General features: G+C 73.8%; 56 protein-coding genes, 1 tRNA gene and 5 pseudogenes (1 of these 62 only partly in view). 33 read left to right on the top strand and 29 right to left on the bottom strand.

What is annotated here, in order from left to right; translation table 11 throughout:
• A protein-coding gene (locus QQK22_RS00300; protein ID WP_284248504.1) for a hypothetical protein crosses the window boundary here: on the bottom strand, positions 1-52 show its start. Its footprint begins 2,090 nt before the window's first position; 52 of the gene's 2,142 nt are visible here — the first part of the coding sequence; the start codon lies at positions 50-52; its stop codon lies beyond the left edge, outside the window.
• Positions 53-144: 92 nt separating this feature from the next.
• Positions 145-1,041 (bottom strand): hypothetical protein, encoded by an 897-nt coding sequence (locus QQK22_RS00295; protein ID WP_284248502.1) that lies wholly within the window; start codon positions 1,039-1,041, stop codon positions 145-147.
• 2 nt (positions 1,042-1,043) lie between these two features.
• Between QQK22_RS00295 and QQK22_RS00290 the strand changes: the two genes are divergently transcribed.
• The 5 genes from QQK22_RS00290 to QQK22_RS00270 all read left to right on the top strand — a co-directional run bounded on the left by QQK22_RS00290 (position 1,044) and on the right by QQK22_RS00270 (position 5,910).
• Positions 1,044-1,478: a hypothetical protein gene (locus QQK22_RS00290; RefSeq protein WP_284248500.1), complete on the top strand. Its 435-nt coding sequence runs from the start codon at positions 1,044-1,046 to the stop codon at positions 1,476-1,478.
• Between the two features lie 181 nt (positions 1,479-1,659).
• On the top strand, positions 1,660-3,054 hold the full coding sequence (gene lpdA / locus QQK22_RS00285) for a dihydrolipoyl dehydrogenase (protein WP_284248498.1): 1,395 nt from the start codon (positions 1,660-1,662) through the stop codon (positions 3,052-3,054).
• A gap of 348 nt (positions 3,055-3,402) precedes the next feature.
• The gene (locus tag QQK22_RS00280) at positions 3,403-4,056 is read left to right on the top strand and encodes an SIMPL domain-containing protein (protein ID WP_284248496.1); all 654 of its coding nucleotides are present in this window, start codon (positions 3,403-3,405) and stop codon (positions 4,054-4,056) included.
• Positions 4,057-4,122: 66 nt separating this feature from the next.
• The gene (locus QQK22_RS00275) at positions 4,123-5,202 is read left to right on the top strand and encodes a DNA polymerase domain-containing protein (protein ID WP_284248494.1); all 1,080 of its coding nucleotides are present in this window, start codon (positions 4,123-4,125) and stop codon (positions 5,200-5,202) included.
• A 243-nt stretch (positions 5,203-5,445) separates the two neighbouring features.
• The gene (locus tag QQK22_RS00270; RefSeq protein WP_284248492.1) at positions 5,446-5,910 is read left to right on the top strand and encodes a DUF4342 domain-containing protein; all 465 of its coding nucleotides are present in this window, start codon (positions 5,446-5,448) and stop codon (positions 5,908-5,910) included.
• A gap of 214 nt (positions 5,911-6,124) precedes the next feature.
• Here the strand turns inward: QQK22_RS00270 and QQK22_RS18440 are convergent, their stop codons facing one another.
• Both QQK22_RS18440 and QQK22_RS18435 read right to left on the bottom strand, forming a co-directional pair.
• Positions 6,125-6,346, bottom strand: a complete 222-nt coding sequence (locus QQK22_RS18440) for an Lrp/AsnC ligand binding domain-containing protein (protein WP_348525412.1) — start codon at positions 6,344-6,346, stop codon at positions 6,125-6,127.
• 128 nt (positions 6,347-6,474) lie between these two features.
• Positions 6,475-6,555 (bottom strand): annotated as a pseudogene (locus QQK22_RS18435) (AsnC family transcriptional regulator); the annotation flags it as partial.
• A 265-nt stretch (positions 6,556-6,820) separates the two neighbouring features.
• On the opposite strand from QQK22_RS18435, the pseudogene ddaH reads away from it, so the two are divergent.
• Positions 6,821-7,607, top strand: a pseudogene (gene ddaH / locus QQK22_RS00260) (dimethylargininase).
• Positions 7,608-7,614: 7 nt separating this feature from the next.
• Positions 7,615-8,841 carry an ornithine--oxo-acid transaminase gene (gene rocD / locus QQK22_RS00255; RefSeq protein ID WP_431310113.1) on the top strand — a complete coding sequence of 409 codons (1,227 nt, stop codon included), beginning with the start codon at positions 7,615-7,617 and terminating at the stop codon, positions 8,839-8,841.
• A gap of 55 nt (positions 8,842-8,896) precedes the next feature.
• On the opposite strand, the gene QQK22_RS00250 is transcribed toward rocD, so the two are convergent.
• The 5 genes from QQK22_RS00250 to QQK22_RS00230 form a co-directional block, all read right to left on the bottom strand.
• Complete coding sequence (locus QQK22_RS00250) at positions 8,897-9,268, bottom strand: hypothetical protein (RefSeq protein WP_284248490.1); 372 nt, start codon at positions 9,266-9,268, stop codon at positions 8,897-8,899.
• Positions 9,265-10,422, bottom strand: coding sequence for an ATP-dependent DNA ligase (locus tag QQK22_RS00245; RefSeq protein WP_284248488.1), 1,158 nt, complete (start codon positions 10,420-10,422; stop codon positions 9,265-9,267). Before QQK22_RS00245 ends, QQK22_RS00250 begins: the two co-directional genes overlap by 4 nt.
• A complete protein-coding gene (locus QQK22_RS00240) occupies positions 10,419-11,462 on the bottom strand; it encodes a Gfo/Idh/MocA family protein (RefSeq protein ID WP_284248486.1) in 1,044 nt (347 codons plus the stop codon). The genes QQK22_RS00245 and QQK22_RS00240 overlap by 4 nt, the downstream gene beginning before the upstream one ends.
• Before the next feature lie 390 nt (positions 11,463-11,852).
• Positions 11,853-12,590 (bottom strand): hypothetical protein, encoded by a 738-nt coding sequence (locus tag QQK22_RS00235; protein ID WP_284248484.1) that lies wholly within the window; start codon positions 12,588-12,590, stop codon positions 11,853-11,855.
• Between the two features lie 327 nt (positions 12,591-12,917).
• The gene (locus QQK22_RS00230; protein WP_284248482.1) at positions 12,918-13,208 is read right to left on the bottom strand and encodes a DUF1540 domain-containing protein; all 291 of its coding nucleotides are present in this window, start codon (positions 13,206-13,208) and stop codon (positions 12,918-12,920) included.
• A 262-nt stretch (positions 13,209-13,470) separates the two neighbouring features.
• Between QQK22_RS00230 and QQK22_RS00225 the strand changes: the two genes are divergently transcribed.
• Positions 13,471-14,424 carry an alpha/beta hydrolase gene (locus tag QQK22_RS00225; protein WP_284248480.1) on the top strand — a complete coding sequence of 318 codons (954 nt, stop codon included), beginning with the start codon at positions 13,471-13,473 and terminating at the stop codon, positions 14,422-14,424.
• Positions 14,421-15,851, top strand: coding sequence for a hypothetical protein (locus QQK22_RS00220; RefSeq protein ID WP_284248479.1), 1,431 nt, complete (start codon positions 14,421-14,423; stop codon positions 15,849-15,851). The genes QQK22_RS00225 and QQK22_RS00220 overlap by 4 nt, the downstream gene beginning before the upstream one ends.
• On the opposite strand, the gene QQK22_RS00215 is transcribed toward QQK22_RS00220, so the two are convergent.
• The 3 genes from QQK22_RS00215 to QQK22_RS00205 are packed head-to-tail and all read right to left on the bottom strand — an operon-like array spanning position 15,830 to position 17,570.
• On the bottom strand, positions 15,830-16,354 hold the full coding sequence (locus QQK22_RS00215) for a hypothetical protein (protein ID WP_284248477.1): 525 nt from the start codon (positions 16,352-16,354) through the stop codon (positions 15,830-15,832). The two genes, QQK22_RS00220 and QQK22_RS00215, sit on opposite strands and share 22 nt — an antisense overlap.
• Positions 16,351-16,920: a hypothetical protein gene (locus tag QQK22_RS00210; protein WP_284248475.1), complete on the bottom strand. Its 570-nt coding sequence runs from the start codon at positions 16,918-16,920 to the stop codon at positions 16,351-16,353. The genes QQK22_RS00215 and QQK22_RS00210 overlap by 4 nt, the downstream gene beginning before the upstream one ends.
• The gene (locus QQK22_RS00205; protein ID WP_284248473.1) at positions 16,917-17,570 is read right to left on the bottom strand and encodes a hypothetical protein; all 654 of its coding nucleotides are present in this window, start codon (positions 17,568-17,570) and stop codon (positions 16,917-16,919) included. The genes QQK22_RS00210 and QQK22_RS00205 overlap by 4 nt, the downstream gene beginning before the upstream one ends.
• A 528-nt stretch (positions 17,571-18,098) precedes the next feature.
• Between QQK22_RS00205 and QQK22_RS00200 the strand changes: the two are divergent.
• From QQK22_RS00200 to QQK22_RS00155, 11 genes and pseudogenes are all read left to right on the top strand, one after another.
• Positions 18,099-18,815, top strand: a pseudogene (locus QQK22_RS00200) (SGNH/GDSL hydrolase family protein); the annotation flags it as partial.
• Position 18,816: 1 nt separating this feature from the next.
• Complete coding sequence (locus tag QQK22_RS00195) at positions 18,817-19,242, top strand: hypothetical protein (protein WP_284248471.1); 426 nt, start codon at positions 18,817-18,819, stop codon at positions 19,240-19,242.
• 77 nt (positions 19,243-19,319) lie between these two features.
• The gene (locus tag QQK22_RS00190) at positions 19,320-19,523 is read left to right on the top strand and encodes a CsbD family protein (protein ID WP_284248469.1); all 204 of its coding nucleotides are present in this window, start codon (positions 19,320-19,322) and stop codon (positions 19,521-19,523) included.
• Positions 19,524-19,713: 190 nt separating this feature from the next.
• Entirely contained in the window at positions 19,714-20,511 is a 798-nt protein-coding gene (locus tag QQK22_RS00185; protein WP_284252443.1) for an SDR family oxidoreductase, read from the top strand.
• Between the two features lie 41 nt (positions 20,512-20,552).
• On the top strand, positions 20,553-21,101 hold the full coding sequence (locus QQK22_RS00180) for a type 1 glutamine amidotransferase domain-containing protein (RefSeq protein WP_284248466.1): 549 nt from the start codon (positions 20,553-20,555) through the stop codon (positions 21,099-21,101).
• A 91-nt stretch (positions 21,102-21,192) separates the two neighbouring features.
• Positions 21,193-21,265, top strand: a tRNA-Arg gene (locus tag QQK22_RS00175).
• A gap of 649 nt (positions 21,266-21,914) precedes the next feature.
• Positions 21,915-24,389: a DUF7927 domain-containing protein gene (locus QQK22_RS00170; RefSeq protein ID WP_284248464.1), complete on the top strand. Its 2,475-nt coding sequence runs from the start codon at positions 21,915-21,917 to the stop codon at positions 24,387-24,389.
• Complete coding sequence (locus QQK22_RS00165; RefSeq protein ID WP_431310174.1) at positions 24,272-25,663, top strand: DUF7927 domain-containing protein; 1,392 nt, start codon at positions 24,272-24,274, stop codon at positions 25,661-25,663. Before QQK22_RS00170 ends, QQK22_RS00165 begins: the two co-directional genes overlap by 118 nt.
• Positions 25,603-25,827 (top strand): annotated as a pseudogene (locus QQK22_RS19090) (DUF7927 domain-containing protein); the annotation flags it as partial. The gene QQK22_RS00165 and the pseudogene QQK22_RS19090, both read left to right, overlap by 61 nt.
• A 133-nt stretch (positions 25,828-25,960) precedes the next feature.
• Positions 25,961-26,503: an isopeptide-forming domain-containing fimbrial protein gene (locus QQK22_RS00160; RefSeq protein WP_284248462.1), complete on the top strand. Its 543-nt coding sequence runs from the start codon at positions 25,961-25,963 to the stop codon at positions 26,501-26,503.
• Positions 26,428-27,900: an isopeptide-forming domain-containing fimbrial protein gene (locus QQK22_RS00155; protein WP_284252438.1), complete on the top strand. Its 1,473-nt coding sequence runs from the start codon at positions 26,428-26,430 to the stop codon at positions 27,898-27,900. The genes QQK22_RS00160 and QQK22_RS00155 overlap by 76 nt, the downstream gene beginning before the upstream one ends.
• A gap of 78 nt (positions 27,901-27,978) precedes the next feature.
• Here QQK22_RS00155 and QQK22_RS00150 read toward each other — a convergent pair whose 3' ends face one another.
• Positions 27,979-28,374, bottom strand: a complete 396-nt coding sequence (locus tag QQK22_RS00150; RefSeq protein ID WP_284248460.1) for an SRPBCC family protein — start codon at positions 28,372-28,374, stop codon at positions 27,979-27,981.
• A gap of 115 nt (positions 28,375-28,489) precedes the next feature.
• Between QQK22_RS00150 and QQK22_RS00145 the strand changes: the two genes are divergently transcribed.
• Positions 28,490-29,467: an LLM class F420-dependent oxidoreductase gene (locus QQK22_RS00145; protein WP_284252436.1), complete on the top strand. Its 978-nt coding sequence runs from the start codon at positions 28,490-28,492 to the stop codon at positions 29,465-29,467.
• A gap of 56 nt (positions 29,468-29,523) precedes the next feature.
• Entirely contained in the window at positions 29,524-30,030 is a 507-nt protein-coding gene (locus tag QQK22_RS00140; RefSeq protein ID WP_284248458.1) for a LapA family protein, read from the top strand.
• 19 nt (positions 30,031-30,049) lie between these two features.
• On the opposite strand, the gene QQK22_RS00135 is transcribed toward QQK22_RS00140, so the two are convergent.
• From QQK22_RS00135 to QQK22_RS00080, 12 genes are all read right to left on the bottom strand, one after another.
• Entirely contained in the window at positions 30,050-30,718 is a 669-nt protein-coding gene (locus QQK22_RS00135) for a carbohydrate ABC transporter permease (RefSeq protein ID WP_284248457.1), read from the bottom strand.
• Positions 30,715-30,870 (bottom strand): hypothetical protein, encoded by a 156-nt coding sequence (locus tag QQK22_RS00130; protein WP_284248455.1) that lies wholly within the window; start codon positions 30,868-30,870, stop codon positions 30,715-30,717. Before QQK22_RS00130 ends, QQK22_RS00135 begins: the two co-directional genes overlap by 4 nt.
• Entirely contained in the window at positions 30,867-31,820 is a 954-nt protein-coding gene (locus QQK22_RS00125; protein WP_284248452.1) for a carbohydrate ABC transporter permease, read from the bottom strand. The genes QQK22_RS00130 and QQK22_RS00125 overlap by 4 nt, the downstream gene beginning before the upstream one ends.
• Entirely contained in the window at positions 31,813-33,117 is a 1,305-nt protein-coding gene (locus tag QQK22_RS00120; RefSeq protein ID WP_284248450.1) for an ABC transporter substrate-binding protein, read from the bottom strand. The genes QQK22_RS00125 and QQK22_RS00120 overlap by 8 nt, the downstream gene beginning before the upstream one ends.
• A gap of 118 nt (positions 33,118-33,235) precedes the next feature.
• Entirely contained in the window at positions 33,236-36,688 is a 3,453-nt protein-coding gene (locus QQK22_RS00115; protein ID WP_284248449.1) for a GH92 family glycosyl hydrolase, read from the bottom strand.
• Positions 36,685-37,890: an S-layer homology domain-containing protein gene (locus QQK22_RS00110; protein ID WP_284248448.1), complete on the bottom strand. Its 1,206-nt coding sequence runs from the start codon at positions 37,888-37,890 to the stop codon at positions 36,685-36,687. Before QQK22_RS00110 ends, QQK22_RS00115 begins: the two co-directional genes overlap by 4 nt.
• A complete protein-coding gene (locus tag QQK22_RS00105) occupies positions 37,845-40,103 on the bottom strand; it encodes a GH92 family glycosyl hydrolase (RefSeq protein WP_284248447.1) in 2,259 nt (752 codons plus the stop codon). The genes QQK22_RS00110 and QQK22_RS00105 overlap by 46 nt, the downstream gene beginning before the upstream one ends.
• A gap of 85 nt (positions 40,104-40,188) precedes the next feature.
• Positions 40,189-41,205 carry a LacI family DNA-binding transcriptional regulator gene (locus tag QQK22_RS00100; RefSeq protein ID WP_284248445.1) on the bottom strand — a complete coding sequence of 339 codons (1,017 nt, stop codon included), beginning with the start codon at positions 41,203-41,205 and terminating at the stop codon, positions 40,189-40,191.
• 4 nt (positions 41,206-41,209) lie between these two features.
• Positions 41,210-42,535 (bottom strand): AI-2E family transporter, encoded by a 1,326-nt coding sequence (locus QQK22_RS00095; protein ID WP_284248443.1) that lies wholly within the window; start codon positions 42,533-42,535, stop codon positions 41,210-41,212.
• Between the two features lie 124 nt (positions 42,536-42,659).
• Complete coding sequence (locus tag QQK22_RS00090) at positions 42,660-43,115, bottom strand: arsenate-mycothiol transferase ArsC (protein WP_284248441.1); 456 nt, start codon at positions 43,113-43,115, stop codon at positions 42,660-42,662.
• Complete coding sequence (locus QQK22_RS00085; RefSeq protein ID WP_284248440.1) at positions 43,099-43,464, bottom strand: Hpt domain-containing protein; 366 nt, start codon at positions 43,462-43,464, stop codon at positions 43,099-43,101. Before QQK22_RS00085 ends, QQK22_RS00090 begins: the two co-directional genes overlap by 17 nt.
• 20 nt (positions 43,465-43,484) lie before the next feature.
• Positions 43,485-43,880, bottom strand: a complete 396-nt coding sequence (locus QQK22_RS00080; protein ID WP_284248438.1) for a response regulator — start codon at positions 43,878-43,880, stop codon at positions 43,485-43,487.
• A gap of 156 nt (positions 43,881-44,036) precedes the next feature.
• Between QQK22_RS00080 and QQK22_RS00075 the strand changes: the two genes are divergently transcribed.
• The 9 genes from QQK22_RS00075 (at position 44,037) to QQK22_RS00035 (ending at position 52,545) form a co-directional block, all read left to right on the top strand.
• A complete protein-coding gene (locus QQK22_RS00075) occupies positions 44,037-45,764 on the top strand; it encodes a histidine kinase dimerization/phospho-acceptor domain-containing protein (RefSeq protein ID WP_284248436.1) in 1,728 nt (575 codons plus the stop codon).
• Positions 45,737-46,156, top strand: a complete 420-nt coding sequence (locus tag QQK22_RS00070) for a sensor histidine kinase (protein WP_284248434.1) — start codon at positions 45,737-45,739, stop codon at positions 46,154-46,156. Before QQK22_RS00075 ends, QQK22_RS00070 begins: the two co-directional genes overlap by 28 nt.
• A 73-nt stretch (positions 46,157-46,229) precedes the next feature.
• The gene (locus QQK22_RS00065; RefSeq protein ID WP_284248431.1) at positions 46,230-46,703 is read left to right on the top strand and encodes a pyruvoyl-dependent arginine decarboxylase; all 474 of its coding nucleotides are present in this window, start codon (positions 46,230-46,232) and stop codon (positions 46,701-46,703) included.
• Positions 46,700-47,254: a hypothetical protein gene (locus QQK22_RS00060; protein WP_284248429.1), complete on the top strand. Its 555-nt coding sequence runs from the start codon at positions 46,700-46,702 to the stop codon at positions 47,252-47,254. Before QQK22_RS00065 ends, QQK22_RS00060 begins: the two co-directional genes overlap by 4 nt.
• Before the next feature lie 109 nt (positions 47,255-47,363).
• The gene (locus QQK22_RS00055; protein WP_284248427.1) at positions 47,364-48,065 is read left to right on the top strand and encodes an ABC transporter ATP-binding protein; all 702 of its coding nucleotides are present in this window, start codon (positions 47,364-47,366) and stop codon (positions 48,063-48,065) included.
• Entirely contained in the window at positions 48,062-48,988 is a 927-nt protein-coding gene (locus tag QQK22_RS00050) for a hypothetical protein (protein ID WP_284248425.1), read from the top strand. Before QQK22_RS00055 ends, QQK22_RS00050 begins: the two co-directional genes overlap by 4 nt.
• A gap of 110 nt (positions 48,989-49,098) precedes the next feature.
• On the top strand, positions 49,099-49,407 hold the full coding sequence (locus QQK22_RS00045) for a hypothetical protein (protein ID WP_284248423.1): 309 nt from the start codon (positions 49,099-49,101) through the stop codon (positions 49,405-49,407).
• Positions 49,408-50,009: 602 nt separating this feature from the next.
• Positions 50,010-51,107, top strand: a complete 1,098-nt coding sequence (locus QQK22_RS00040) for a hypothetical protein (RefSeq protein WP_284248422.1) — start codon at positions 50,010-50,012, stop codon at positions 51,105-51,107.
• 46 nt (positions 51,108-51,153) lie between these two features.
• Positions 51,154-52,545: an MFS transporter gene (locus tag QQK22_RS00035; protein WP_284248420.1), complete on the top strand. Its 1,392-nt coding sequence runs from the start codon at positions 51,154-51,156 to the stop codon at positions 52,543-52,545.
• 12 nt (positions 52,546-52,557) lie between these two features.
• On the opposite strand, the gene QQK22_RS00030 is transcribed toward QQK22_RS00035, so the two are convergent.
• Positions 52,558-52,956 carry a DUF418 domain-containing protein gene (locus tag QQK22_RS00030; protein WP_284248418.1) on the bottom strand — a complete coding sequence of 133 codons (399 nt, stop codon included), beginning with the start codon at positions 52,954-52,956 and terminating at the stop codon, positions 52,558-52,560.
• Positions 52,926-53,891: a DUF418 domain-containing protein gene (locus QQK22_RS00025; RefSeq protein WP_284248415.1), complete on the bottom strand. Its 966-nt coding sequence runs from the start codon at positions 53,889-53,891 to the stop codon at positions 52,926-52,928. Before QQK22_RS00025 ends, QQK22_RS00030 begins: the two co-directional genes overlap by 31 nt.
• A gap of 97 nt (positions 53,892-53,988) precedes the next feature.
• On the opposite strand from QQK22_RS00025, the gene QQK22_RS00020 reads away from it, so the two are divergent.
• Both QQK22_RS00020 and QQK22_RS00015 read left to right on the top strand, forming a co-directional pair.
• Entirely contained in the window at positions 53,989-54,459 is a 471-nt protein-coding gene (locus QQK22_RS00020; protein WP_284248413.1) for a magnetosome magnetite crystal formation protein family, read from the top strand.
• An 85-nt stretch (positions 54,460-54,544) separates the two neighbouring features.
• The gene (locus tag QQK22_RS00015) at positions 54,545-55,573 is read left to right on the top strand and encodes a resuscitation-promoting factor (protein WP_284248411.1); all 1,029 of its coding nucleotides are present in this window, start codon (positions 54,545-54,547) and stop codon (positions 55,571-55,573) included.
• Between the two features lie 12 nt (positions 55,574-55,585).
• Here QQK22_RS00015 and QQK22_RS00010 read toward each other — a convergent pair whose 3' ends face one another.
• Complete coding sequence (locus QQK22_RS00010; protein WP_284248409.1) at positions 55,586-56,182, bottom strand: phosphotransferase; 597 nt, start codon at positions 56,180-56,182, stop codon at positions 55,586-55,588.
• A gap of 74 nt (positions 56,183-56,256) precedes the next feature.
• Positions 56,257-56,760 (bottom strand): annotated as a pseudogene (locus QQK22_RS00005) (hypothetical protein); the annotation flags it as partial.

Below are 56,760 nucleotides of genomic sequence, written 5' to 3'. Positions count from 1 at the left end.
CTGCGGCCACCAGGCCGCCTGACACGAGCACCGTCTGCAGTGCTCGACGCATGACTACGTGCATCGATCCTTCTCCTTGACTGAGGGTGGGTGCGCCACGTGGCGCGATGTCGTCTGCCGGACGTGGTCCGGTCGCGACGACCCTCAGGCGGGAGAGACGGGGATGCGCAGGGCGGGGGCGGGCGGCAGCGCGTCCTGGTGACGCCGGGCCACGCCCACGAGAAGAAGGGCGGAGAGGGCGACGCCGCCGGCCGGGGCCGCCTCGCGCAGCAGGGTCGGTCCCGCGGAGCCGACGGCGGTGGCCGCACCACCGATCACGGCGACCGTGGCGGCACCACCCCAGGGGCTGCCTTCGCGCTCGTCGGCACCGCTTCCGCCGTCCTGCGTGGCGGTGGACGCCTGCGGAAGTGCTTCGACACCCCCGGGGCCCGACGGCGCGGCGACCGGCGTCGAGATCGCGGTACGCGGCGCGGTGGCGGAGTCGCGCGACGACGAGGCGTCGCCGGCCGTCGACGCGGCGCCGGCGTCCGCGAGCGCCACCTGGCCGGCGTCCGGCTGCGCCGGGATGGAGGGGAGCACAGGCGCGGGCAGCGGTGCGCCGGAGTCGGCGGGCGTCCCGGGCATCCCGGGGAGGCCGGGAGCGGGCACCGGCACGACGGGCGCGACCTCCTCCTCGAGCCCACCCGGCAGCGCGGGCACGAGCGGCTCGAGCACGGGGTCGACCACGCCACCGACACCCTCGACCACCGGGGTCAGGACCGGCTCGACCGCGTCGACCACGGGGGTGAGAACCGGCTCGATCGCAGCGACGACCGGTGTCACGACGCCGTCCGCGACCTGCTCGACGACGGGGGCGACCACGTCGTCGACCACGGGGGTCACGACCTCGTCCACCACCGGCGCGACCACGCCGTCGACCACCGGAGCCGCGACCTCCTCGACCACCGGCGCCACGACCCCGTCGACGACGGGAGCCACGACCTCCTCGATCGCGGGAGCTGCCACCTCGTCCAGCACGGGGGCGACGACGTCGTCGACCACCGGTGCTGCGACCTCCTCCACGAGGGGGCGACCACGTCGTCCACCACCGGAAGGGCAGCCGCCTCGACCACGGGTGCGGCGAGATCCTGCGCCACCGGCGCTGCGACGTCCTGCGCCACGGGCTCGACCACCGGCACCACCGCGGTCTCGACCGCCGGCGCAACCACCTCGTCCACGACGGGGGTCACGACACCGTCGACCACCCCGTCCACCACGGGAGCGACGACACGGTCGCCCACCTCGGACACGATCCCGCTCACGGCACCGTCGCCGCCCAGCAGGTCGAGCGCCGACGCACCCGCGGCACCGAGGCCGAGAGCCCCCGCCGCGCCGGCGCCGGCGAGCAGACCGCGCAGGAGCCAGCGGCGCGCGGAGGATCCCCGCTGCACCCGCTGCTGCTCCGGCGTCGTCATCGTCTCGGCTCCTGGCCTCGTTGAACTGATCAGTCCGTCACGCACACGCAGCCCGAACGGTCCGGACCGCTCCTTCACGCTAAACGTGAGTAAGAACACATACAAGGGTGGAATGAACATTCCTAACTGCACGCTATGTGCAGGCGCATGTGAGTGCGGCCACCCGCCGACCCGCCCGACGGCCCCGCCGAACTAGGCTGGCGGCATGGCTTCCCACTTTGATGTCGTCGTCCTCGGTGCGGGCCCCGGTGGCTACGTCGCCGCCATCCGCGCCGCCCAGCTCGGCAAGTCCGTCGCCGTGGTCGAGAAGAAGTACTGGGGCGGTGTCTGCCTCAACGTCGGGTGCATCCCGTCCAAGGCGCTCCTGAAGAACGCGGAGCTCGCGCACACCCTCACGCACGACAAGAAGAAGTACGGCATCGAGGGCGACGCCACGATGTCCTACGGCCCGACGCACGCCCGCAGCCGCCAGGTCTCGGCCGGCATCGTCAAGGGCGTCCACTTCCTCATGAAGAAGAACAAGATCACCGAGATCGACGGCTGGGGCACCCTCACCGGCACGACCTCGATGGACGTCGCCCGCGAGGGCGGGGAGACCGAGAAGGTCACCTTCGACGACCTCATCATCGCCACCGGCTCCGTCACCCGGATGCTCCCGGGCGTCGAGGTGAGCAAGAACGTCGTCACCTACGAGGAGCAGATCCTCGACGCCGAGCTCCCCGGTTCGCTCATCATCGCCGGCTCCGGCGCGATCGGCGTCGAGTTCGCCTACGTCATGAAGAACTTCGGCGTCGACGTCACGATCGTGGAGTTCCTCGACCGCATGGTCCCCACGGAGGACGTCGACGTCTCCAAGGAGCTCCTCAAGCACTACAAGAAGCTCGGCGTGAACGTGCTCACCAGCACCAAGGTCGAGCGCGTCGAGGACACCGGCAGCGGCGTCAAGGTCACCGTCTCCAGCAACGGCGAGGAGCGCGTCCTGGAGGCCGACCGCCTGCTCTCGGCCATCGGCTTCGCCCCGCGCACGGAGGGCTTCGGTCTCGAGGCGGCGGGCGTGCAGCTCACCGACCGCGGCGCCATCGCGATCGACGACTACATGCGCACCAACGTCCCGAACATCTACGCGATCGGTGACGTGACGGCGAAGATGATGCTCGCGCACGTCGCCGAGGCCCAGGGCATCGTCGCGGCCGAGACCCTCGCGGGCGCCGAGACCATGTCCATCGACTACGCCTTCATCCCGCGCGCCACCTACTGCCACCCGCAGATCGGCTCGATGGGCCTGTCCGAGCAGCAGGCGAAGGACGCCGGCCACGACGTCAAGACCTCGACATTCCCGTTCAGCGCGAACGGCAAGGCGCAGGGTCTGGGCGACGCCGTCGGCTTCGTCAAGATCGTCGCCGACGCCGAGCGCAACGAGATCCTCGGCGCCCACATGATCGGCCCGGACGTCACCGAGCTCCTCCCGGCGCTCAACACCGCGCAGACCTGGGACCTCACCGCCGACGAGATGTCGCGCGTCATCTTCGCCCACCCGACGCTGGGCGAGGCTGTCAAGGAGGCCCTGCACGGCATCTCGGGCCACATGATCAACTTCTGACACACGCGCGTCCCGCGCAGCAGCACCACGACGGCGCCGCTCCTCCCGGGGTGCGGCGCCGTCGTCGTGCGGACCGGTCGCGGTGTGGACCGGTCGCGCCCCGGGCGCAGCGAGACGGCCGGGCCCCTGGAGGTGAGGGACCCGGCCGCCGGTTACCGCCCGACATCCGGACGGCCTCCCCTGCGGGGCCGCCGAATATCATCACGAACTTAAGGAGCGCCTCTGACACCCACCAAACCGCCTCTTGATCCGGGTTCAGGCCACCCCGTACGAACTTGATCGCGGTTAAGAAGGTGGGGCGCGGTGCGATGCTGGAGCCCTCCACCCCGCCGTCGACCGGAGGTCACCGTGGTCCTGATAGCCGTCACCGGCGAGGCGTCGACCAGCCTCGCCGCCGAGCGCGCCACCGCGCACCTGAGGGTCGAGGCGACCGGGGCGGACCGTGCCGACGTCGTCGCCCGGGCCGCCCACCGCCACGCCGAGCTGCTCGACCAGGCCCGCACCCACGTCGCCTCGGGCGCCGCGACGGGCTGGGAGGCGCAGGACGTCACCACCGGCACCGTGCACGAGTGGGTGGAGGGCGACGGCGACCGCCACCGGCAGCGCCTCTTCCGAGCGACCGCGAACGTGCGCGTCCACGTCGTCGACGTCGCCGTCCTGGGATCCTGGCTGCTGGAGGTCGGCGCGCAGGAGGACGTCGCCGTCGACCACGTCTCCTGGGACCTGACCGAGGTCACGCGCACCGCCGCCGTCGAGAACCTGCGCGTGCGGGCGGTGCGCGACGCCGTCGCGCGCGCCGCGACCTACGCGGGTGCGCTCGGCCTCACGACGCCGCGTCTGACCGCCGTCTACGAGGACGGCCTGCGGCCGGGCGGACCCGGCGGCGGCCCGGTACCGATGATGGCGATGCGCGCCGTCGCTCACGACGGCGGGGGCGGGCTCGAGCTGCAGCCGCAGGACGTCGAGCTCACCGTGACGGTGTCGGCCGACCTCGAGGCGTAGGCACGGCGGGCACCGCCCCCGGTACCGGTCCGCTGCGATGTCGCACCGCCGCACTAGGGTGACGGCATGCCAGCCTCGGAGGCAGTCCAGCTCGATGTCCGCGGTCGTCAGGTGCGCCTGAGCTCGCCCGACAAGGTGCTCTTCGCCTCGGGCATCACGAAGCGGGACGTCGCCGAGTACGTGATCGCGGTGGGTGACGGGATCCTCGCCGCGCTCGCCGACCGGCCCACCGCGCTGGAGCGCTGGCCGAGCGGCTACCGCGAGGGCATGGTGCTGACGCAGCGCACCGGCGCGCAGGGCGACGGCTTCTACTCCAAGCGGGTGCCGAAGGGTGCGCCCGACTGGGTCGAGAGCGTGCGCATCGGGTTCCCGAGCGGGCGGTACGCGGACGAGGTGTGCCCGACCGAGCTCGCCGTCGTGGTCTGGGCGGTGCAGCAGAACACCCTGACGTTCCACCCGTGGCCGGTGCGGCGCGACGACGTCGACCGCCCCGACCAGCTGCGGATCGACCTCGACCCCCAGCCCGGGACGGACTACCACGACGCCGCGGCGATCGCCCCGCTCGTGCGCGAGGTCGCCGCCGAGGCCGGCCTGACGCTGTACCCCAAGACCTCCGGCGGCCGCGGCCTGCACCTGTTCGCGCCCATCCGGCCCGAGTGGGAGTTCAGCCCCGCGCGCCGCGCCACCATCGCACTCGCCCGCGAGATCGAGCGGCGCGCGCCCGGCGCCGTCACCACGAAGTGGTGGAAGGAGGAGCGCGGCAGACGAGTGTTCATCGACTACAACCAGATGGCGCGGGACCGCACGATCGCCTCGGCCTACTCGGTGCGCGCCAACGTCCGGGCCACCGTGTCGGCGCCGCTGCGGTGGGAGGAGATCCCCGACGTGACGCCGGACGACTTCACCGTGCGCACCATGCCGGCGCGGTTCACCGAGGTGGGCGACCTGTTCGCGGGCGCCAACACCTCGCCGCAGGGGCTGGCCGACGGCAGCGTCGGCGGACTGGAGACGCTGCTGGAGTGGGCCGCGCGCGACGAGCGCGACCACGGCCTCGGTGAGGCGCCCTACCCGCCGGAGTACCCCAAGATGCCGGGCGAGCCCAAGCGGGTGCAGCCGAGCCGGGCGCGTCACGACGACGAGGGCTGAGTCGACCCGGGGAGGCGCACCCGGCGCACCCGGCTCGGCCGGCTCGGCCGGCTCGGCCCGGCGCACCCGGCTCGGCCGTGCGGGTGAGGAGCGGGCGTCGTGCGGGCATCGCGCGGACGTCGTGCGGCGGGCCCAAGATCAGGGTCGTCTCGGGGGAGATCCGGATACCCACGCCGCGGTACGGGAGCGCAGGATGGAACCCAGATCGGCGCGGGGGTCGTGCCGAGGAGAGGGAGAGACGACATGACGAACGAGTACGGAACCAGCGAGCCCACCTCCGAGCAGCCCGCCGGCACCGAGACCGGCAGCACGGCCGGCAGCGAGAAGACCAAGGCCGACGGCCGCACCTGGACCGAGGAGTTCAAGGTCTCGGGCGAGAACCTGCTGGCGAAGGTCAAGCAGCTCATCGGCGAGGGCAACGTCCGCCGCATCATCATCAAGAACGAGAACCGCACGCTGCTCGAGGTCCCGCTGAACGCGGGCCTGGCCGTGACGGCCGCGGCCGCGGTGTTCGCCCCGGTCCTCGTGGCCGTCGGCGCGATCGCGGCGCTCGTGACGTCGGTGACCGTCGCCGTCGAGCGCGGCGAGACCAGGGGCGAGGGCAAGCACGCCGCCGAGCCCGAAGTCCCCGTGACCCCGGTGGACCCCGTGAACCCGGAGGCCAGCGACAGCAACCACGGCACCAGCACCATCGGCTACAGCATCTGAGCCGACCCGCACCACCGCCACGGCGCCCGACCGGGAGACTGGTCGGGCGTCGTCGTGCGTCCCGGGCGCGCCCGCACCGCGCACCGCCCCCAGCAGCCGCCGAGATGCGACATTCGCGTCGAGATGCGAACCGTGACGGGATGTCTCGGCGCAGATGTCGCATCTCGACGGCGGGGCGGGGAACGTGCGGGGCGGAGCAAAGCGGTGCGGCGGGTCAGCCGCGCTCGATGAGGCGCGAGAGGACGATCGTGGACTCGGTCCGCTCGATGTCGGCCGACTCCCGGATCCGCTCGAGCGTCTCCTCGAGGTGCGCGACGTCGCGCGCCCGCACGCGCAGCACCGCGTCCGCCCCGCCCGCGACCGTGCTCGCCTGCACCACCTCGCTGATCGGCTCCCACGCGGCGCGCAGCTCCCCGGGGAGATGCGCCCGGCGCACCAGACGTCGATCATCGCCTCGATCCCCCACCCGAGCGCGGCGGGGTCGACGACGGCGGTGAAATGCCCGATAACGCCGTCGTCGAGCATCCGGTCCACCCGCCGCTTCACGGCCGGCGCGGAGAGCCCGACGACGTCGCCCACCGCCGCGTACGTGGCGCGGCCGTCGGCCGTGAGCTCGGTGAGGATCTGCGCGTCGAGTGCGTCCATCCGTCGAGACTAGCGGCGGTCGCACAACGAATCGCCGTACGGACGCCCCTTATCGTCGAATCGTTGCGCCGACACGCAACCCCCGGCCGTTGCCGCACCCGCCCCCGAGGTGCCACCGTAGAGAGACATCCGGCGTTCGCCCCGAGGGAGCCCCCACCGCATGACCACCGACGTCGCAGCGACCACCGCCGCACCCGCACCCGCCACCGGCACCGTCCCCGCCGCCCCGGCCGACGGCCGCACGGCCACGACCCGCCGCTACCTGATGTGCCGCCCGACCCACTTCGACGTCGTCTACACGATCAACCCGTGGATGCACCCCGAGGTGCCGGTCGACCACGAGCTCGTCATGAGCCAGTGGGAGACGCTGCGCCGCACCTACCTCGAGCTCGGCCACGAGGTCGAGGTCATCGAGGGCGCCCCCGGCCTGCCGGACATGGTGTTCGCGGCCAACGGCGCCACGGTCGTGGACGGGAAGGCGCTCGCGGTCAGCTTCCACTACCCGCAGCGCCGCGGCGAGGCTCAGCTGTACGCCGACTGGCTGCGCGCCGACGGCTTCGAGGTGACCGACGCCGTCGCCATCAACGAGGGTGAGGGCGACTTCCTCACGGTCGGCCGCCGGATGATCGCGGCGACCGGCTTCCGCTCGGACCCCGCCTCGCACGCCGAGCTCGCCGCCGTCACGGGCCTCGAGGTCGTCTCGCTCGAGCTCGTGGACCCGCGGTTCTACCACGTCGACACGGCGCTGACCGTGCTCGACGAGCGCACGGTCGCCTACCTGCCCGAGGCCTTCCCCCGCGAGCCGCGAGCGCCTGCAGGAGCTGTTCCCGGACGCGATCCACGTCAGCCTCGCCGACGCGCAGGTCTTCGGGCTGAACGCCGTCTCGGACGGCCGCAACGTCGTCGTCGCCGCCCAGGCCACCGGCTTCATCGCCGCGCTCGAGGCCGCCGGCTACCAGCCCGTCCCGGTCGACCTGTCCGAGCTGCTCAAGGGCGGCGGCGGCATCAAGTGCTGCACGCTCGAGCTGCGCCCCGCGCCCGACGCCGGCTGAGGCACCCGTGAGCACCGTGACCGCTCCCACCACGGGCACCGCGAGCGCCGCCGAGCAGATCGCCGCGATCGAGGCCCACGCCGCGCACAACTACCACCCGCTCGAGGTGGTGATCGCGCGTGGCGAGGGCGCGTGGGTGACGGACGTCGACGGGCGCCGGTACCTCGACTGCCTCGCCGCCTACTCGGCGGTGAACTTCGGCCACGGCCACCCGGCGCTCCTCGCCGCGGCGCACGAGCAGCTCGACCGGCTCACGCTCACCTCGCGCGCGTTCCACCACGACCGGATGGCGGAGTTCGTGACCGAGCTCGCCGCGCTCGCGGGCAAGGACGTCGTGGTACCGATGAACACCGGGGCGGAGGCTGTCGAGACCGCGATCAAGGTCGCGCGCAAGCACGCGTCGCAGGTCCGGGGCATCGCGGTGCCGGAGATCGTCGTCGCGAGCGGCAACTTCCACGGGCGCACGACGACGATCGTCAGCTTCTCCGACGACGCCCTGGCGCGCGAGGGGTACGGCCCCTTCACCCCCGGGTTCGTGACCGTGCCCTACGGCGACGCCGATGCGCTGGCAGCCGCACTGACCGAGAACACCGCCGCGGTGCTGCTGGAGTCGATCCAGGGCGAGGCGGGCGTCGTCGTGCCGCCCCCGGACTACTTCGCGCGCGTGCGCGCGGTGACCGCCGAGCGCGGCGTGCTGCTGATCGCGGACGAGATCCAGTCGGGCCTCGCGCGCACGGGCGAGACGTTCGCGATCTCTCACGACGGCGTCGAACCGGACATGTACCTCCTCGGCAAGGCGCTGGGTGGGGGCATCGTGCCGGTCTCCGCCGTCGTGGGCGACGCCGACGTGCTGGGCGTCCTCACACCCGGGACCCACGGGTCCACCTTCGGTGGCAACCCGCTGGCCGCGGCCGTGGCGACCGCCGTCGTGCGCCTCCTGCGCACCGGTGAGTACCAGGAGCGCTCGCGCGTGCTCGGCGAGCAGCTGCACACGGGGCTGCACGCGCTGGTCGGGCACGGCGTGAGCGCGGTGCGCGGCCGCGGGCTGTGGGCCGGCGTCGACATCGACCCGGCGGTGGGCACGGCGCGCGACGTCGCGCTGCGGCTCATGGCTCGAGGCGTGCTCGCGAAGGACACCCACACCCGCACGCTGCGGCTCGCGCCGCCGCTCGTGGTCTCGGCCGACGAGGTCAAGTGGCTGCTGGAGCAGCTGCGCGAGGCGCTCGAGGGCTGATCGCGGAAGATCGGCGGCGCCACACGCCGCCGATCTTCCGCAGAGCGGCCGGACCTCAGACCGACGGCGGCTCGCCGTCGAGCCGGTGCTGCTCGCGCGCGTTGTTCGTGACGAGGTTGTCGAAGAAGCGCAGCCCGCGCGGCGTCAGGACCGGCACGAGCGATCGAACCTCGGGCGGCACGGTCACCGCGGCGATGCGCAGGTCGCCGGGGTAGGCGTTGTCACCGGTCAGCCCGTAGGTCGCGTTCATCAGCGCACCCGGCACGATCAGCACCTCGGCCTCGCGCAGGGCCGGCACGTCGAGCATGACGGCGAGCCCCTCGAGGAACGCGCTCTCCTCACCCTCGGGCAGTCCCTCCCAGCAGAGCGCGAGACCGGACTCGTCGATCTCCGCGAGCTCGGCGGCGGTCGTCGCGACCCGCCTCACTGCGCCACCGACCCGGTGAACGACTCCGGCGCGGCGGGCGCGCCCGGCAGCAGCTGCGCCAGGTCGTAGCCGACCGGCTCCTCGAGCTGGTCGTACGTGCACGAGCGCGGCTCGCGGTCGGGCCGCCAGCGCTTCAGCTGCGTGGTGTGCCGGAACCGGGTGCCCTCCATGTGGTCGTAGCCGACCTCGAGCACGCGCTCGGGGCGCAGCGGCGTGAAGCTCAGGTCCTTGCCCGCCGACCAGCGCGACTGCGCCCCCGGCTGCCGCTTCGCGTCGTCACCGGCGGCGGGGTCGGACCAGGTCGCCCACGGGTGCGCCTCGGCGGCGGCCTCGTCGGAGACGTCGACGACGAGCGGCGCCAGCTCGCCCACGAGCTCCGCGCGCCGCGCCATCGGGAACGAGGCGGAGACGCCGACGAACTGCAGGGCCGCACTCTCGCCGTCGCCGTCGTAGAGGCCGAGCAGGAGCGAACCGACCAGCGGCTGCTCCGGCGTCGACGCCTTGTGCTCGCGGTACCCGGCGAGCACGACGTCGGCCGTGCGCGCGTGCTTGATCTTCAGCATCGTGCGCCTCCCCGGCGCGTAGGGGTCCGCGAGCGGTTTGGCCATCACGCCGTCGAGCCCGGCGCCCTCGAAGATCCCGAGCCACTCCTGAGCGAGCGCGGCGTCGCGCGTGCGAGGCGTCGGGTGGACGCGCGGGCCGGACAGGCCCAGTCCGTCGAGCACCTCGATCCGCTCGGCGAGCGGCCGGTCCATCACGACGTCGTCGCCCAGGGCCAGCACGTCGAAGACGACGAGGTTCGCGGGCGCGTGCTCGGCGAGCATCGCCACGCGCGAGGCGGCCGGGTGGATCCGCTGACCGAGCAGCTCGAAGTCGAGGCGCGACCCGCGCGCGAGCACGATCTCGCCGTCGACCACGACGCGGTCCGGCAGCTCCGCACGCGCCGCCTCGACGACGTCGGGGAAGTATCGCGTCATCGACTTGCCGCTGCGGGAGAGGATCTCGACGTCGCCGTCGTCGACCAGCACGATCGCGCGGAACCCGTCCCACTTGGGCTCGTAGGCGAACGGGCCGCCCGCGGCGTCGGGGCCGGGGATTGCCGCGACGCTCTTCGCGAGCATCGGCGCGATCGGGGGTGTGAGCGGGAGGGTCATCGCGTCTCCTGGGCGTCGGCGGGATGGTCGGGGGCGGAGGCGACGCCGTCGTCGTCCTCGTCGCGGAGGACCAGACCGATCTGGTCGGCGACGTCCTGCAGGACACCCTGCACGGCGAGGGTGTCGGCGAGCGGCATCACGCTCGACTCGGTGCGACCGGCGCGCACGCACGCGGCGACCTCCTCGAGCTCGTGGGCGTACCCGCGCCCGCGTGCGGGGTGGTGCTCGCGGACCGGGTCTGCGCCGTCGCGGTGCAGCACGAAACCGTCGGTGCCGTGGAAGGGCGCGTCGAGGTCGATCCAGCCGCGGCTGCCGTAGACCCTCGCCACCCCGGGCATCGGTGTCGTGCGCGAGGCGAGCACGGACGCCGTCGACCCGCCCGCGAATCCGACGACCGCACCCACGTGGGAGTCCGTGCCACCCGCGGTCAGCGTCCCCGTCGCACGCACCTGCGTGGGCGCACCGAGCAGCATCTGCGCGAGGGAGATGCCGTAGACCGCGAGGTCGAGGAGCGCGCCTCGGCCGGCGGCCGGCTCGTCGTCGACGCTCGAGCCCGGCAGCGGCCAGCCCATCTCGCTCGTGACGGCGCGGACCTCGCCGATCGCGCCGTCCGCCACGAGGTCGCGCAGGCGCACGACGGCGGGGAGGAACCTCGTCCACATCGCCTCCATCGCGAAGGTCCCGGCCGCGCGCGCCTCGTCCGCCACGCGGTGCGCGCCGGCGGCGGTCGCGGCGAAGGCCTTCTCGACGAGGACGCCGCGGCCCGCCGCGATCGCCGCGCAGGCGTGGCGGGCGTGCTGGGCGTGCGGGGTGGCGATGTGGACGACGTCGACCTCGTCGTCGGCGAGCAGCGCGGCGTAGGAGCCGTGGGCGCGGGCGCGCGGGGCGTGCTCGGCGGCGAACGCGCGGGCGCGGCCCTCGTCCCGCGATCCGACGGCGACGATCTCGGCGTGCGCGACGTGGTCGAGGTCCCGGGCGATCTCCGCGGCGATGCGTCCGGGGCCCAGGACTCCCCAGCGGAGGCTGCGCTGCTCGCTCATGCCCCCATGATGCCGCGCGGCCCGCCGATCGGCCGGGCCCGGGTGACGATCCCTCGGGGCCGAGAATGCGCAGGACTGCTGAATCGCGGCGACAGAGCAGTTACCTGCATGCTCACGCAGGCACGCGTGCGTTCGAGCGACACCCGGGGCCGCCACCATGCGTACGACTGCTCTGTCCCACCGATTCAGCAGTCATCCGCCTGCTCGCGCGGCCCCTCGCGATCGAACCGACCGCGACCATGTGCACGCGAGCTGTATCGCGCCGGTAGAGCAGCCAGACGCATTCTCGAGCTGGTGAGCGAGGATCCTCGTGCCTGGTCGATCTCCAGCCGGGTCAGGCTGCGGGGCGGGCGGGAGCGCCCGCCGCAGCAGCCGACGCCGCCGGCACCGCTACCGGCGCGTCCGCCAGCACCAGGCCGTCCGCGTGCGGCCAGGCGGCCGGACGCTGACCCGCGGGCACCGCGACGTGGACGGCGACGTCGGGCCACCCCTCCCCGCGGCGCGCGCGCGGCGCACCAGCACGTGAGCGTCGACCCCGGACGGCGCGGTCACGACCACCGTGCTCGCGACCGGGAACGCCGCGACCAGGTCGCCCTGGTGCGTCACGACGGCGGTCACCTGCACCTCCTGGTGACCCGCCGGCGGCAGCGTGGCGGTGAACGCGTCGCCGCCGAACCGCGTGGCACGGGCCCGGGGACGCAGCCCCAGCTCACGCGCGAGGGCGCCCAGCAGCCTGGCGTCGGCGACCCGCACGTGCGCCCGCGCGCCACCGATCTGGGTGAGGGCGACGGCGTCGAGCGCCGCACCGCGGGCGCCCTGGCCGAGGTCGAGCTCTGCCCCGACGGCGAGGACCCGCGTCAGGCGCAGCAGCCGTGACGCGACGGCCGCAGCGCCGGCACCCGTGAGCCACAGCAGCGGGGTGCCGTCGCGCTCGGCCTGCTGCGCGCGGGCCACGAGAACCGGGAACGGGAGGTCGGCGCGGACCTCGACCGCGGGCGACGAGGAGGGGACTCCCCGGGCGCCGCCGACGGCGACCGAGGGACTCCGCACGGGGCGCGCCCCCGCCGGCAGGGTCAGGCGGACCGTGCCGAGCGGACGGGCGGGACGAGCGAGAAGGGTGGTGGTCACGGGGAGCTCCGGGTCGAGTCGTGTGTGGGCGGGAAGGCCCGACTCGTCCGGCGTCAGATGGCGACGGCGGAGTCGGGCCCGTGCATACACAGGGACCGACACCCGCGGGCGGGGACCAGGAGCGGCGGGACGGTCGTCGTCATGGCCTGCTCCTCTCCTCGCGGTGAGCACCGGAGCTCCGGTGCGGATGGCGCCACTCTAGGAACCCGCGGCGCTCCTCGTCGTCGCGCCACGATCCTTCTCACATGTCGAGACCGGGCACAGCAGCGCCCGCCGGCTCGGGCCGACGGGCGGTACTGGGTTCGTGGGGCCGGGCGGCCGCGGGGCTCAGGCCTCGGCGTACGTCAGGCAGTTGGCCGTGCCACCGCCGCCCGGGCCGATGCGCACGGCCGTCGCCGTGCACTCGAGGTTGCTGTTGAAGCGGCAGGCGCTGCGTTGGCACGCGCCGACCTGGGCGACCACGCGGTCGAGACCGCCGCGCGTGCCGACGTCGATGAACGTCGCGCAGTCCGCGTCGTCGTCGACCGTGACGGCGAAGGCGTGGCAGCCGTCGTGGTTGTAGGAGCAGCCGGCGACGGCACACTCGACGACCTGGGGCATCTCGGCGAGAGACGACATGAGTTCCTCCTCGGGGGCGACCTGATGCTAGAACGATAAACCCGAAATAGCGTTCTCGCCACTTTCGAGAAGAATTCAGGGTGCACTTATTGAGGGTCGCCTCACCTGAATTCAGGAATGCCTCACCGAGCCCGATTTACGGGAAGTCGGTGTGATGAAAAGCGGCTCACCGGTCCGGCGGCGACCGCGAGCCGCTCCCCCACAAGTACCTCGCGGGCTCCCACAAACCCCTCGCGGGAGGGGACGCACTAGGCTCCGGGTCATGCATGAGGTGACGACGGCGTGGGCGCCGGACGTGCTGGGCGGCGACTTCGTGGCGCGCACCATCGAGCTGGGCGACGACGGCGACGGCGCCGTCGCGACCCTCGTCCGGCTCGGCGAGCCGACGCACGAGCGCGCGATCCTCTACGTCCACGGCTTCTCCGACTACTTCTTCCAGGCCGAGCACGCGCGCACGCTGGCCGCGGGCGGCCAGGACGTCTACGCGCTCGACCTGCGTCGCTACGGGCGCTCGCTGCGCGAGGGTCAGGTCCCCGGCCTCGTGCGCGACCTCGCGGAGTACGACGAGGAGATCCTCGCGGCGCTCGCCGTCGTCCGCGCCGAGGGCCACCGCCAGGTCGTGCTGCTCGGCCACTCGACGGGCGGCCTGATCGCCACGCTGTTCGCGCACCACCACCCGCGCGCGCTGCAGGCCGTGGTGCTCAACAGCCCCTGGTACGACATCAACGACACCCCGCTGCGCCGCAGCCTCAGCGGCACGGTCGCCGCCGTCGCCGCCTGGCGCGATCCCGACGCCGTCATCTCCCGCCTCTCGGGGACCTACGGCTCGTCCATCCACGCCAGCACCGGCGGCGAGTGGGACTTCGACCTCGCGTGGAAGCCGATCGAGGGCTTCCCCGTGCGCGCCTCCTGGCTCAGCGCGATCCGCCGCGCGCAGCGTCGCGTGGCCGAGGGTCTCGACATCCGCGTCCCCGTCCTCATGTGCACCTCGAGCCGCTCGGGCGGCGCCGGCGGGACCGCCGTCACCCCGGCCCAGGTGCGCTCCAGCGACGTCCTGCTCGACGTGAAGCACATGTGGGACGCCGTCGCGCGCCTGGGTGACGACGTCACGCTGCGCACCGTGCCCGGCGGTCTGCACGACCTCGCCCTGTCGGCCCCGGCCGCGCGCACCGACTACGAGCGCGCGGTGACCTCCTGGATCAGCGACCGGCTGTGACGACGCCGCCCGCCCGGCCGGTGCCGACCAGCACGACGGCGCGCACGACGGAGCCCACCACGTCGCCGTCCTCGTCCCCCGGCCCGCGCATCACGGCGTCGGTCGCCTGGCGCGCCGTCGGGCAGGAGGCCCTCAGCCTCCTGACGATCACGGGGCGGCTCCTGCGCCGGTACTCGCTCGTGCTCACCGGGATCGCGGCGCTCGGCATCATCGCCGCGCACTGGATCTCGGTGCTCGCGGTCATCGCCTCCCGCGGCAGCGCGACGGCGGGCATCCTCGTGTTCGCGCTCGTGCCGGGCGCCGCGTTCGTCACCGCCGTCGGGATGCTCGTGCTCATGGGCCGCCTCACCGACGCCACGCAGCGCAGCGCCGCGAGCGCGCTGGCGACGTTCGCGAGCGCCCTGCTGCTCTACCTCGTGCTGTACGAGCAGAACGGGCAGCTGACCGAGGACCGCCGGGTCTACCTCTACGAGACGACGATGGAGGCGGTCTACGAGTCGGCGTTCAACGACGACGCCCCTTCCGCCCTCGACCGCATCCCCGAGGTGCTGTCGGTTTCTGTGCTCGGCATCCTCGTCGTGGCGCTCGTGCTGCGCAGCCTCGGCGCCGCCTTCCTCGACCGCCAGGAGCGCCGCGACGAGATCGCGCGCGAGCAGCACCGCACGCGCGGCCGCGGCGCCACGATCGGCACCGGGGCGCTGCGCGTCGTCGTGACCTACTCCGAGCTCGTGTGGCTCGTGCTGTCGGTGCTCGCCGCCGTCGCCGTCGGCAACGCGCTGCGGAACTGGTGGAGCAGCCGCAGCGCGGTGCACGCCGTCAGCGACGCCTGGGCCAGGCTCGACTGGCCGCAGGTCGCGCCGGCGATCGGCGCCGTCGGCGGCGTCGTCGGAACCCTGGTGGAGTTCGCCGTCGCCGGTGTGCTCGTGCCGGCCGGGTGGCTCGCGTTCGGCACGGTCCTCTACGGCACGCGCCGCGGGGCGACGGCGGCGCTCGCCTCCCGCGCGGCGGAGGTCACGGCGAGCCTGGGCAGCCGGGTGGCGGTACCCCGCGCCGCCGACGCCCTCACCGACGTCGCGCGCCTGCAGCGCTCCTGGTCATCGCTCGTGCGGCCCACGAGCCGGTGGGGTCCGCTCGGCGGCGCCGCCGGTCTCGTGCTCGCCCGCGGGTGGCTCCCGATCGGCGTGTTCTGCATCCTGTTCACGATCCTCGCGCAGGCGGACTACCTCGTGTGGTGGCTGGCCGACCTGCTCCTGCCGACCGTCGCCGCCAACGACTGGCGGGCGATCTACCCGCTCGTCGCCGCCGTCGGGACGGTGCTCGTCCAGGTGCTGACGCTCGCGCTGGTGGCCGCCGGCACCGAGCTGACGATGCGGCGGCTCGGCCTGCCGAGCATCCTGCGGCTACCTCACAAGTCGAAGGACCAGTAGCGGCGAGGGGTGTCGGTCGGCACCACGCGCACCGACCGCGGCTCGACACCGTCGGGCAGCAGCACGACGTCCGAGCGCGAACCGTCCACGAGGAAGATGGACCCGAGCCACCCGCCCTCGGGCTCGACGCTCGTGCTGATCAGCCGCGACCGGGTGTAGGTCGCGCCGTCGTCGGCGAGCACCACGAGGTCGACGCCGAAGCCGCCGTCGTCCGACGGCGGAGCACCGTCCACGGTGAAGTCCGCCTCCCAGAGCTGCCAGCCGTCCGGCGGCAGGAACGGGTCGCCGTAGCTGCCGTTCAGACGATCGACCTCCTCGATGCCGCGGAACCCGATCGTCACACCGCGCGTCCTCGCCTCACCGCCGACCTCGGCGGAGGCCGGCGCGACCGGGTGCGACCCGCTCCAGCGCGAGGCCTCGCGGTAGCCGACGCTCGCGAGCATGCCGGCCACCGCCAGCACGGACACCGCTCCGGCGATCGCGCCGCGCACCGAGAGGGTCATCCCCGCCCCGCCGTCAGCAGCACGGCGGCGATCTCCTCGACCTGCTCGACCTCGTCCACCCGCACCTCGCCGATCTCCATGGGCAGCGCCCAGTCGGAACCCTCGGGGAGCACGCGCAGCGTGCCGCTCTCGGCCGCGTCCGCCGGCATCTCGAAGATGACGTCGAGGTGCCACCACTCGCCCGGCTGCGCCTCGGTGTAGCCCGCGTCGAAGACGTCGCTCGGGGCGTACTCCGCGCCGTTGGCACCGCGCCAGGCGAGGGTTCGGACGAGGTCGGGCTCGCGCTTGCCCGAGTAGGCGACGCGCACCACGAGGAAGCGCCCCGCGCTCTCGTACTCGAGCACCTCGTCGCCGTAGGACTCGGGCACCTCGATGAGCGGCGCGGACCGCGCCCGCCCCACCTCGACCACGGTGCCCCCGACGGCGACCTCCTCGCCGACGTCGCCGCGCACCGTCGTCGCGACCGTGGGGACGACCGGGCGGTTCGCCTCGTGCACCCCGAGGCCGAGCGCGGCGACCAGGAGGACCCCGCCGGTCGCCGTCGCACCGAGGCTGTAGCGGCTCACCGGTCGTCCTCGGGCTCGACCTCGGGGACGATCGAGTCGACGCGCGGGACCTGCGCGGTGGCGCGGGGCTGCGGCCGCAACCAGGTCTCCTCGCCCGACAGGACGTGCTGCGTGTAGGTGTAGGACGTCAGGAGCACGGGCAGGGTGCTGAGGCTCTCCAGCGTGCGCGCGTCCTCCTCCGTGACCGGGATGAGGATGAGCGCCGGCGTCGTCACACCGGGGTGGATGTAGGAGACGTAGCTCCCGTCCACGGGAGAGACCGCACGGGGGTAGGCGGTCGGCTCGAGGCTGCTCACCTCGATCGAGTCCGACTTGTAGGTGGTCGATCGCGGCGGGGCCCCGGTGAGGTCCGCACCGATGACGAGCCAGGCGTCGCCGTCGACGATCTCGAGCAGACTCGGGTCGTACTCGCGCGAGATCGACCAGCCCTCGATGGCGACGTCGTAGGGGCCGAGCGCGACGCGGGCGTCGGCCGGGACGCGGGGCAGACCCTCCTCGGGCACCTGGGCGAACCCTCCGGCGGCCCAGGCCCCGGACGTCACGGCCACGAGACCCGCCACCGCGGCCCACGTCCACACCGAGCGCAGCCCGCGCCGCACGAGGTGCGACGGACCGCCCGCGGGCGGCGGTGCGGGCGGAGGGGTCGTCATGGGGCCGATCGTAGCGACCGGGGACCCGGGTGCGCGGGCCCGCGGCGGTCCATGCATGTGAACGTTCATCACGATTCGATCAAGAAAGCGGTCCCGAGGGCCGAAACCACCCCGATCGGTCTACCACCCCGGCTCCGGGGCGCTACAGTTGTGCACAGCTGGCCCGTCGACCGCCCCCTGCCGACGGGCCAGCCTCCATCTCATCTCCGGTCACGCGGGTCGACGACGATCCGGTGCGGAAGAACCCCTCGCGCACTACCGTGACCCCGTGACCCTCCGACGCCGCCCCGCACGAGTCGGCCGCCCCCTCGCCGCCGGCACCGCTGCGGCCCTCCTCGCCCTCGTCGCCGGCTGCGGCGGTGAGGCCCCGCGCCGGGTCCGTCGACGCCCGGGACCGCCACCCCGGAGACCTCACCGACCTCACCGACCTCGAGCGACCCGACGACCACCGGCGGCGCGGCGGAGCCCGGTGGACCTGCGACCGCCGCGACCGCCACGGGCGAACCGCTCGTCCACCTCGCCGTCGGTGACAGCCTGACCACCGGCTTCGCCTCCTGCGCCGCGGTGTTCGTGTGCCAGGGTGCCTCGTGGGCGATCGGGACCGACCCCGCGATCGACTCGCTCGACACCCGGCTGGGCGAGGCGGGCTGGGCCGTCACGGCCGTCCCCGCCGCGCGCGAGGGTGCACGCATGGCCGACGCGCGGCCGCTCGTCGACGCCGCGTTCGAGGCACCGGGTGCCCCCGGAGCCGCCGACGTCGACCTCGTCACCGTGCTGCTCGGCGCCAACGATGTGTGTGCTCCCGACGTCGCGGCCATGACGAGCACGGCGGACTACACCGCCCAGCTCGACGCCCTGCTGAGCGACCTCGCCACCCGCGCGCCGGACGCCGCCGTCGTGCTCGCGAGCATCCCGGCCGTCACGTCGGTGTGGGACGCCGCGAACGACGACCCCGAGGCGCGCGCGGTCTGGGACAACGGGCTGTGCGCGACCGTCCTGGGCGGTGACGACACCGCCCGCGCCGCTGCCGCCCAGCGCCTGGTCGAGCTCGACGAGGCCGCCACCGCCACGTGCCAGCAGCACCCCGCGTGCCGCACCGACGACGGCGCGGTGGCCGCCGTCGCCCTGACGCCGGCGTGGCTCTCCGACGTCGACCACTTCCACCCCTCGCCCCTGGGGCAGGCGGCGCTCGCGGAGGCCGTGTGGCCCGCCGTCGACGAGGCGCTCGCGCAGCGGGGCGAGTGACGTGGTCCGGTGGCGGCGCAGCCCCGTCCTCGCCGACGTCGGCGAGGGCTTCCTCGCGATCGAGACGACGGCGCACCAGCCCGCCCTGGAGACGAGCGCCGGGTCGGGGCGGGCCCGCGGCGCCGCGCAGGAGCTGCCCGCCCGGTTCACGCTGCACGCCGAGACGGGCGGCGCCGTCGTGATCGCCTGGCACAACCGCAACGTCGGATTCGTGCCCGCCTCGCACCACACCTCGATCAGCGAGCAGATCGTCGCGGCGCGCGGGGCGCGGGTCGAGGCCGACGGCGAGGTGTTCCGCCTCGAGGGCAGCTGGCGGGTCTGGGTCGGCCCGCGGCCGCGCCCGCGCGACGCCGGCCCGCCCGACGACGCCATCGCCCCGAAGCCGTTCACGATCCTCGGCATCCCCGTGACGCGCAACGACCCCTGAGCCGGCCGTCGACAAGATCCTGGTCAGGGTGGCGGTGACGTGCCTACCGTAGTCCTACCCGACCGAAGGAGAGACCCATGGGACTCGACGACAAGCTGGACGCGAAGGCCACCGAGACCGGCGGCGCGCTGAAGAAGACCGCAGGTCAGGCCACCGGCAACGAGCAGCTCGAGGCCGAGGGTCGCGCCGACCAGGCCAAGGGCGGCGCGCAGGGCGCGGCCGAGAAGGCCAAGGACGCCCTCGGCAAGGCCGCGGACAGCGTCAAGGACGCCTTCAAGTAGATCCACCCGAGCGCACGGCGCCGGCCGCGACACCCGTCGCGACCGGCGCCGTCGCCGTTCCGGCCCCGTTCCGCCGCCGAACCACTGCCGAACCACTGCCGAACCACCGGGAGCACACGTGACCACGACCCCCGACCGCCCCACCCACCTGCCCGGCCAGACCCAGGAGTGGCCCGGCACCGTCGCCGACATGACGCCGGCGCCCGACCACGGTGAGACCGGCTGGAAGGGTCGCGACCGCCTGACCGGCAAGCGTGTCCTCGTGACCGGGGGCGACTCCGGCATCGGCCGCGCCGTCGCGATCACCTTCGCCCACGAGGGGGCCGCCGTCGCCATCGCCTACCTGCCGCAGGAGTCCGACGACGCCGAGGCCACCCGCGCCGCGGTCGAGGCCGCCGGCGGCACCTGCGTGCTCGTGCCCACCGATCAGCGCACCGAGCAGGCCAACATCGACCTCGTCGCCACGACCGTCGAGGCGCTCGGCGGGCTCGACGTCGTGATCTCCAACGCCGCCTACCAGATGGCGCGGCCCGGCGGGATCGAGGACTTCCCCGACGACCAGCTGCGTCAGGTCTACGAGACCAACGTGTTCGCGACGTTCTGGCTGGTCAAGGCCGCCTCGCCGCACCTCGGCGCCGGCTCGTCGATCATCGTCACGACGTCGATCCAGGCCTACCAGCCCTCGGGCCCGCTGCTCGACTACGCCTCCACCAAGGCCGCGCTGAACAACCTCGTGGTGAACCTGGCCGAGGAGCTGGGGCCGCGGGGCATCCGCGTCAACGCCGTCGCCCCCGGTCCGATCTGGACCCCGCTCATCCCCGCGACGTTCGACGCCGAGAAGGTCGACGGCTTCGGCGCCGACACCCCGCTCGGCCGCCCCGGGCAGCCCGTCGAGGTCGCCTCCGCGTTCGTGTACCTCGCGAGCGACGAGGCGTCCTACGTGAGCGGGACGGTGCTCGGCGTGACCGGCGGCCGACCGGTCTTCTGAGCGCACCGACACACGCACGCACACACGAGAAGGAGAAGAACATGACTGATCTCACCGGCAAGCGCGTGGCGTTCGTCGCCACGAACGGCTTCGAGGACTCCGAGCTCTTCGACCCCTGGACCGCCGTCACCTCCAGCGGCGCGACGGCGGTGCTCGTCTCGACCGAGGCGGGCACGATCACCGGCAAGAACGGCGGCGAGGCCGAGGTGGGGGTCACGACGGCGGAGGCCGACGCCGGCGACTACGACGCCCTGGTGCTGCCGGGCGGCGTGGTGAACAGCGACGACATCCGGCTCGACGCCGACGCCGTCGCGCTCGTGAAGGCGCTCGTGACCGCCGCGAAGCCGGTCGGGGTCATCTGCCACGGCGCGTGGATCCTGGCCGACGCCGACGTCCTGCGCGGCCGCACGATCACCTCCTTCCCGACCCTGCGCACTGATCTGACGAACGCCGGTGCGACCTGGGTCGACGAGGAGGTGGTCTGCGACCAGGGGCTCGTCTCCAGCCGGACGCCGAAGGACCTGCCCGCGTTCAACGACAAGCTGGTGGAGGAGATCGCCGAGGGCGTGCACCCGCAGCGCGAGGCCTGACGGGTCTCGAGACCCGCCCTGAGGCCCGGGACCCAGCCGATTTCCCACGCGCGCCGTCGCGGGGTATGCTCTTTTCCGGCCTCAGGGCCACGCGCCCGTAGCTCAATGGATAGAGCATCTGACTACGGATCAGAAGGTTGGGGGTTCGAGTCCCTCCGGGCGCGCTCGTTGAGACAGCGACGCGGAAGCCCCGCCAGCCCACGGCTGGCGGGGCTTCTGCGTTCCCTGCACACGACCGGGCGAGGCACCCGTGAGGGGGATCACACGATCCTTAGGCGGAACCTCAGAGAACCCTGAGTGTCTCCGTCGGCGGCCGAACGCTCGATCGCCCGACACCACGCCCAACAGCGCTACCACGATCGCCGAGACGCTTCATCAGCTCATCGCGCCCTGTGCTGGAACAAGCGCGAGCCTGATATTCCCTTACGTTTAAACTCACGTCGATTCGAGATTAGCTCAGGAAGTGAACGCTCACTTCCACAGCACCTGCATGAATTCTTGAGGTTCGGTCGATCACCCGATTCCCTACCCGAGCGGGGTGCGAAAACCAGGCACTACTGTGCTGCCAACGCCGGGCTCGCACCCGGCGTCCGGCAGGGGGATCCACCGAGCCACGACCAGGCTCACGTCTCGACGCCATCGGCGGCGAGGCGGTGTTCCGACGCGCGGGTGCCGTCCCGCGCGACTGCTGTCGACGACGATGCGTCGGGCTCGGGGGCCCGGTCGGAAATGGTGGTGGGGAACGTGGGACGAGCAGTACGCCCGGTGCGCGACGACATTGTCAGGACGAGGAGGCGTCGCCTCGGCGGTGCGTTGTCCGCAGCGCTGATCGCATTCCCGCTCCTCGCGGGAGTGGCCCCCGCCGTCGCCGAGCCGCAGGTCGCCGGCACCACCACGGCACCGGCCGCCGCACCGACGGACGGTTCCTCGCCGACGCCCGCGTCGGCGTCCTCCCCGGACGCGGCCACCGCCCCCGGTGACGGCTCCACGGGTGCGCCCGCGGACGCACCGGCCACCGGCACCACATCGTCCGGCGCCGCCACGTCCGACACCGGCTCGGACGACACCGGCTCGGACGCCGTCGCGCCCGACGCGGCCGCGCCGTCGACGGATGCCGCCCGCTCCGGCGCGCCGACGCCCGCGGACGTTCCGGCCGCCACGAGCGCACCGTCCGACACCGACGGCGCGGTGAGCCCGATGTCCGTCCCGGTTCCGCCTGCCGGGAGCGCGGTCATCTCCGTCCGTGTGGGCGGCGACCGCCAGCCCGACACCTCGGTGGCCGGCCTACCCGGGGTGACGCTGGCTCTGTTCGGAGCCGGGACCCCCAACGCCGGCTCGCTGACGGCACCGACGCAGGGGACCCCCGGCCCGGCGTACGACCCGAGCTGGGCGTGGAGCCGCTGCACCTCGGACGCCGACGGTGACTGCAACTTCGTCATCCCGATCCGCCCCGGGGCACCGTCTGCCACCGGCGTGCCCCAGGACACGCGGTTCTGGGTGCAGCAGGTCGGGGCCTCGCCCGCGAACTACTACAGCAACCCGACCGTCCGTCTCGGCGGATTCCTCGCAACCCCGGAGTTCGCGTGGGGCTACCGCTTCCGGACCGGGACGGAGCTGCGTGCCGGTGCCACCTACCGCTCGACCGACCCTCTCCTGCCGGACGCGTCGTGGACCGACGCGAACGAGGGCGATCGCGGCTTCATGCGGAACCGGACCGATGCGAGCGCGGAGGGCCAGGAGCGCTCGAACATCGGCCGTACCACCGGCGTGTGGAGCCAGTCGCGCGTCAACCCGACGCCTGCGCGCCAGTGCGGCATCGACGTCGCCGTCGTGACCGACACCTCGGGCTCGCTCGGCCCGGGCGGGATCGCCGATGCGAAGGCCGCGATGGACGCCTTCGTCGACGGGTTCCGCGGGACGCCCACGCGGATGTCCTTCTTCTCCTTCTCGACCACCAGCCCGGGAACCCTCGCGAGCAACCACCCCGCCCCGCTCCGCGTCACCACCGAGGCGGAGGCCGCGACTGCCAAGGCCCAGTACGCGGGATGGCAGTCGCAGGGCGGGACGAACTGGGGACGTGGCTTCTTCGAGGCGGCGTCCGCGGCGACGGACTACGACCTGGTCGTGCTGCTGACGGACGGTAACCCGACCATGGTCGGACCCAACCCGCCCTCGAGCTCGAGCACGTACAACAGCTACCAGGACATCGACGGCGGCATCGCGTCCGCCAACGCGGTGAAGGCCACCGGCGCCATGGTGCTGGCCGTCGGCGTCGGGCCGGGTCTCACCGCCAACAGCGAGCTCAACCTGCGTGCCATCTCGGGCACGACCCGCGGCACCGACTACCTGCGTTTCTCGGACTTCGACCAGGCGGCCGCCGCGCTCGAGGCGCTCGCGCAGGGCGACTGCCAGGGCAGCATCGAGGTGCGCAAGATGATCGTCCCGCAGGGCGGCACGATCGACCAGGCGACCCCCGCCCCCGCCGGCTGGGAGTTCACGGGCTCCTCGACGGCGCCCGGTACGCAGGTCACCGACCCCACGACCGTGACGACGCAGGAGGGCGGTGACGGTCGCGTCACGTTCGGCCTCAACTTCGTCAGCCCGGCCGACTCCGGTGCCGTGCAGATCCTCGAGACCCAGCAGCCGGGCTACGAGCTCGTGCCGGTGGACGGGGCCAACGCCGTCTGCCTCGACGAGTCCGGTGCGCAGGTGCCGGTGACCAACGCCGGGACGGCGACCACCCCCGGCTTCTCGGTGGTCGGCGCCCGTGACGTGCAGGTGAGCTGCACGGTCTACAACCTCCTGACGCCCGCCCCGGGCTTCGAGGTCACCAAGACCGCCGACCCCGCCTCCGGCACCAGCGTCCGCGGCGGCGACACCATCACCTACACGGTGACGGGCAGCAACACGGGCAACACGACGCTCGACCCCGTCTCGCTCACGGACGACCTCTCGGGCGTGCTCGAGCACGCCACGATCACCGCCGGACCCACCGCGTCCGCCGGGGCCGCGCCCGTCCTCACGGGGACGTCCCTGGCCTGGAACGGCACGCTCGCCCCCGGCACGTCGGTCTCGCTCACCTACACCGTGACGCTGGACGACGACGTCGCCCCCGGCACGGTGGTCGCCAACGTGGCGCAGGGCTCCGGCACACCGCCGGTCGGCCCCCGATCACGCCGCCACCGGTCACGACCGAGCACCCGGTCCCCGGCTTCGAGCTCGCGAAGACCGCGAGCCCGCCGTCCGGCTCGACCGTCCAGGCGGGCGACACCATCACCTACACCGTGACCGGCACCAACACCGGCGCCACCGCGCTCGACCCGGTCACGATCACCGACGACCTGTCCGACGTGCTGGTCGGCGCGACGCCGACCGGCACCCCCGCCGCGACCGTCGGTGACGCACCGACCCTGGACGGGACGACCCTCAACTGGACGGGTGCGCTCGCCGTCGGCCAGTCCGTCACCCTGACGTACACGGTCACGGTGGACGACGACGTCGCGGCCGCCACGATCCTGACCAACACCGTCAACGGTTCGGCGCAGCCGCCGGGACCCGTCCCGCCGCTCACGCCGCCCCCGGTCTCGACGCAGCACCCCGTGCCCGGCTTCGAGCTGACGAAGACGGCCGACCCCGCCTCGGGGTCCACGGTGAACGGTGGCGACACGATCACGTACACCGTGACGGGCACCAACACCGGGGCGACCGTGCTCGACCCGGTCACCATCACGGACGACCTCTCCGCGGTGCTGTCCGACGCCGAGCTCACGGGTACCCCGACGGCGACGGTGGGCGACGCCCCCACGCTCGCGGGCACGACGCTGACCTGGACGGGCGCTCTCGCCGTCGGCGGGTCCGTCACGCTCACCTACACGGTCACGGTGGACGACGACGTCGCCGCCGGGACCGTCCTGACCAACACGGTCACCGGCTCCGCGCAGCCGCCGGTCGACCCGGAGGACCCGGACCGACCGGTTCCGCCCCTCACACCGCCGCCGGTCTCGACCGAGCACCCCGTGCCGGGCTTCGAGGTCACCAAGTCCTCGGACCCCACCACCGGTTCCACGGTCCGGGCGGGCGACACGATCACGTACACCGTGACCGGCACGAACACCGGCGCCACGGTCCTGGACCCGGTCACCCTCACCGACGACCTCTCCGCCGTGCTGACGGGTGCCACCCTCACGGGCGCACCGACCGCCTCGCTCGGCGACGCCCCGGTCCTGGCCGGGACGACGCTGACCTGGACCGGATCGCTCGCCGTCGACGAGTCCGTCACCCTGACCTACACGGTCACGGTGGACGACGACGTCGCGGCCGGCACGATCCTGACCAACACGGTCACCGGTGTGGCGCAGCCCCGGGGGACCCGGAGGACCCGGACAACCCGGTGCCCCCGATCACCCCGCCCCCGGTCTCGACCGAGCACCCGGTGCCCGGTTTCACCGTCGCGAAGGCGTCCGACCCCGCCTCCGGCACCCTCGTCGAGGGCGGTGACACGATCACCTACACCGTCACCGGCACCAACACCGGCGCCACGATCCTGGACCCGGTCACGCTGACCGACGACCTCTCCGACGTGCTCGACGCCGCCGCGTACAACGGCGACGTCGTCGCCCTCGTCGGCGACACCGAGGCCGGAACCGTCGAGCTCGACGGGACCACGCTGAGCTGGACCGGGTCGCTCGCGGTCGGCGAGTCCGTCACCCTGACCTACACGGTCACCGTGAACGAGGACGTCGCGGCCGGCACGATCCTGACCAACACGGTCACCGGTGTGGCGCAGCCCCGGGGGACCCGGAGGACCCGGACAACCCGGTGCCCCCGATCACCCCGCCCCCGTCACCACCGAGCACCCCGTGCCCGGCTTCGAGATCACCAAGGCCTCCAGCCCGGTCTCCGGCTCGACCGTCGACGCCGGCGACACCATCACGTACACGGTGACCGGCACCAACACCGGCGCCACCGCGCTCGACCCGGTCGTGATCACGGACGACCTGTCCGACGTGCTCACCGGCGCGACCCTCACGGGCGCACCGACGGCCTCGACCGGCGACGCCCCGGAGCTCACCGGCACCACGCTCACGTGGACCGGCGCCCTCGCCGTCGGCGAGTCCGTCACCCTGACCTACACGGTCACCGTGAACGAGGACGTCGCGGCCGGCACGATCCTGACCAACACGGTCCAGGGCTCCGCGCAGCCCCCGGCGACCCGGAGGACCCGGACAACCCGGTCCCGCCGATCACCCCGCCCCCCGTCACCACGCAGCACCCCGTGCCCGGCTTCGAGATCACCAAGACCTCGAACCCGACCACCGGCTCCACGGTGCAGGGTGGCGACACCATCACGTACACCGTCACCGGCACCAACACCGGCGCCACCGAGCTCGACCCGGTCGTGATCACGGACGACCTGTCCGACGTGCTCACCGGCGCGACCCTCACGGGCGCACCGACGGCCTCGACCGGCGACGCCCCGGAGCTCACCGGCACCACGCTCACGTGGACCGGCGCCCTCGCCGTCGGCGAGTCCGTCACCCTGACCTACACGGTCACCGTGAACGAGGACGTCGCGGCCGGCACGATCCTGGTGAACGCGGTCGAGGGCTCGGCCCAGCCCCCGGGTGACCCGGAGGACCCGGACAACCCGGTCCCGCCGATCACCCCGCCCCCGGTCAGCACCGAGCACCCCGTGCCCGGCTTCGAGATCACCAAGACCTCCAGCCCGGCCTCCGGCTCGACCGTCAACGGCGGCGACACCATCACCTACACCGTCACCGGCACCAACACCGGCGCCACGGTCCTGGACCCGGTCACGCTGACCGACGACATGGCCGCCGTGCTGGACGCCGCCGCCTACAACGGCGACGCCGTCGCCCTCGTCGGTGACACCGAGACCGGAACCGTCGCCCTCGACGGGACCACCCTCACCTGGACCGGCGCCCTCGCCGTCGACCAGAGCGTCACCCTGACCTACTCGGTCACCGTGAACGACGACGTCGCCGCCGGCACCGTCCTGACCAACAGCGTCACGGGAGAGGCGCAGCCCCCGGGCGACCCGGAGGACCCGGACAACCCGGTGCCGCCGATCACCCCGCCCCCGGTCACCACCGAGCACCCCGTGCCCGGCTTCGAGATCACCAAGACCTCCGACCCGGCCAGCGGCTCCACCGTCCGAGCCGGTGACACGATCACCTACACCGTCACGGGCACCAACACCGGCGCCACCGTGCTCGACCCGGTCACCCTGACCGACGACATGGCCGCCGTCCTGAACGCCGCCACCTACGACGGCGACGCCGTCGCCACCATCGGCGGCGCGGAGGCGGGCACCGTCACCCTCGACGGGACCACGCTCACCTGGACCGGCGCGCTCGCCGTCGACCAGGAGGTCACCCTGACCTACTCGGTCACCGTGAACGCGGACGTCGCCGCCGCCACCGTCCTGACCAACACGGTCACGGGCGTGGCCCAGCCCCCGATCGATCCGGAGAACCCGGACCGGCCGGTCCCGCCGCTCACCCCGCCCCCGGTCTCGACCGAGCACGAGGTGCCGCCGGCACCCGACGCTCCCCCGAGCCCGACGCCCACCCCCACCCCGACGCCGACGCCGACGCCGACGCCCACCCCGCCGTCGCCGTCGTCCCCGCCGGTGGCGCCCGCTCCCCCGCGACCGCCGCTCGCGATCACGGGTGCGGACGTGATGTGGGGCCTCGCCGCCGCGGCGCTCCTCGTGGCCGCGGGCACCGGCGTCGTCGTCACGCGACGCCGCCGGGCGGAGCAGTCGCAGGGCGACTGAGCACCACCCGCACGCGAGAGGCCCCGCCGGCAGCTAGCCGGCGGGGCCTCTCGCCGTCGCGCTCCGGTGGGGCGTCGCTCAGGCGCGCCGCTCCACGAGCGCGGCGAGCCGCTCGAGGTCCGCCGCGACGACTCCCGCGTCCCGCTCGAGCTCGGCGTCGGACATCGCGAGCTGGCGCACCGTGAACAGGACCTCGGCGCCGTCGGGGTGCGCCACGACCCGCATCGGGTTCGTGACGACCGTGCCGTCCGGCAGCGTCACGTCGTGGTCGAGCACCCCCAGGTCGTTGCGTGAAACGAAGCGCACCGTGACCTTTCCCATCGGGGAGGCCACATGCAGAAGGTCGCCCTCGCGCACGACGTCGGCGCTCGCCAGGCCCGACGCCCATGCCGGGAGGCGGTCCGGATCGGACGCGACCGCGTAGACCTCCTCGGCCGAGGCGGCGACGACCCTGCTGACGTGGATGCTGCGCATGCCCCAGTCTCTCCCCGCCCACGCGCTCCTGACCATCGCCGTCCTGGACATCCCCGCCGCCCCGCCGGAGGGTGGAGAATCAGGCCAGCCGGCACCACGACGTCAGGAGACGACGATGTCCGCACGATTCGGCTACACCCTCATGACCGAGCAGAGCGGTCCGCTCGACCTGGTCCGCTACGCCACCGCCGCCGAGCGGATCGGCTTCGACTTCGAGGTCTCCAGCGACCACTACTCCCCCTGGCTCACGAGCCAGGGCCACGCGCCCTACGCGTGGACGGTGCTCGGCGCCGTCGCGCAGGCGACCGAGCGCGTCGAGCTCATGACGTACGTGACGTGCCCGACGATCCGGTACCACCCCGCCGTCGTGGCGCAGAAGGCCGCGACCCTGCAGCTGCTGAGCGAGGGCCGCTTCACCCTCGGTCTCGGTTCGGGCGAGAGCCTGAACGAGCACGTGGTCGGCGACGGGTGGCCCTCGGTGCACGAGCGCCAGGACATGCTCGAGGAGGCCGTGACGATCATCCGCGAGCTGCACACCGGCGAGCTCGTGACCTGGGAGGGCGACCACTTCCGCGTCGACTCGGCCCGGGTCTGGGACGTGCCCGACGGCGGTGTCCCGATCGCCCTGGCGGTCTCGGGCGAGCAGTCCGTGGAGCGCTTCGCGCCCCTGGGCGACCACCTCGTGGCCGTCGAGCCCGACGCCGAGCTCGTCGCCGACTGGGACGCGCGCCACCCCGGCGGCGCCTCCCGCAAGATCGGCCAGGTGCCGATCAGCTGGGACCCCGACCGCGACGTCGCGATCGAGCGCGCGCACGAGCAGTTCCGCTGGTTCGCGGGCGGCTGGAGCGTGAACGCCGACCTGCCGACGCCGGCGGGCTTCGCGGGGGCGACCCAGTTCGTGCGACCCGAGGACGTCGCGCACAGCATCGCGTGCGGACCGGACCTCGACGAGCTCGCGGCGAGCGTGGTCCCGTTCCTCGAGGCGGGTTTCACCGACGTCGCGCTCGTCCAGATCGGCGACGTCGCCCAGCAGCGCTTCCTGGACGAGGCGGCCGGGCCACTCCTGGAGAAGGTCCGCGCGCTGGCGGGCTGACGCGCCCGCGAGCAGGAACCTGTACGGCGGTCGCGGGCAGGCGTAGGTTCGCCGGTATGACGACCCCCACCAGCCCGCAGCCGCAGCCCGACCGCACGCCGCTCCCGCCCACGGTCGCGGCACCCGACGTCGAACCGTCGCCGCGATCGACCGGGACCCCGGGCACCACGCCGTCGGGTACGACGTCCTCGCCCCGCACGGGCGCGGGCACGACCGCCCCGGGAGCCGGCAGCGACAAGACTTCGGCCAAGCCGACCGGCAAGGGCGGCCGGGACGGACGCCCCGCGGCCGGCAAGCGCACCGACGACGCCCTGCACACCCGGACCGCCTCGGTCTGGGTGGGCCTCATCGTCGGCGTGCTCGTGCTGATCGCCCTGGTGATCTTTCTGCTGCAGAACACCGAGATGGTCGAGGTCAACTTCCTGGGCGCGACCGGGACGGCGCCGCTCGCCGTCGTCTGCCTGATCGCCGGGATCGGCGTGGGTCTCGTGGTCCTCGTGGTCGGTGCGCTGCGGATCGGTCAGCTGCGCCGTCGGGTCAAGCACGACCGCCAGGGCCGCTGAGGCGCCCGCCGAACCATCCTCAGCGGATGCCGCTGCGCGCGAACCCCGCGATGAAGTAGCGCTGGAACAGCAGGAAGACCAGCGCGATCGGGACGATGTTGACCAGCGCGAACGCCATCGTGGCGCCGTAGTCGCTGTTCGCCTGCCCCTGCAGGTAGAGCAGTCCGATCGGCAGGGTGAACAGCCGGTTCTCGCGCAGCGCGATCAGCGGCCAGGCGAAGTCGTTCCACGAGGACAGCAGGCTCATGAACGCGAGCACCGCGATCAGCGGCCGGGCGAGCGGCAGCACGATCCGCACGAACGTCGTGAGGTGACCCGCGCCGTCGAGCCGCGCCGCCTCGATCAGCTCGCGCGGGATGCCCTGGAGGAACTGGCGGGCCAGGAACAGGCCGAACGCGTTCGCCGTCGTCGGCAGGATCACGGCCCAGTACGTGCCGTAGAGGTTCGTCTCGGTGATGATCCGGAACAGGCCGACCATGATCACCTGCACCGGGAGCACGATCGTGGCGAGCGCGACGAAGAACAGCGCCGTCGACCCGCGGAAGCGCAGGTGCGAGAACGCATACCCGGCGAGCAGGCTCGTGCTGACCGACAGCACCATCACCACGAGCGAGATCGCGACGGAGTTGCTGAACCAGGTCGCCACCGGGAACGAGGAGAAGACGCGCTCGAAGTTCTCCAGCGTCACCTCGCGCGGCCACAGCCGCAGCGCCCCGCCCCCAGCAGCTCCGCCCGCGTGGAGAACGCGACCGCCAGCATCCAGTACAGCGGGGAGATCGTCACGAGTCCGACGACGGCGATCACCACCGTCCGCCACACGATCCCGCGCCGGGCGTTCACTCGGTCACCTCCCGGGTCCGGCTCGCGCGCCACTGCGCGGCGGCGAACATCATCGCGAACAGCAGCAGCACGAAGCCGATCGCCGCGGCGTAGCCCTGGTCGCGCGTGACGAACCCGGTCTCGTAGGCGTAGGTCACCAGGACCGACGTCGCCCCGGCCGGCCCGCCACCGGTGAGGACGAACACGATGTCGAACACCTGGAAGGAGTAGATGACGTTGAGGACGCCGAGGAAGAACGTGGTGGGCCCCAGCAGGGGAACGGTCACGTTGCGGAACCGCTGCACCGCGTTCGCGCCGTCGAGGCGCGCGGCCTCGTAAAGGTCGGGCCCGATGCCCTGCAGCCCCGCGAGGTAGATGAGCATGGTGAACCCCGTGCGCCACCACACGGTGGCCACCACGATCGTCACGAAGGCGGGCACGGCGTCGGACTGCCACGTGATCGGGTCGATCCCGACCGTGCCGAGCAGGCGGTTGAGGATGCCGGAGTTCTGGTCGAACACGAGGACCCCGATGAGGCCGGTCGCCACTCCCGAGACCGCCATCGGCAGGATGATGAGCGAGCGGAAGATCCCCCGTGCGGGCAGCGCCGTGTTGAGCAGCACCGCGATCAGCAGACCCAGCAGCATCGAGGCCGGGGTGACGATCGCGGTGAACAGCACGGTGTTGCCGAGCGAGCGCCAGAACAGCGCGTCCCCCAGCAGCCGCGAGTAGTTCGCGAGGCCGACGAACTCCCCCGTGCCGAACCCGTCGGTCCGCTGCAGGCTGACGAGCAGCGCACCGGCGAGCGGGAGCAGCACGAAGATGCCGAGCAGCACGTAGCTCGGCGTCAGGAAGCCGTAGGCCGCGAGCGCCTCGGCACGGGCGCCGGGGCGCCGGGCGCGGGATCGCACCGGCGCCGGTGCGGACGCGACGGCGGTGGTCGGCACGCCCGTCGCGGTCGCCTCAGGCACCGGTGGCGGCCGCGATCCCGCTGCTGAGGTTCGCCACCGTCGTCGCCGCGTCCTGCGACCCGGCGAAGGCGAGGTCGAGCTGCTCCTTGAGCACCGGGATGATGGCCGACATCGACGGGCTCGCGACCTGCGCCACGTCCTGCGCCTGCACGACCCCGGCCTGCGCCGCGAAGATCGGGGCGAGTTCACTGCGCACGTCGAACTCGAGATCGTCGTTGAGGAGATCGCCCCGCGTGGGCAGCAGCGACGCGGCGCGGCAGAAGTCGCGCATCGGGTCGGCGTCGGTGACGAACTCGAGGAACGCCGCGGCGAGCTCGGGCTGGGCGGTGTCCGCCGTCGCCACGAGCGCGTTGCCGCCGAAGTCGCCGCCGCCGCGCACGCCGCGGGGCGCGTAGGTGGCGGTCCAGTCGAACGAGGCGGTGTCCTGCGCGTCGGGCAGCTGGAACGCCCCCGACCAGACCATCGCGACCGACTGCGAGAACCACGACTCGCTCGCGTAGCTGGAGGAGGCGATCGTGTTGTTGGCGGGCACGTAGCCCGAGGAGAAGAACGAGGAGGAGAACTCGACGGCGGCGCGGCCGGCGTCGGAGTCGATCAGCGGCGTGACCTGGTCGGCGTCGAGGAACGCGCCGTCGGCCTGGAACAGCAGGCTGAGCCAGCGCGTGACGCCGTTGCCCTGCCAGTTGTAGGCCCACGGGCTCGTGCCGGCGGGCAGCCCCGCCTTCAGGCGGTCGCCGATGGCCGCCAGCTCCTCCCACGTCCACGCGTCCTCGATCCGCTCCGGGATCTCGGTGACGCCGGCGGCGGTCATGAGGTCGCGGTTGACGAGGATCGCGGAGGTGTCGGTGTGGTGCGGCAGACCGTAGGTGCCCTCCCCGTTCTGGACCGCCGCCCACGCCTGGGGCGTGAACGCGTCCTGGCGGCCGGAGGTGAGGTGCGGGGACAGGTCGAGCAGCTGACCGCGGCCGGCGTACGCGCCGAACGTGTAGTACGGCACGCGGAAGATGTCCGGCGGGTTCCCGGCCTGCAGCTGGGCGTCGATGTTGGTGAACATCTGCTCGTACGGGACGGCGTTGAGCTCGACGGTCGAGCCCGGGTTGGCCTCCTCGAACGCCGCGATCGCGGCGCGGAAGCCGGCGAGCTCGGCGTCGGTGCCCCAGGTGGTGAAGGTCAGGGTGTCGGTGCGGCCCGACGGCGAGGACTGCTGCGTGAACCCGCAGCCGGCCAGGACCACCGGGACGGCGACGGCGCCGAGCCCGAGGAGGAACCCGCGGCGCGAGGGGATGGTGAGGGACACGGTGGCTCCGATCGTCGAGCGGCACCGGGGCGGGCGGCGCCGTCGGAGCGGGGTCCCGATCCGGGACCCCGCTCCGAGCGCCACACTAGGTCGACAGTCCGACAAAACCTACGACGGGTCAGTCACGCTCCCGCTCGTCGAAACGGTGCAGGAACGCGGCCATCGCGTCGCGGGCGATCGGGCGCAGCGGCTCGTACCGCCGGGTGCCGTCGTTGCCCTCCCAGCCGGTCGCGATGCCGGTGTCGTGCAGCCAGATCATCTCGGTGGCGAACCGGTCCGTGACCGCGACGTCGACGAACGGCGAGACCCCTGCGGCGTCGCCCCCGCCGTCCCCGTCGTCCCCGCTCGAGCCGGCGAGCCGGTACAGGAACGCCGCCATCGCGTCGCGGGCGATCGGCTCGAGCGGCCGGAACTCGCGCGCGCCGTCGGCCCGCTCCCACCCGGTCGAGATCCCGCGCTCGGCGAGCCACGCGATCTCCCGGTAGAACTGGTCGGTCGTGGCGACGTCGACGAACGGCGACACCGCGGGCTCCACGTAGTCGCTCTCGTCCGCGAGGCGGAAGAGGAACGCGGCCATCACGTCGCGCGCGATCGGGGCGAGCGGCCGGTAGGTCGCCGTGCCGTCCGACTCCGCCCACCCGCGCGTGATGCCCCGGTCGTGCGCCCAGATGATGTCGCTCGCGAACTGGTCACCGGTGGCCACGTCGCTGAACGGCGAGACCAGCGAGACCGTGTACGCGAACGGTGTGCGAGCGATCTCACCGCCGTCGGCACGCGTCACCACGAGCTCGCCGCGCCGCTCCCCCGGCCCGGCGAGGACCGGCGTCGTGACCTCGAGCGGACGCGCGAGACCGTCGCCGATCGCGACGGCGGTGCTCGTCCCGTCCTCCCAGTCCAGCCGCGCCGTGGCATCGGCCGGCACGGCCGCCTCCGCACCGGTCAGGGTGCCGACCGCCCCGGTCAGCCCCTCGACGCCCACGACCCGGCCCTCGGCGGCCCGCAGCTGCGCCACGGTCGAGCAGCGAGACACGGGCGCGTCGCCCGGTCCCGTGCCCCACGGCGAGGTGGTCTCCGACGTGAGGTCGACGCGCACCTCACCGCCGGCGAGCACCTCCTCGATGGTCAGGTGGCTGCGCGTGACGGCGTCGCCCCCCAGCGAGACGCCGTCGACCATCTGCAGCTCGTCCCCCGAGGCGCCGTCGGCCACGATCACGAGGTCGGGGGCGTCCGGCAGCGTGATCTCGATGCGCTCGAACCGCGGGCTCGTCACGAGCAGCTCGCCCGTGCCGGGCAGCCCCGGGTAGAGGCCGAGCGACGTCAGCACGTACCAGGCCGACATCGTGCCGAGGTCGTCGTTGCCCGTGACCCCGGCCGGGCCGTTGGTGAACAGGCGCTGCGCGGTGCGCACCACGGCGGAGGCCTTCGCGGGCTCGCCGAGGTAGGAGTAGTACAGCGGCGCGTGCAGGTCGGGCTCGTTGTTGGGGTTGTACTTCGAGCCGGAGTAGTCCAGCGCCCCGGTCACCCAGCTCGAGCGCGCGTGCGTGAGCCAGCCGTCGCTGCCGTCGAGGATCCCGGGCGTCTCGAAGAACGTGTCGAGGCGCTCCAGCGCCTGCTCACGCCCGCCGACCTGCGCCGCGAACCCCTCGGGGTCCTGCATCGTGGAGAACTGGTACTGCCACGGCGTGCCCTCCTCGAAGCCGTTGGAGTCCGAGCCCGAGGCCTCCGGGGCGGACGGGCTCCACTGCGTCGGCGAGACCCGGGCGCGCGGGAAGCCGGTGAAGCCCCCGTGCGTGACGCTCGGGTCCCAGACGTTCCGCCAGTTCCCGGCCCGGTCGGCGTGCCGGCGCGCGTCCGCCTCGATCCCGAGGTCGTCGGCCACGACGGCGACGGCGCACTCGCCCACCGCGTACTCGAGGGTGGCCGACCCGGCGCGCTGCCGGTCGTCCGACATCCCCTTCTTGGCCACGCCCGGCTCGTGCCGGATGAACCCGTCGGCGATGAAGCTCGCGTTGCCCGAGCGGCCCGCGAACTGCGAGTCCGCCGGCGGCAGCTCGGTCGCGTTCCTCACCATCGCCGCGTAGGCGGTGGCGGCGTCGAGCGCCACGTCCTCACCGGCCAGCGTCTCGGCGGCGGGGAGCACGACGGCGCCCGGGTCGCCCTCGGCGTCGATCGCGCCGTAGCGCCACAGGTCCGCGAGGTAGGGCCCGGCCGGGTCACCCGTCATGGTGTTGGTCTCGTAGCTGGCGTAGGACCAGCGGGGCAGCCAGCCCGCCTGGGCGTCGATCGCCAGGACCGATCGCCCGAGGTCGCGCGCCCGCTCGGGCCAGAACGCCGCGAGCAGCTGGTTCTGCGTGCGGTAGGTGTCCCACAGCGAGAAGTACTGGTAGTACTCCCAGCCGTCGGCCACGTGCTCGCGACCGTCGAGGCCGACGTAACGGCCGTCGACGTCCGTGCCGATCGAGGGCTGCGTGAGCGCGTGGTAGAGCGCCGTGTAGAAGACGGTCCGGTCGTCGTCGGAGCCGCCGTGCACCCGGATGCGGCTCAGCTCCGCGTCCCAGTCGGCCTGCGTCCGCTCGCGGACCTCGTCGAACGGCACCAGCGCGCCGTCGGCGGTCTCACCCTCGGCCGCGAGGTTGCGCCGCGCCCCCTCGACCGAGGTGTAGGAGATCGCCGTCGAGACCTGGACCGTGCGGTCGGTCGTCGTGTCGAGCGTGAGCCAGGCGCCCGCCAGACCCTGCGCGTCGTTCGCGACGGCGGGGCGGCCGGCCTGTGCGCCCCGGGCGTCCCACGTGCCGGAGCCGGTGACGTCGCCGTCCACGCGCAGCGCGAAGTACTGCGTGTAGGTGTAGCCCTGGCCGGAGCAGAAGCCCTGCGCCTCCGCCTCGCCCGTGATCACGCCGTCGTCACCGATCTCGATGGAGGACGACCGGATCTTCATCTGCGCGTCGGCGCGGCCGGCGACGCCGTTGGCCTGCCCGACGTTGAGGAAGAGGTTCGCCTCGGGGGTGGCCGGGAACGTGTAGCGCTGCAGCCCGACGCGCGTCGTGGCGGTGGTCTCGACGTCGATCCCGCCGAACGAGGTCAGCATCGTCCGGTAGTACCCGGCCTCGCCGACCTCGCCCTCGTGCGTGTAGCCCGAGCCGTAGCTGCGGTAGTCGAAGGTCGCGGCGTCCCCGGTGTCGAACGTCGCGCCGGGGCCGACCGACCCGGTGGTCGGCTGGATCGGCAGCACGCCGCCCTGCTCCCAGCAGCCCGCGCCCGAGAGGTTCTGCGTGCTGAAGCCGTAGATCGTCGGGTCGTCGTAGGCGTAGCCGGAGAACCACGCCGTCGTCGGGCTGACCTGCGTCATCCCGAACGGGGCGGTCGCGCCCGGGAAGGTGTTGCCCTCCCCGCGGCTGCCGATGAAGGTGTTCACCAGCGCCGACGGGTTCTCGGGCGCCGGCTCCGCCGTCGCCGCCCCGGTCGGGACGAGCGCGAGCGTCGCCCCCACCGCGAGCGCCGCGATTGGGGCGACGGCGAGACGCGCCCGCCGCGCGCGCCGGACGGCTCGCGTCGCCACCGCCGCGCTCACCGCTGCTCCCGCTCGTCGAAGCGGTGCAGGAACGCCGCCATGGCGTCGCGGTTGATCGGCGACGTCGGACGGTACAGCGCGGTGCCGTCGTTGCCGACCCAGCCGGTCGCGATCTCCGTCCCGTGCAGCCACGTGATCTCCCGGTAGAACTGCGTCTGCGGCGTCACGTCCGTGAACGGTGAGACCGCCGGCGGCGTGGTGTCGGGCTCCTGCGCCATCCGGTACAGGAACGCCGCCATCGCGTCGCGGCCGATCGGCTCCAGCGGGCGGAACTCCGCCGTGCCGTCCCCGGATCCCCACCCGGTCGAGATGCCGGCCTGCGAGAGCCACACGATCTCCGTGTAGAACTGGTTCTCCGGCGTCACGTCGGTGAAGGGCGAGGCCGGGGGCAGCGCGACCTCCGGGCGCCCGGCGAGGCGGTACAGGAACGCCGCCATCGCGTCGCGCGCGATCGGTGTCAGCGGGCGGAACTCGCGGGTGCCGTCGGGGTTCTCCCACCCGGTGGTGATGCCACGCTCCGCGAGCCACGCGATGTCCGCGGCGAACTGCTGGTCGGGGGCGACGTCGACGAACTCGAGCGGCACCTGCCGCACCTGCACCGTCACCTCGGCGGTCACGGGCGCGAACGGCTCCGGCGCGAACCGGGGGCGCTCCCCGGCGGGTGCCACCGTCAGCGTCCCGGTGACGGTGCCGGTCTCCGGGAGATCGAGGACGGCGGCCAGCTCCCAGGCGGTGCCGTCGTCCGTCGCGGTCGCCTCGACCGGGACGGTGGCGCCGTCGATCTCGAGCGACGCCGAGACGGGGACGTCCCGCGCGAGCAGCTCGTCGACCGGCACGTCGCCCGGTGCGTCCGGGCGGTCGTCGGTCAGCGCGAGCGAGCCGAGGGTCACGGGGCTCGCGACGCCGGCGGTCGCGGCGACCTCCACCGTCGTGAGCTCGGGTGCGACGCGGTCCGGCCACGCCACGCTCGGCAGGCGGTCGGCCTCCGCCTTCCCCCAGGAGGTGGTGGTGCGGTCCTGCACGAGGTCGAAGGTCAGGTCGCCGGCCGCGCGCAGGTCCTCGACGTCGACCCAGGTGGCGGAGTGGTCCTCGCCGTCGAGCGCCACCGACGCGATGTAGCTCGGGGTCCGCTCCGTGGCACCCTCGGCCGCGATGGTCAGATGCCCGGAGTCGTCACCGAAGGAGACCACGGCCTCCTGCACGCGGGGGCGTTGAGCGCCATCATCCCGGAGCCCGGGACGACCGGCTGGACGCCGATCGCGGCCATGACGTACCAGGCCGAGAGCGTGCCGAGGTCGTCGTTGCCGACGCCGCCGCCCGGGGAGTCCGGGTAGAGGTTCATCGCGGCCGCCAGGACGTCGTTGACGTGCTCGGGCTCACCCGCGGCGCTGTAGAGCCAGGGGTTCATGATGGTCGGCTCGTTGCCCGGGTTGAAGCCGCGGCTCTGGTAGTACCGGCTGCCGCCGGGGTCCCACGACGACGGCCGGGCGCCCGGGCTGCTCTGCAGCGCGGGCAGGTTCACGTAGGTGTCGAGGCGGTCGAGGAAGGCCTCGGTGCCGCCCATCGCGCGCTGCAGGCCGGCGACGTCCTGGCCCGCCATCCACTGGTACTGCCACGGCACGGCCTCGTGGAAACCGGTCTGCTGGACGGGTGAGATCTCCGGCGTCGTGACGAAGGTGCCGTCGGGGCGCACGGCGTTGACCATGCCACGGAACCCACCCGTGAGCTCGACGTCGGGGTTCCACAGCCGCTGCCAGCTCTGGCCGCGGCGCAGGAACTCGCGGGCGGTCTCGTCCTCGCCCATCCGCTGCGCCGCCGCGCCGATCGCGGCGTCGGAGATGGCGAACTCCATGCTCGAGGAACCGCCGTGGCGGTACTCCTCGAACTGCTGCCCGAGACCTGGCTGCGTCTCCGGGTAGAAGGGGATGTGGCCGTTCTCGAGGTAGAACTCCGCACTCTGGCGCCCGACGCTCGCGACGCCCTCGGGCGGCGCGGTGGTCGCGTTCTCCACCAGGAAGTCCCACAGCTCGTCGTGGATGTCCTCGGGCACCGTGCCGAGCGTGAAGTTCTCGGCCAGCCACGCCGAGACGGGGTCGCCGGCCATGATGTTGGTCTCGACGTTCCCGAGGCTCCAGCGCGGCAGCCACCCGCCCTCGACGCGGTGGCGGTACATGGAGCGCACGACGTCCTGCGCCCGCTCGGGCTCGATCAGGGCGTGCAGCGTGGCCTGGGTGCGGTAGGTGTCCCAGAGCGAGAACGTCTGGTGGTAGGTCCAGCCGTCCGCGGTGTGGACCTCGCCGTCCATCCCCCGGTAGCGGCCGTCGACGTCGCTCCCGATGGTCGGGGACAGGAGCGTCTTGTAGAGCTGGGTGTAGAAGACCCGCTGCTCCTGCGGCGAGGCCGTGACGGCGATGCGGCCGAGCGCCTCGTTCCAGCGCTCGCGCGCGGCGTCGCGCACGACGTCGAAGGTGGTGCCGGCCGGGACCTCGGCCTCGCGGTTGGCGCGCGCCCCCTCGACGTCGACGAACGAGACGCCGATGCTGACCTCGAGCGTGGCGTCCTCGCGGGTGTCGAGCACGACGGCGGCGCCGTTCTGGCCGCCCGCGACCTCACCCTGCGCGCGGTCGGCCTCGTAGGTCGCCGAACCGCTCCACCCGCCGCGCGAGGTCGGGTCGCGGTCGAGCTCGAGGCTGAAGAAGTAGCGCTGCATCGCGCCGCCGCCGCAGAACCCGGAGTTGTCGATCCAGCCCTCGAGCGTGCGCGCGTCGGTCCACGCGTAGGAGCTGGCGCCCGCGTCCCGCAGCGTCTGCCCCAGGTTGAAGGAGAGGTTGGCGGTCTGCGTCGCCGGGAAGGTGTAGCGGTGGACGGCGGTGCGCTCGGACGCCGTCAGCTCGGCGGTGACCTGGTTGCCGAGCCCGACCGAGTAGTAGCCGGCCTCCGCGCTCTCCTCGCCCGTGATCGGGATGAACTGCCGCGCGGTGACCGGCTGCGGCGTCGTCGTCGGGGTCACCAGGAGCTCGCCGGCCGCCGGGCAGCCCGCGCTGTTCACGTGCCGCTGGCTGAAGCCCCACGTGCGGCGCGCGTCGAAGGAGTACGACGTCGAGGCGTAGCTGTTGGTGTTGTCCGGGCTCGGCTGCACCATCCCGAAGGGGACGGTGGCGCCCGGGTAGGCGTTGCCCTCGCTCTCGGTGCCGACGAACGGGTTCACGAGGGCGGCGAGGTTCTCCGGGGCGGGCTGCGCGGCGGCGGCGTCGGCCGGTGCGGCCGCCTGCGCGGGCTCGGCGGACGCGGCGGCGGGCAGCCCGGCGAGCAGGGCGCCGCCGAGACCGACCGAGGTGAGGACCGCGACGGCGCGGCGCGGGACGGGTCCCCGCCGGCGGCCCTCGGCGTGACGGATGTGCGGACGTGGCTGCATGGGTCCCCCTCGACATGACTGCGGTGGCATGGCTTGGAATCGATTCCAGAGCCACCGTAGAGGTGATCCAGATCTCACACAAGGGTCAGCTGCGCACGACGAGCCGGGCGTCGATCAGCTCCGCGCGGGCCGGTCCGTCCCACCCGCCGACGCGGTCCAGCAGCATGCGCGCCGCGCTGCGTCCGATCGCCGCGGGGTCCTGCGCGACGACCGTCAGCGGCGGGTCGAGGAGGTCGGCGAGCTCGAGGTCGTCGAATCCGACGTGGTCGAGCCGGGACCCGAGCCGCCGCAGGGCGCGCAGCGTGGCGACCGTGGTGCGGCTGTTGCCCGAGAACACCGCGGTGGGCGGGTGGGGCGAGGCGAGCTCGCCGCGCAGCCGGTCGAGCACGACGGCGTCGTCCGCACCGTCGTGGTAGGCCAGCAGCGCCGCGTCGTCCGCGGCGTCGACCGCGTCCTGCGCCCCGCGCCGCCGCTCGCGGGCCGTGAAGTGGCGGTCGTCGTCGAGCATCGCCACGACGCGCCGATGCCCGCGCGCGAGGAGGTGGGCGACGGCGGCGCGCGCCCCGGACCGGCTGTCCGTCATCACGCTGTCGGCCTCGAAGGTCAGCGCCGGCCGGTCGACCAGGACGACGTGCACGCCCTCGCGGGCGAGCGCCGCGATGCCGGACTCGTCCGCGTCCAGCGGCATCGTGACGACGAGCCCCTCGATCCGGCGGGAGGCGAACTCCTCCAGCAGGCGACGGCGCCGAGTCGCGGAGCCGCCCGCGGACGCGGCGAGGAGGGCCCGGTCACCGCCCTCGAGCGCGTGCTCGAGCGCCCGCTGGAGGTGGGAGTAGAACGGGTCGGCGACGTTCTCGACGAGGAGGCCGACGGTGCGCGAGCGCCCCGCGCGCAGATCGCGCGCCGCGTGGTCGCGCACGTAGCCCAGCGCCTCGATCGCGGCCCGCACCCGGTCCCGCGCCGCGTCGGAGACCGCCGTGTCGTCGTTGAGCACGCGCGAGACGGTCCCGATCCCGACGCCGGCGGCGCGGGCGACGTCCTTGACGGTGGCGCGCCGCGGGCGGGACGTCCCGGCGGCGGGACCGGTCCCGATCGCGCTCACGTCGTCACGGTCGCGGCGGGGCCTCGTCGCGGGTGGACGTCGGCGCGGCGAGGTCCTCGTGCACGGGGGCGGCGGCAGCGGGGTGGGCACGGTCGCGACCGTCGTGATCGCCGTACGACTCGTGCGACTCGCCGTCGTGCGCCTCGCCCTCGTGCGCCTCCTCGTCGGCGGCCGCGGCGCGCCGTCGCCGTCGCACCGGCACCACCTCCTCGCGCTTCTTCCGCGCGAACCGCGCCGGTGTCCCGGGCCCGTCCCAGACGGTGACGGCGCCCCAGATCGCGGCGGCGATCGGCACCGCGAGCACGGCACCGGTGATGCCGGCGGTCACGGTGCCCGCGGTCAGGGCCACGAGGATCACGAGCGGGTGCAGGCGCAGCGAGCGCGCCATGATGATCGGCTGCAGGAGGTTCCCCTCGAGCTGATTCACGCCGACCACGATGGCGACGACGATGATCGCCGCGCCCAGCCCGTCGGTGACGAGCGCGACCAGCGCCGCCAGCACCCCCGCGAGCGTCGCCCCGACGAGCGGGATGAACGCGAGCAGGAACGTGAGCACGGCCAGCGGGATCGCCAGCGGCACGCCGAGGATGGCGAGACCGATGCCGATGCCGATCGCGTCGACGGCGGCGACGGTCGCGGTCCCCCGCACGTAGCCGCCGAGGGTCTGCACCGTCTTGTCCCCGACGCGGCGGCCGCGCTCGTAGGCCTCACCCTCGAACGGGCGCAGCAGGAACTCCCAGATGCGCGGGCCGTCCTTGAGGAAGAAGAACAGCACGACAATCACGAGCACGAGGCCGGTGACGAAGTTGGCGGTGGCCGAGACGCCGGCCACGACGCCGGAGGAGAAGCCGCTCGAGGACAGCAGACCGGTGACGGTTGACTGAGCCTCCTGGATCTGCTGATCGGTGATCTCGAACGGGAGGCCGGAGAACTGGTCCTGGAGCTTCCCGATGCCCTCGACGGCGGAGTCCTGGAGGTCGCTCCACTGGCGCGCGACCGTCTCGACCACGCCCCAGACGATCCCGGCGAGCAGCGCGACCAGACCGAGCAGCGCGGTCCACGTCGCGAGGATCGAGGGCCAGCCGTGGTCGCGGAGCCACCGCACGACCGGTGAGATCGCGGACGCGAGCACCAGCGCGACCAGCACGGGGATGGCCACCAGGGTCAGCTGCGTCACGAGCAGGCCGAACACCGCGACGACCGCGAGGATCGCGAGCCACTGCAGCGCGCGCGTCCCGATCGTGCCCACGCCGTCGGACCACAGGCGCGCCACGCCCTCGCGCGGCGTCTCGGCCGTGGTGGGGCGTCGGCGGGTGGACGGGTTCGGCATCGCTACCTCCGGGACGTCTCCCGCTCGTCGGACGACGGCGGGCGGCGCCGCGGGGCGGCGCCGTCACACCTTCCCACGGAACGCGCGCACGACGGCGGATGCGCCGCCGTCCCGACGGCCGGAGTCAGCGCGGCGCGACGTCCGCCAGGAGGGCCTCGACGCGCGCGGCGATGTCGTCGCGCAGGAGCACGAGCCGCTCCAGCCCCTCGACGCCGCGCTCGGAGGGCTCGTCGAGCTCCCACCGCTCCACGGCCGGGCGCGACGCACCGGAGCGGTCGAGCTCCTCGAGGAGGGGCTCGACGTCGACCTCGCCGCCGAGCAGCACCACACGGCCGGCCTCGCCGAGGTCGGCCGCGAGCAGCTCCTTGGGGTACTCCCCGCGGCAGGTGGCGCCGACCTGCTCGACGACGGCCGCGGCCTCGGCGCTCACGTCGGGCGCCGGCGCCGTGCCCGCCGAGCGGATCTCGACGGCGGCGGGGGCGTCCCGGCGCGCCAGGGCGGCCGCGATCTGCGACTTCCCGCTGTTGCGCACGCACACGAACAGCACGACGGTGCGGTCCTGGTCACGGATGGTGGTCACGTCGCTCCTGGGGTCGGGGTGTCGTCGTCCTCGGTCGAGTCCGGGCCGAGGGTGAGGAGCTCGACGACGCGCAGCGCGGCGGGACGCACCGTGGCGGCAGCGCCCCCGCCGCCAGGCCGTCCATGACGGTCCGGGCGAGAGCGGAGGCGGCCTCGTAGCCGAAGGTCCCCGCCGATCCCGCGATCTGATGGGCGAGGGTGGTGGCGTCCTCCCGCACCGCGTCGGCCAGGGGGTCGGCACCCGCGGCGAGGAGCGTCACGAGGCGGTCGGCGCGCTCCTGGTTGCGCTCGAGGGCGCGGGAGGCGATCGCCGCCAGGAGGGCGTCCCCGTCGGGACCGAGCTCGCTCACCCCTCCAAACTAGTGCAGCCTCAGCGGTCGGCACCCCGCGCGTCGAGGAGCTCCGCGACGCGGGCCGCCAGGGTCATCGGGTCGAACGGCTTGGCGATGACGCCCAGGATGTCGAGCCCCTGCCACTCGGGCTCCTCGCCCGTCGCGGCCTTCGCCGTCATGAGCACGACGGGGACCTCCGCCGCACCCGGCACCTCGCGCAGCCGCGCGAGCGTCGTGATCCCGTCCATCCCGGGCATCATCACGTCGAGGAGGACGACGTCGGGGCGCGCGTCGCGGACGGCGTCGATCGCCGCCGGGCCGTCGCCCGCCGTCGTGACGCGCCACCCACCCACGAGCTCGAGCGCGAGCGTGGCGACCTCGCGGATGGAGTCGTCGTCGTCCACGACCATGACGTGACCGCGGGTGTCGGTCATGTCGTCCTCCGTCACGGAGAATCGGGCGAGGGGCCGGCCCGTACCGGTCGGACCCGGGGTGGCCCGACGAGGGCAACGGTAGTGGGCACGCCACGGCGGCGCATCAACGACGTCGGTCACCGCTGCTGGAGCGCACCGAACATTAGGCTCGTGCTCGTGATCACCACACGCGGACTCAGGGAACCGCAGACGATCGCGACGATCGTCACCGTCGCATGGACGCTGGGCCTCCTCGCCGTCACGCTGTCGGGCCTCGACCGCGAGACCCGCTCCGCGATCTCCCAGGTGGCGATCATCGTCACCGCTCTCGTGTCCACCGTGCTGTGCTGCCTGCGCGCGAGGCGCAGCTCCGGGCGTCGCGCGCGCGCGTGGCTCCTGCTCGGAGCCGCGGGTTTCACAGGGCTGACCGGGAACGTGCTGGCGGCGTTCACGGGTGCGGAGAACGTCTCGGAGCTGGCCCTCCTGCTGGCGCTGGTCATCGGCGTGGCCGCCCTGCGGTCGTTCCCCGACCGGGAGCTGAAGCGACCGCAGGTGCTGCGCATGCTGCTCGACGGCGTGGTGGTCGGCGGGTCGGTGCTCTTCGTCTCGGCCCTGGTCATCTTCCCCGCACTGACCACCAGCAACGGCGGCTGGGACCTGACGCGGGTCATCACGATCGCCCTGCCCGTGATGGACGCCGTCCTGGCGACGTTCGCCGTGCTGCTCATCATGCGCAGCACCGGGACGGACCGCGTACCGCTCGCGCTCGTGGGTCTGAGCTTCACGATGTACGCCGTCGCCGACCTCACCTACGCCGTCGTCGACTCCTCCGTCGGCTTCCAGTTCGGCACGGTCGCGGACCTGGGGTGGGTGGTCGGGTACGCGCTCGGTGGCATCGCGGCGTGCCACCCCGCGGGAGCCGGTCCGGCGCAGGACGCCCCCGCCACCGACGGCACCGAGCGGGAGGGTTCGGCGGTGGCGGGCACCGTCGTCACGTTCTGCCTGTTCATCGCTGCCGCTGTCGTGCAGATCCAGGAGAGCCTCGGGGCGATCTCCGGGCTCGCCGTCGCGCTCTGGTTCATCGTGATCGGCGCGGTCGCGCTCCGCCAGATCTCCCTCGTCGTCACGAACGAGCGCCTGCGACGGCGGCTCGAGATCCGCGTGCAGGAGCGCACCCAGGAGCTCGCCGACCTCACGCGCACGACGCAGCTCACGCTGACCTCCGTCGGCGAGGGCATCTACGGCGTCGATCCCGACGGCATCGTGACCTTCGTGAACCCGGCGGGCGCCCGCACCCTGGGGATGCGCTCCGAGTCGCTCGTCGGGCGGCACGCCCACGACGAGCTGCACGCCGCCCGCGAGGACGGCACACCCTTCCCGTACTCGGGCTGCTACATCCACGAGGCCGTCACCCAGGGCGTGACGATCAACTCCGAGGAGGACTTCTACCGCCGGGCGGACGGGGCGCTGGTTCCCGTCGAGGTCACGGCCAGCCCCGTGATCGACGACGGTCACGTCACCGGGGCCGTGGTCGTCTTCCGCGACGTCACGCAGCGCCGCGAGATCGATCGCATGAAGAGCGAGTTTCTCTCGGTCATCAGCCACGAGCTGCGGACCCCGCTGACCTCGATCAAGGGGGCGATCGGCCTGGTGGCCGGCGGCGCCACGGGCGAGGTCGCCCCGGAGTCCGCACGACTGCTCGGCATCGCGGGCGGCAGCGTGGACCGGTTGACGCGCCTCATCAACGACATCCTCGAGGTCGAGCGTCTGGGGTCCGGTGCCGACCCCTCGAGCTGGTCGACGTCCCCCTCGAGCAGGTCGTCCGGGCCGCGGTCGACCAGACCGAGGCGCTCGCGACCCAGTCCGGGATCGCACTCGTGGTCGGTGACGTCCCCGGCACCGTGAACGCCGACGTCGACCGGATCGTGCAGACGCTCGTGAACCTGCTCGGGAACGCCGTCAAGTTCACGGGCACCGGTGGGCGCGTGGACGTGTCCGCGAGACCCGCGGGGATGTTCTTCGAGGTCGCCGTCCGGGACACGGGGCGCGGCATCCCCGCCGACCGGCTCGAGTCGATCTTCGGGCGCTTCGAGCAGGTCGACTCCTCCGATGCGCGCGAGAAGGGTGGAACCGGACTCGGTCTCGCGATATCGCGCGGCATCGTCTCGCGGCACGGCGGGAGGATCTGGGCCGAGTCGGAACCGGGGGTGGGCTCCACGTTCCTCTTCACGCTCCGCAGCGCCGACGCGGGTGCGGACACCGCCGACAAGCCCCCGTCGTCGACCCGCGTGGGATGACGGCCCACCTCCCGGCGGGCCCTACGATCGCAGGGTGCCGAACGAAGATTTGACGACACCTTCACCTTTCCCTGTGATCCGTGTGAGCGCCGGTGCAGGGTCGGGTCGGACGCCGCTGTCGGCCTTCGACGCCGCGCTGCGCGAGGCGGGTGTCGCTGACTTCAACCTGGTGCGGCTCAGCTCGGTCATCCCCCCGAACTCGCTCGTGGAGACCGTCGCGGGGACCGACCAGATCGTCGGGGACCACGGCGACCTCCTCTTCTGCGTGTACGCGGAGGCCCACGCCGAGCTGCCCTCCCACGAGGCCTGGGCCGGTGTGGCCTGGGCACTGGCGGACGACGGTTCGGGCGGGGGCCTCTTCGTCGAGCACGAGGGCCCCTCGCGCGAGCAGGTGGAGCGCGACCTGCAGTCCAGCCTCGACGACCTGATCGTCGGGCGCGGGGGCGGCTACCACCCGGCGGGCACGCTGATGACCAGCGCCGTCTGCGAGACCGAGCCGGTCTGCGCCCTGGTGGTGGCCACCTACCGTGCGCAGGGCTGGTCGTGACGGGCCGCACCGCCGTCAGCACCGTCCGACACCTCGGGCCCGACGACGTCGAGGCGTGGTGGCCCGTGTACGAGGCAGCGTTCGCGCCGATGGCGACGCGGGCGGCGGCTCGCCACCTCCTCACCCGGGACGAGTTCGCCGAGGAGATGGGCGACGACCGCATCCTCAAGCTCCTCGCGCGGGACGAGGGGCGCGCCGTCGCCATGACCACGATCGCCACGGACGTCTCGGCCGTCCCGTGGATCAGCCCGGACTACTACCGTGCCAAGCATCCCGAGGCGCTCGCGAGGAACGCTCTCTGGTACGTCGGGTACACCCTCGCGCACCCGTCGGAACGTCGGACGACCGCGTTCGTCGACATGCTCGACGCACTCATCGACATGCTCGCGGACGGACGCGTCACGGTCGGGTACGACGTGTCCCGGTTCAACGACCTCTCGCACCACTTCGCCGACCACCTGTTCCGGCGGGCGCGGCGCGTGAGCGACCTCACCGCCGACGAGGTCGACGTGCAGACCTACTACACCGCCACGTTCTCCCGCCGTCGCTGAGGGTCCGACCCCGGGAGGAGGGGCCCGCCCGTCCGCGGGCGCACGCCGTCGCGCGGGACGCCGACCGTGGCCCGACGCGGCGGGGCCCCCGGGCGCGCAGGCTCGAGGCATGACCACTCCACGCACGCTCGAGGCGCGCGCCCTGCACCGGACCTACGGCACGCGCGAGTCCACCACCACCGCCCTCGCGGGCGTCGACCTGACGCTCGCGGCCGGGTCGTCGCTCGCCGTCACCGGCCCCTCCGGATCCGGCAAGACCACGCTGCTCCACCTGCTGGCCGGCGTCCTCGCGCCGACGTCGGGCGAGGTCGTCTGGGACGGCCGCCCGCTCAGCACGATGCGCGACCGCGAGCGCACGGCGCTGCGCCGCACCGCGTTCGGCTTCGTCTTCCAGCAGGGACAGCTGCTCCCGGAGCTCCCCGCGCAGGAGAACGTGGCGCTCCCGCTGCTGCTCGCGGGCCGCAGCCGCTCCGAGGCGGTCGGTCGCGCCCGCCAGTGGCTCACGCACCTCGGGCTGGCGGGGATGGAGGCGCGCCGCCCGGGTGAGCTGTCCGGCGGCCAGGCGCAGCGCGTCGCGATCGCGCGGGCGCTGGTGGGGGCTCCCGGCGTGATCTTCGCCGACGAGCCGACCGGCGCGCTCGACCGCGGCACCGGCTGGGAGGTCATGCGGGCGCTCACGACGGCGGCGCGCGCCCAGGGTGCGGCGCTCGTCGTCGTGACCCACGACCCCGAGGTGGCGCGGTGGTGCAGCCGCACGGTGGAGATGCGCGACGGCCGCATCGTGCGCGAGCTCGCTCAGGTGGCGTCGTGACCACGCTGCGGCTCTGGCTCCTCCTGCGCCGGCGGACGGCGTCGGGCCCGCGCGACCCCGCGCGCCTGACCAGCGCGCTCGCCGTCGTCGCGTTCGGCGTGACGACGGCGGTCGCGCTCGTCGTCGTCGGCGGCCTGACCGCGTTCGTGCAGCGGCAGCTGACCGGCACGGGCGGGGACGAGAGCGGTGCCTACGTCGTGCTCGCCGCGTTCGCCACCCTGCTGCTGCTCGTGCCGCTGTCGACCCTCGGCGGCGCCGCGGCACGACTGGCGGTCGCGCGGCGCGACGCCCGCCTGGCCACCCTGCGCCTCGTCGGTGCGAGCACCGGGCGGGTCGCCACGCTGACGGTGCTGGACGCGGCCGTCCAGGCGCTGACCGGTGCGCTGGCGGGGGTCGCGGGCTACCTCGCGCTGCTGCCGCTCGTCGCCCGCCTGCGGTTCCAGGGCCGCGCGTTCGAGGTGGGCGAGCTGTGGGTGGGGGTGCCCGGGCTGGCCGCGGCGATCGTCGCCGTCGTCCTCGTCGCACTCGCCTCGGCGACCTCGAGCCTCGGGCGCGTCGCGATCTCGCCGCTCGGGGTGGCCGCGCGCACCACCCCGCCGGGGATGCGCGCCGCCCGGCTGATCGCCCTCGTCCTCGCCGCCGTCGGTGCGGCATCGGTGAGCTCGGCGCTGGCGGGGGCGCCGGCCGCCGTCGGGATCGCCGTCACGATGCTCCTCGTGGCCGGCGGCATGGCGACGCTGAACCTCGTGGGTCCGTTCGTGCTCGGCCTCGTCGGGCGGGTGACGGCGGCGCGCGCCCGCAGCGCCGCGACGCTCCTGGCGGGGCGGCGGATCGCGGACGACCCCGGACCGCGTGGCGCAGCGTCGGCGGCGTCGCGCTCGCGACGTTCATCGCGGGGATCACGGCCGTCGCGGCGCTGCTGACGCCCACCGACGGGGGCGATCCGGCGGCGGACGCGCTGGCGCACGACGTCGGGACCGGCGGCCTCCTCACGCTCGCGATCGCGGGCCTGCTCGCCGCCGTCTCGACCGGGGTGCTGCAGGCCGGGCGGGTCATCGACCAGCGGCGCACGTACCGCGACCTCGCGCTCGTGGGGACCGACGCCCGCACGCTCGACGCCGCGCGGTTCCGCGAGACGCTCGTGCCGCTGCTGGTCGCGACCGGGACGGCCGCCGGGTCGATGCTGCTGATCCTCGGGCCGCTGGTGGGGGTGGGGACGTTCGCGGACCCGACCGTGCTCGTGCGGTACGTCCTGAGCGTGGCGGCGGCCGCCGGGCTGGTGCTGCTGGGGGCCGCGGCGAGCACGCCGGTGGCGCGGGCGGTGGTGGCGGGGGCGCGCTGAGCACCGGCGCGGCGCACCGTCGGGACACCGGCGGACCCGGGGACCGGACAGCTCACCCGTCCCGGGTTGGCGACCGATAGCCTCGGACCACACCTCGACCAGGGACCAGACATGAGCAACGACGGCCGCACGCCGCACCCCCGAACGACGACGCGCAGCACGACCCCGCGTCCGGCGCGACCCCGGCACCCGGGACCGATGGCGGATCGCAGGGTCCCGGCACCGCCTACGACGGGTGGGGTGCGCCCGCGGGATCGTCGGGCGCGACACCACCCGCGGCTCCGGCGGGGTCGTGGGGTGCCCCGGCCGACCAGGGTGGCTGGTCGCAGGGCTCCGCACCGCAGCACGGTCAGCCCTCCGGCCAGGCCCGGCCCGGCGGTGAGCAGTGGGGCCAGGCGCAGGGCGGTCAGCAGTACGGCGGTCAGCAGCACGGGGGCCAGCAGTACGGCCAGTCGCAGCCCGGTCAGTACGGATCCCAGCCGCAGGCGGGTCAGTACGGCGGTCAGCCGACCTACGACCAGCAGCCCGCCACCCAGCAGTACGGCCAGCCCGCCTACGGCGCTGCGCAGCCGGGCGGGGACCCGGCCCAGCCGTACCGGACCTTGCCCTTCGGCGGACCCGGCGGCCCCGGTGGCCCGAACGGCCCCGGCGGGTCCGGCGGCTCCCGGAAGCTCCCGCTCGCGGCGATCATCGGCATCGTCGTCGGGGTCGTGGCGCTGATCGTCGTGGTCTCTCTGCTCCTCGTGCTCGGCGGAGGCTCGGACGACGACGACGCCGAGCCGACCTCGACCGGCACGGGCACGGAGGCCGAGGCCGCGGGTGACGTCCCCGAGGAGATCGTCCAGACCTTCCTCGACGCCATCGCCGCGGGCGACGCCCAGACGGCCCTCGATCTCGTCGACTCCTCCACCGGCCTCGACGAGACCCTGCTGACCGACGAGGTGCTCGCCGCGTCGGCCGCGATCGCGCCGATCACCGACATCGTCGTGACCCCGCCGACGGACGACAACCCCTACGGCGTGGAGGTGGAGGTCGCCTACCAGCTCGGCGACACCCCCGTCAGCACGACCGTGCGACTCACGGGCGACGGCGACGGCGCCTACACCCTCACCTCGGCGGGCGGGTCGGTGTACGTGCCCGGCAGCGTCTCCGGCGTCGACGTCACCGTGAACGGCGTGCCCGTGACCGCGGGCGAGGACTACGACGCCTTCATCGGCACCTACGAGATCGCCACGACCTCGACCGTCTTCGGCATCACCGGCGAGACGCAGGCCGCGATCACCGAGCGGTTCGAGTCCGCATCCTTCAGCGGTCTCACCGTGGACCTGACCGAGGAGTCCGTCGCGGCCTTCCACGAGTCGGTGCGCGCCGCCGTCGACGAGTGCCTCGCCTCGACCACGCTCGAGGCCGGGTGCGGCCTGGCGGTCCCGGCCACCCTCAGCGACGGCACCCAGCTCACCGACGGCACCCTGACCCGCACGCTCTCGGGCGACGCCGAGCTGCGGATCGGCGACCTCGACCCCACGGCCGGCTACGACAACCCGAACTTCGTGCGCGGCCGCTCGATCGGCGGGGTCTCGACGACCGCCGAGTGCACGAAGGACGGCCAGGTCGGGACGTGCGACGTCCTGTTCGGCCCGAGCCTCGGCGCCCCGACCGTCGACTTCTCCACGGAACCGAGGACCGTCGTCTGGAACTGACGCACCCGAGCACCCCCGCCGCGCCCCCGGCGGGGGTGGGGGCACGATGACGTCGCTGGTCCGCCGGATCGACGACGCCGCGCGGCGCAACCCGTGGGCCGTCTGGCTCGCTGGCTGCTCGGTGTACTTCCTCGCCCTCCTGCACCGCTCCTCGCTCGGGGTGGCCGGACCGGCCGCCGTCGAGCGCCTGGACATCTCCGCGGCGCAGCTCGGCACGTTCGTCACCGTCCAGCTCGGCATCTACGCCGCGATGCAGGTGCCGGCCGGCCTGCTCATCGACCGCCTCGGCCCGCGCCGCGTGCTGCTCGTCGCCGCTCTGGTGATGGCGAGCGGTCAGGTCGCGTTCGCCTTCGCCGACTCCTACGGCCTCGCGCTCGGGGCGAGGGCGCTGCTCGGCCTCGGGGACTCCGCCGTCTACCTCTCGTGCCTGCGGCTGGTCGCGGAGTGGTTCCCGCAGCGGCGCTACGCCGTCCTGACGATGTGGACCGGCCTGTTCGGGATGGCCGGCAACCTCGTGGCGACCGTGCCCCTGACCTGGGCCCTGGGCGAGCTCGGCTGGGTGCGGACGTTCCTCCTCACCGGCCTGACCTCGCTCGCCGCGACGGTGCTGCTGCTGCGCCCGGCCGTCACCGCGCCGTTCCGCAGCGCGGAGGCGCACCGCGCCGAGGTGGCCGACGACGTCGCGCACCACCGGCCGCGCCGCTTCGCCGGCGTGGTCGACGACGTGCGCTCCGCGTGGCGCGGCACCGAGCTCGGCCGCGGCACCCAGGTGGGGTTCTGGACGCACCAGGCGACGATGGCGGGCGGGACCGTCCTCGCGATGGTGTGGGGCTTCCCGTACCTCACCGACGCGCTCGGCTACACCCCCGACGCCGCCGCCGGCACCCTGTCGCTGTTCATCGTCGCCACCCTCGCCTTCAGCTTCCTCATCGGACCGCTCGCCGGGCGGCGCCGCGGCTGGCGCATGCCCATCGCGATCGTCACGTCGAGCGCGGGCATCGCGGCCCTGCTGACGCTGGTGGCCTGGCCGGGCGGGCCGCCGCGGTGGGCGGTGACCCTCGCGTTCCTCGTCCTGGCGGCCGGCGGTCCCGCCTCGCAGGTCGGTTTCCACCTGGCACGCGACTACAACCCGCGCCGCCGGATCTCGACGGCGACCGGCCTCGTCAACATCGGCGGGTTCTCCGCGGCGATGGTGGGCGCGGTCGTCGTCGGGCTGATCCTGGACGTGCTGGCGCCGGACGGCTCGCCGTCGCCGACGGACTACCGCTGGGCGCTGAGCGCGATCGTGGTCATCTCGACCTTCTCGACGTGCGCGATGGTGCTCTCGCTGCTGCGCCTGCGGCGGCTCGCCCTCGGGCGGATCGCCGCGGGCGAGGAGGTGGCGCTGCCCGTCGTCGCCCACTGGTGGGACGTGCGCGAGCGCCGCTCCCGGGGGTGACGACGGCGCGCGTCAGGCGGTAGCGCCCACCCGGGCGCGGGGGTAGGACAGGCGACGCAGCAGCACCTCCGCCGGACCGCGCCGACCGGCGCGCTCGAGCGCGCACGCGCCGACGAGGATGACGAGCCAGACGGCGACGGCGATCGCCGCCGCACCCGCCGACCCGAGGTGCGCGCCGAGCCCCAGACCCCACGCGCTGAGCAGCGGCGCGACGAGCACGGACTGCGCGAGGTAGCAGCTCAGGGATCGCTTGCCGACGGCCTGCAGCGCCCACACGACCCGCCCGGGCGCGCGACCCCTCCGTTGGATGCGCACGGTGAGCAGGCCGAACAGGGCGACGTACCCGAGCCCCGCGCACATGCCCGTGACCGTCTGCAGCATCACGAAGCCCAGGTCCGCCGTCTCGGGCACACCCCACAGGTCGAGGTGCTGCGCGGCGGTGGCGGCGCCCCCGTCCAGCCGATCGCGAGCCCGACCACGGCCGTGCGGCGCAGCAGCGGCAGGTGCCGCTCGGGCTCCTCGAGCACGCGGTGGCGCGCCGCCAGGATGCCGACCAGGATCACGACCGGGATGACGCCGGACAGGAACACCTGCGAGGGCACGGCGACCACCCACATGAGGGAGCGGTCGACGATCGAGGCGAGGTAGCCGGGTTCGGCGACCCCGGTCTCGATGGGGTCCTCGACGGATCCACCGGCCGCGAAGAGGTCGGTGTCGGCGAGGGCGATCGAGACGGCGAGCGTCAGCGCCGACACCACCGTCAGCAGGCCGGCGATCACGATCGCCCAGATGCGGAGCACGGCGCTCGCGCGGTCGATGAACAGGGCCACGAGGATGACGCCGGCCAGCCCGTAGGCACCCAGCACGTCGCCGGACCACAGCAGCACGGCGTGCACCGCCCCGAACGCCACGAGCCACCAGTTCCGGCGTCGTAGGAGTCGGCGGGCGGCGCGGTGCTCGGTGCCGGCCGCCGCCTGGCGCGTGTAGAGCTGCCAGATGCCGTAGCCGAACAGCGCGGCGAACATCGGGTAGGAGCGCGCGTCGACGGCCACCAGCATCACGGTCTGGACCACGCGGTCGATCACGGAACCGTCGACCGGGTGCTCCGAGATGTCGCGCTTCGTGGCCGCGTACAGGTACCAGGGGATGTTCGCCAGCACGATCAGCAGCAGCATCGTGCCGCGGGCGAGGTCGGGTGCCAGGCTCCGGCCCGTCATGGCGGTCGGGCCTGCGGCCCCGGTCGGGGGTGCGGCGGCCGGGGCGGCGACCGGCGGGGCGACCGGCGGCGTCGCCATCGGTGGCATCCGCGGCATCGGGGGCGTCTGCGGTGGCTGCGCGCTCGTCATTGCCACCACCCTAGGGAGGTTCGACCGCGCGTGGGGCCCGGGGACCGCCCAGCGACCTGACACCGCACCGCCCCGCGCGGCCTGGCAGGCTGTGGCCGTGACGCCCCACGACCCCGACCGTCCCGCCGAGCCGTTCGCCTCGCCGTACGGCCCGCCGCCCTCGTGGCAGCCGCCGCCCGCGCCGCCGAGCGGCGCCCCGTGGGCGCTCGGCGTCCTCGCGCTCGTGCCGATCCCGTTCCTCGCGCAGGTGGGTTCCGGGATCGTGATGGCCGGGGTCGGCCGGAGCCGGCGCCGCTACGGCGGCGTCGACGCGGTCAACGGCCGGCACGCCGCCAACTGGGGACTGACCTACGCGCTCCTGACCGTGCTGCTCGTGGCGGGGCACTTCGTGCTGCTGTTCCTCGCCACGCGCGAGGGACCCGTCGACGGCTTCTTCCCGCTCGGCATCCTCATGACGCTGTGGCTGCTGATCAGCCTGGCGCACGTCGTCGTCTGCATCGTCGGTGGCGTCCGCGCCGGGGCCGGCCGGGAGTTCCGCGTCCCCGCGCTGCCGTTCTTCCGGGACTGACGTCGCCCCCGAGGAGCGAACGACGGCGTGCGTGGCCGTCCTCACGCGCCCTCGCCCCGGGCCCGCGGCCTCGGCTACCGTTCGGGTGACCCCTCCCGAGACGGACGCCACCATGCCCTCGCCCTCCCCCACGCCTGACGCCGTGACACCGCTGCCGGCCGCACCGGACGTGCCCCGCCGTCGTCCCGTGCTGCGCGCGGTCGCGGGCGCGGGCGTGCTGGCCGTCCTCGTGGGCGGGACCGGCGCCGTCGTCGTGAGCGAGCTGGGCCGCACCCCGGCCGTGGCGGCAGCCGACACGGCCACCCACGTCGCGAGCGCCGACGTCCCCCTCGTGAACCTCGACCTCGCCGCCACCGACCTCGTGCACGTCACCCCGGCCTCGCGCAGCCAGGCCCGTGCGGCGCTGAGCGACGCGCCCGGGGTGAGCCTCGCCGTCGTGGTGGACGGCGGGACGCGCGAGATCACGACGGCGGCCCCCACCCTCGCCGACGCCCTCGCCGAGGCGGGGGTCGAGCTCGGGTGGGACGACACCGTCTCCGCCGACCTCGCGGCGGCACCCGAGGCGGGTGCCGTGGTCACCGTCGAGCGCGGCACCACGCGCTACGAGACGCGGGACGAGGCGGTCCCGCACGCCGTCGAGCAGCGCGAGACCGACGAGCTGCCGCTCGGCGAGACCCGGGTGGTCACCGAGGGTGTCGACGGCGTCGCCCGCACCACGAGCGAGGTCACGCTCGCGGGCGAGACCGAGGTCGCGCGGGCCACGCTGCTGTCCACGCAGGTCACCGCGCCCGTGACGGAGGTCGTGGAGGTCGGGACGAACGAGCTGCCGACCTCGGTGAAGCTGTACACGCTGCGCCAGTTCATGAGCGCCGGCGTCGTGAACTGGGGCGGCTACCGGTTCACGTACTACTCGCAAGCGGTGCTGCCGGGCGGGGGCCTGAGCATCCCCGGCCGGCACGTGAACGCGGACGGCTACGTGGCCGACGCCGACGGCTACATCGTGCTGGCGAACGACTCCCCTCGCGGCTCGGTCATCGACACGCCCTTCGGCCACCAGGGCAAGGTCTACGACCGGGGCACGAACGGCAACCACTACGACGTCTACACGCAGTAGGGGCGCCGCCGGCTACGCGCTCGCGAGCGCCGCGCGCAGCAGACCCACCGCCGTCGTGCGCCACCGCGGCCGCATCGCGTAGACGCCCGCGAGCCGCAGACGGGCCGCCACGAGGTGCGCCGGCACCCGTGCGAGCGTGCCGGGAGCCGGAGCCGCGGCGCCGAGCAGCGCCTCCTCCGCGCGGGCCCGACGACGCGGGGTCAGCAGTCCCTGGCGCTCGCGCAGGTCGAGGTGCGCGAGCAGGTTCGCGAGGTCGAGCGCGCTCTCGCCGCGCGCAAGGGTGTCGAGGTCGAGGAGGCCGAGCCCGCCGTCGGGGGCGACGAGCACCTGCGCCTCGTGCAGGTCGCGGTGCAGCACGCCACGCGGGCCGGGCGGGTCCGTCAGGAGCGGCGCGAGCGCGTCGCGGACGACGTCGTCGCCGACGGCGGGCAGCAGCCCCCAGGCACGCACCGGGTCGAGCCAGGCGAGGGTCGTGGCGTGCTCGGCTGCGGCGTCGTGGCCGGGAAGCTCGAGGAGCGCAGGGGTGCCGGGGTGCGGCGCCGGGCCGGTGCCGTCGGTGCCCTCGGCCTCGCCGCCCACGGTCCCGTGCGCCGCCAGCGTCGCAAGCACGCGCCCGACGCCGGACCACGCCGCCGCGAGCGCCTCCTCGTCGGCGGTCTCGTCCCGACCGAGTGCCAGCAGGGTCAGACCGGGCAGCGGCGCGGTGGCGAGCGCGTCGTCGGTCGACCACAGCAGTCGCGGGTGCGCGCGGCGCCGTCGAGGAGGCCGGCGAGCGCGTGGTGCCGTCGCGCGGCGTCGGCGGCGCGACCGCGCCGCGTCACCTTGACGAACGGTGCGTCGGGACCGCTGCCGCGCAGCACGGCGCGGCGGCCTGGCCGGTGCACCACGACCTTCTCGCCGAGCGCCAGCCGGTCCGCGAGGGCAGGCAGGCGCGCGTCGACGCCGCGAGGGTGGACGGTGACACGGGCGGCGCCGTCGTCGAGCTGCACCTCGGCGCCCCGGCGCGAGCCGTCGGCGGCCGCGAGCTCGAGCAGGGCTCGACCCGGGCCGCGCGGCCAGCCGCGCAGCACCTCGTGCGCGACGCCGTCGACGACGACGTGGTCGGGGGGCACGCCGCACGTGGACGACGACGACGGCGACGACGACGGCGACGGTGGCAGCGGCGCCGGCCGCGCGGCGTGCGCGCG

Source organism: Litorihabitans aurantiacus (assembly GCF_030161595.1).
In the GTDB taxonomy this organism is placed as follows: Bacteria; Actinomycetota; Actinomycetes; order Actinomycetales; family Beutenbergiaceae; genus Litorihabitans; species Litorihabitans aurantiacus.
This window is presented reverse-complemented; position numbering and strand designations above follow the sequence as displayed.

Bases quoted from the DNA above. Each gene is read 5' to 3' on its own strand.
- lpdA (WP_284248498.1), top strand. From the start codon at position 1,660: ATGGCTTCCCACTTTGATGTCGTCGTCCTCGGTGCGGGCCCCGGTGGC.
- QQK22_RS00275 (WP_284248494.1), top strand. From the start codon at position 4,123: ATGCCAGCCTCGGAGGCAGTCCAGCTCGATGTCCGCGGTCGTCAGGTG.
- QQK22_RS00270 (WP_284248492.1), top strand. From the start codon at position 5,446: ATGACGAACGAGTACGGAACCAGCGAGCCCACCTCCGAGCAGCCCGCC.
- QQK22_RS00245 (WP_284248488.1), bottom strand. From the start codon at position 10,422: ATGACCCTCCCGCTCACACCCCCGATCGCGCCGATGCTCGCGAAGAGC.
- QQK22_RS00240 (WP_284248486.1), bottom strand. From the start codon at position 11,462: ATGAGCGAGCAGCGCAGCCTCCGCTGGGGAGTCCTGGGCCCCGGACGC.
- QQK22_RS00230 (WP_284248482.1), bottom strand. From the start codon at position 13,208: ATGTCGTCTCTCGCCGAGATGCCCCAGGTCGTCGAGTGTGCCGTCGCC.
- QQK22_RS00225 (WP_284248480.1), top strand. From the start codon at position 13,471: ATGCATGAGGTGACGACGGCGTGGGCGCCGGACGTGCTGGGCGGCGAC.
- QQK22_RS00215 (WP_284248477.1), bottom strand. From the start codon at position 16,354: ATGACCCTCTCGGTGCGCGGCGCGATCGCCGGAGCGGTGTCCGTGCTG.
- QQK22_RS00205 (WP_284248473.1), bottom strand. From the start codon at position 17,570: ATGACGACCCCTCCGCCCGCACCGCCGCCCGCGGGCGGTCCGTCGCAC.
- QQK22_RS00190 (WP_284248469.1), top strand. From the start codon at position 19,320: ATGGGACTCGACGACAAGCTGGACGCGAAGGCCACCGAGACCGGCGGC.
- QQK22_RS00185 (WP_284252443.1), top strand. From the start codon at position 19,714: ATGACGCCGGCGCCCGACCACGGTGAGACCGGCTGGAAGGGTCGCGAC.
- QQK22_RS00180 (WP_284248466.1), top strand. From the start codon at position 20,553: ATGACTGATCTCACCGGCAAGCGCGTGGCGTTCGTCGCCACGAACGGC.
- QQK22_RS00150 (WP_284248460.1), bottom strand. From the start codon at position 28,374: ATGCGCAGCATCCACGTCAGCAGGGTCGTCGCCGCCTCGGCCGAGGAG.
- QQK22_RS00145 (WP_284252436.1), top strand. From the start codon at position 28,490: ATGTCCGCACGATTCGGCTACACCCTCATGACCGAGCAGAGCGGTCCG.
- QQK22_RS00140 (WP_284248458.1), top strand. From the start codon at position 29,524: ATGACGACCCCCACCAGCCCGCAGCCGCAGCCCGACCGCACGCCGCTC.
- QQK22_RS00105 (WP_284248447.1), bottom strand. From the start codon at position 40,103: ATGCAGCCACGTCCGCACATCCGTCACGCCGAGGGCCGCCGGCGGGGA.
- QQK22_RS00095 (WP_284248443.1), bottom strand. From the start codon at position 42,535: ATGCCGAACCCGTCCACCCGCCGACGCCCCACCACGGCCGAGACGCCG.
- QQK22_RS00080 (WP_284248438.1), bottom strand. From the start codon at position 43,880: ATGACCGACACCCGCGGTCACGTCATGGTCGTGGACGACGACGACTCC.
- QQK22_RS00055 (WP_284248427.1), top strand. From the start codon at position 47,364: ATGACCACTCCACGCACGCTCGAGGCGCGCGCCCTGCACCGGACCTAC.
- QQK22_RS00035 (WP_284248420.1), top strand. From the start codon at position 51,154: ATGACGTCGCTGGTCCGCCGGATCGACGACGCCGCGCGGCGCAACCCG.
- QQK22_RS00025 (WP_284248415.1), bottom strand. From the start codon at position 53,891: ATGACGAGCGCGCAGCCACCGCAGACGCCCCCGATGCCGCGGATGCCA.